The 57,671-nt window shown below is 56.2% G+C and carries 52 protein-coding genes, 1 tRNA gene and 1 pseudogene (1 of these 54 running past the window's edge); 27 read left to right on the forward strand and 27 right to left on the reverse strand.

What is annotated here, in order from left to right; genetic code table 11:
* The 4 genes from OE750_RS04830 to fliP all read left to right on the forward strand — a co-directional run.
* A partial coding sequence (locus OE750_RS04830; RefSeq protein ID WP_263762032.1) for a flagellar M-ring protein FliF occupies window positions 1-1,305 on the forward strand: 1,305 nt, incomplete at its 5' end.
* Window positions 1,305-1,901, forward strand: a complete 597-nt coding sequence (locus tag OE750_RS04835) for a hypothetical protein (protein ID WP_263762034.1) — start codon at window positions 1,305-1,307, stop codon at window positions 1,899-1,901. The genes OE750_RS04830 and OE750_RS04835, both read left to right, overlap by 1 nt.
* Window positions 1,894-2,184 carry a FliM/FliN family flagellar motor C-terminal domain-containing protein gene (locus OE750_RS04840; protein ID WP_263762036.1) on the forward strand — a complete coding sequence of 97 codons (291 nt, stop codon included), beginning with the start codon at window positions 1,894-1,896 and terminating at the stop codon, window positions 2,182-2,184. The genes OE750_RS04835 and OE750_RS04840 overlap by 8 nt, the downstream gene beginning before the upstream one ends.
* The gene (fliP, locus tag OE750_RS04845) at window positions 2,184-2,921 is read left to right on the forward strand and encodes a flagellar type III secretion system pore protein FliP (RefSeq protein ID WP_263762038.1); all 738 of its coding nucleotides are present in this window, start codon (window positions 2,184-2,186) and stop codon (window positions 2,919-2,921) included. The genes OE750_RS04840 and fliP overlap by 1 nt, the downstream gene beginning before the upstream one ends.
* A 1-nt stretch (window position 2,922) precedes the next feature.
* On the opposite strand, the gene OE750_RS04850 is transcribed toward fliP, so the two are convergent.
* The 4 genes from OE750_RS04850 to OE750_RS04865 are packed head-to-tail and all read right to left on the reverse strand — an operon-like array spanning window position 2,923 to window position 9,579.
* Entirely contained in the window at window positions 2,923-4,965 is a 2,043-nt protein-coding gene (locus OE750_RS04850; protein WP_263762041.1) for a hypothetical protein, read from the reverse strand.
* Complete coding sequence (locus tag OE750_RS04855; protein WP_263762043.1) at window positions 4,962-7,706, reverse strand: DUF4159 domain-containing protein; 2,745 nt, start codon at window positions 7,704-7,706, stop codon at window positions 4,962-4,964. The genes OE750_RS04850 and OE750_RS04855 overlap by 4 nt, the downstream gene beginning before the upstream one ends.
* A complete protein-coding gene (locus OE750_RS04860) occupies window positions 7,703-8,575 on the reverse strand; it encodes a DUF58 domain-containing protein (RefSeq protein WP_263762045.1) in 873 nt (290 codons plus the stop codon). The genes OE750_RS04855 and OE750_RS04860 overlap by 4 nt, the downstream gene beginning before the upstream one ends.
* A complete protein-coding gene (locus OE750_RS04865) occupies window positions 8,572-9,579 on the reverse strand; it encodes an AAA family ATPase (RefSeq protein WP_263762047.1) in 1,008 nt (335 codons plus the stop codon). The genes OE750_RS04860 and OE750_RS04865 overlap by 4 nt, the downstream gene beginning before the upstream one ends.
* A 69-nt stretch (window positions 9,580-9,648) precedes the next feature.
* Here OE750_RS04865 and OE750_RS04870 point away from each other — a divergent pair, with 69 nt between their 5' ends.
* Window positions 9,649-10,242 carry a DUF1285 domain-containing protein gene (locus tag OE750_RS04870; protein WP_263762049.1) on the forward strand — a complete coding sequence of 198 codons (594 nt, stop codon included), beginning with the start codon at window positions 9,649-9,651 and terminating at the stop codon, window positions 10,240-10,242.
* A gap of 3 nt (window positions 10,243-10,245) precedes the next feature.
* On the opposite strand, the pseudogene OE750_RS04875 reads toward OE750_RS04870, so the two are convergent.
* The 6 genes and pseudogenes from OE750_RS04875 to OE750_RS04900 all read right to left on the reverse strand — a co-directional run bounded on the left by OE750_RS04875 (window position 10,246) and on the right by OE750_RS04900 (window position 17,236).
* A pseudogene (locus OE750_RS04875) lies at window positions 10,246-11,325 on the reverse strand (flagellar basal body P-ring protein FlgI).
* Window positions 11,326-11,345: 20 nt separating this feature from the next.
* Window positions 11,346-12,353 carry a flagellin gene (locus OE750_RS04880; RefSeq protein WP_263762051.1) on the reverse strand — a complete coding sequence of 336 codons (1,008 nt, stop codon included), beginning with the start codon at window positions 12,351-12,353 and terminating at the stop codon, window positions 11,346-11,348.
* The gene (gene flgK / locus OE750_RS04885) at window positions 12,353-13,807 is read right to left on the reverse strand and encodes a flagellar hook-associated protein FlgK (protein ID WP_263762054.1); all 1,455 of its coding nucleotides are present in this window, start codon (window positions 13,805-13,807) and stop codon (window positions 12,353-12,355) included. The genes OE750_RS04880 and flgK overlap by 1 nt, the downstream gene beginning before the upstream one ends.
* Window positions 13,808-13,867: 60 nt before the next feature.
* Window positions 13,868-15,169 (reverse strand): flagellar hook protein FlgE, encoded by a 1,302-nt coding sequence (locus OE750_RS04890; RefSeq protein WP_263762056.1) that lies wholly within the window; start codon window positions 15,167-15,169, stop codon window positions 13,868-13,870.
* 108 nt (window positions 15,170-15,277) lie between these two features.
* A complete protein-coding gene (locus tag OE750_RS04895; RefSeq protein WP_263762058.1) occupies window positions 15,278-16,123 on the reverse strand; it encodes a flagellar motor protein MotB in 846 nt (281 codons plus the stop codon).
* 87 nt (window positions 16,124-16,210) lie between these two features.
* Window positions 16,211-17,236: a LacI family DNA-binding transcriptional regulator gene (locus OE750_RS04900; protein WP_263762060.1), complete on the reverse strand. Its 1,026-nt coding sequence runs from the start codon at window positions 17,234-17,236 to the stop codon at window positions 16,211-16,213.
* A 111-nt stretch (window positions 17,237-17,347) separates the two neighbouring features.
* Between OE750_RS04900 and OE750_RS04905 the strand changes: the two genes are divergently transcribed.
* A tRNA-Arg gene (locus tag OE750_RS04905) sits at window positions 17,348-17,424 on the forward strand.
* Window positions 17,425-17,483: 59 nt separating this feature from the next.
* Here OE750_RS04905 and OE750_RS04910 read toward each other — a convergent pair.
* From OE750_RS04910 to OE750_RS04930, 5 genes are all read right to left on the reverse strand, one after another.
* Window positions 17,484-19,106, reverse strand: a complete 1,623-nt coding sequence (locus OE750_RS04910; protein ID WP_263762062.1) for an ABC transporter ATP-binding protein — start codon at window positions 19,104-19,106, stop codon at window positions 17,484-17,486.
* Window positions 19,103-19,942, reverse strand: coding sequence for an ABC transporter permease (locus OE750_RS04915; protein WP_263762064.1), 840 nt, complete (start codon window positions 19,940-19,942; stop codon window positions 19,103-19,105). The genes OE750_RS04910 and OE750_RS04915 overlap by 4 nt, the downstream gene beginning before the upstream one ends.
* On the reverse strand, window positions 19,939-20,910 hold the full coding sequence (locus tag OE750_RS04920; RefSeq protein WP_263762066.1) for an ABC transporter permease: 972 nt from the start codon (window positions 20,908-20,910) through the stop codon (window positions 19,939-19,941). The genes OE750_RS04915 and OE750_RS04920 overlap by 4 nt, the downstream gene beginning before the upstream one ends.
* A gap of 72 nt (window positions 20,911-20,982) precedes the next feature.
* On the reverse strand, window positions 20,983-22,548 hold the full coding sequence (locus tag OE750_RS04925; RefSeq protein WP_263762068.1) for an ABC transporter substrate-binding protein: 1,566 nt from the start codon (window positions 22,546-22,548) through the stop codon (window positions 20,983-20,985).
* Between the two features lie 108 nt (window positions 22,549-22,656).
* Complete coding sequence (locus tag OE750_RS04930) at window positions 22,657-23,313, reverse strand: GntR family transcriptional regulator (RefSeq protein ID WP_263762070.1); 657 nt, start codon at window positions 23,311-23,313, stop codon at window positions 22,657-22,659.
* 123 nt (window positions 23,314-23,436) lie between these two features.
* On the opposite strand from OE750_RS04930, the gene OE750_RS04935 reads away from it, so the two are divergent.
* The 8 genes from OE750_RS04935 to arsJ all read left to right on the forward strand — a co-directional run bounded on the left by OE750_RS04935 (window position 23,437) and on the right by arsJ (window position 32,254).
* Window positions 23,437-24,468 carry a histone deacetylase family protein gene (locus tag OE750_RS04935; protein WP_263762072.1) on the forward strand — a complete coding sequence of 344 codons (1,032 nt, stop codon included), beginning with the start codon at window positions 23,437-23,439 and terminating at the stop codon, window positions 24,466-24,468.
* Window positions 24,465-26,027, forward strand: coding sequence for an acetolactate synthase large subunit (locus tag OE750_RS04940; RefSeq protein ID WP_263762074.1), 1,563 nt, complete (start codon window positions 24,465-24,467; stop codon window positions 26,025-26,027). The genes OE750_RS04935 and OE750_RS04940 overlap by 4 nt, the downstream gene beginning before the upstream one ends.
* A 97-nt stretch (window positions 26,028-26,124) precedes the next feature.
* Complete coding sequence (locus tag OE750_RS04945; RefSeq protein ID WP_263762076.1) at window positions 26,125-27,186, forward strand: phosphotransferase; 1,062 nt, start codon at window positions 26,125-26,127, stop codon at window positions 27,184-27,186.
* Window positions 27,187-27,192: 6 nt separating this feature from the next.
* Window positions 27,193-28,509: an aspartate aminotransferase family protein gene (locus tag OE750_RS04950; protein WP_263762078.1), complete on the forward strand. Its 1,317-nt coding sequence runs from the start codon at window positions 27,193-27,195 to the stop codon at window positions 28,507-28,509.
* A gap of 33 nt (window positions 28,510-28,542) precedes the next feature.
* Entirely contained in the window at window positions 28,543-29,070 is a 528-nt protein-coding gene (locus tag OE750_RS04955; RefSeq protein WP_263762080.1) for a GNAT family N-acetyltransferase, read from the forward strand.
* Window positions 29,071-29,155: 85 nt separating this feature from the next.
* Window positions 29,156-29,989: a metalloregulator ArsR/SmtB family transcription factor gene (locus OE750_RS04960; RefSeq protein ID WP_263762082.1), complete on the forward strand. Its 834-nt coding sequence runs from the start codon at window positions 29,156-29,158 to the stop codon at window positions 29,987-29,989.
* 13 nt (window positions 29,990-30,002) lie between these two features.
* The gene (locus OE750_RS04965; RefSeq protein ID WP_263762084.1) at window positions 30,003-31,001 is read left to right on the forward strand and encodes an ArsJ-associated glyceraldehyde-3-phosphate dehydrogenase; all 999 of its coding nucleotides are present in this window, start codon (window positions 30,003-30,005) and stop codon (window positions 30,999-31,001) included.
* Window positions 30,998-32,254, forward strand: coding sequence for an organoarsenical effux MFS transporter ArsJ (gene arsJ / locus OE750_RS04970; protein ID WP_263762086.1), 1,257 nt, complete (start codon window positions 30,998-31,000; stop codon window positions 32,252-32,254). The genes OE750_RS04965 and arsJ overlap by 4 nt, the downstream gene beginning before the upstream one ends.
* Before the next feature lie 60 nt (window positions 32,255-32,314).
* Here the strand turns inward: arsJ and OE750_RS04975 are convergent, their stop codons facing one another.
* From OE750_RS04975 to OE750_RS04990, 4 genes are all read right to left on the reverse strand, one after another.
* Window positions 32,315-34,540: a TRAP transporter permease gene (locus tag OE750_RS04975; protein WP_263762088.1), complete on the reverse strand. Its 2,226-nt coding sequence runs from the start codon at window positions 34,538-34,540 to the stop codon at window positions 32,315-32,317.
* Window positions 34,541-34,663: 123 nt separating this feature from the next.
* On the reverse strand, window positions 34,664-35,644 hold the full coding sequence (locus OE750_RS04980; protein ID WP_263762090.1) for a TAXI family TRAP transporter solute-binding subunit: 981 nt from the start codon (window positions 35,642-35,644) through the stop codon (window positions 34,664-34,666).
* Window positions 35,645-35,877: 233 nt separating this feature from the next.
* Window positions 35,878-37,203 (reverse strand): sigma-54 dependent transcriptional regulator, encoded by a 1,326-nt coding sequence (locus OE750_RS04985; RefSeq protein WP_318527982.1) that lies wholly within the window; start codon window positions 37,201-37,203, stop codon window positions 35,878-35,880.
* Window positions 37,200-38,978 (reverse strand): ATP-binding protein, encoded by a 1,779-nt coding sequence (locus OE750_RS04990; protein ID WP_263762094.1) that lies wholly within the window; start codon window positions 38,976-38,978, stop codon window positions 37,200-37,202. Before OE750_RS04990 ends, OE750_RS04985 begins: the two co-directional genes overlap by 4 nt.
* Window positions 38,979-39,093: 115 nt before the next feature.
* Between OE750_RS04990 and OE750_RS04995 the strand changes: the two genes are divergently transcribed.
* From OE750_RS04995 to OE750_RS05040, 10 genes are all read left to right on the forward strand, one after another.
* Window positions 39,094-40,044: an IS1595 family transposase gene (locus tag OE750_RS04995; RefSeq protein WP_263762096.1), complete on the forward strand. Its 951-nt coding sequence runs from the start codon at window positions 39,094-39,096 to the stop codon at window positions 40,042-40,044.
* 23 nt (window positions 40,045-40,067) lie between these two features.
* Complete coding sequence (locus OE750_RS05000; protein ID WP_263762098.1) at window positions 40,068-40,928, forward strand: hypothetical protein; 861 nt, start codon at window positions 40,068-40,070, stop codon at window positions 40,926-40,928.
* Window positions 40,921-41,445 carry a type II toxin-antitoxin system VapC family toxin gene (locus tag OE750_RS05005; protein WP_263762100.1) on the forward strand — a complete coding sequence of 175 codons (525 nt, stop codon included), beginning with the start codon at window positions 40,921-40,923 and terminating at the stop codon, window positions 41,443-41,445. The genes OE750_RS05000 and OE750_RS05005 overlap by 8 nt, the downstream gene beginning before the upstream one ends.
* The gene (locus OE750_RS05010) at window positions 41,429-41,584 is read left to right on the forward strand and encodes a hypothetical protein (RefSeq protein ID WP_263762102.1); all 156 of its coding nucleotides are present in this window, start codon (window positions 41,429-41,431) and stop codon (window positions 41,582-41,584) included. Before OE750_RS05005 ends, OE750_RS05010 begins: the two co-directional genes overlap by 17 nt.
* Window positions 41,577-41,750, forward strand: coding sequence for a hypothetical protein (locus OE750_RS05015; protein WP_263762104.1), 174 nt, complete (start codon window positions 41,577-41,579; stop codon window positions 41,748-41,750). The genes OE750_RS05010 and OE750_RS05015 overlap by 8 nt, the downstream gene beginning before the upstream one ends.
* A 138-nt stretch (window positions 41,751-41,888) precedes the next feature.
* On the forward strand, window positions 41,889-43,553 hold the full coding sequence (locus tag OE750_RS05020; RefSeq protein ID WP_263762106.1) for a phosphoethanolamine transferase: 1,665 nt from the start codon (window positions 41,889-41,891) through the stop codon (window positions 43,551-43,553).
* A gap of 165 nt (window positions 43,554-43,718) precedes the next feature.
* Window positions 43,719-44,411 (forward strand): phosphatidylserine decarboxylase, encoded by a 693-nt coding sequence (locus tag OE750_RS05025; protein ID WP_263762108.1) that lies wholly within the window; start codon window positions 43,719-43,721, stop codon window positions 44,409-44,411.
* Window positions 44,408-45,175 (forward strand): CDP-alcohol phosphatidyltransferase family protein, encoded by a 768-nt coding sequence (locus tag OE750_RS05030; RefSeq protein WP_263762110.1) that lies wholly within the window; start codon window positions 44,408-44,410, stop codon window positions 45,173-45,175. Before OE750_RS05025 ends, OE750_RS05030 begins: the two co-directional genes overlap by 4 nt.
* On the forward strand, window positions 45,156-45,812 hold the full coding sequence (locus OE750_RS05035) for a response regulator transcription factor (RefSeq protein WP_263762112.1): 657 nt from the start codon (window positions 45,156-45,158) through the stop codon (window positions 45,810-45,812). Before OE750_RS05030 ends, OE750_RS05035 begins: the two co-directional genes overlap by 20 nt.
* Window positions 45,809-47,137 carry a sensor histidine kinase gene (locus tag OE750_RS05040; protein ID WP_263762114.1) on the forward strand — a complete coding sequence of 443 codons (1,329 nt, stop codon included), beginning with the start codon at window positions 45,809-45,811 and terminating at the stop codon, window positions 47,135-47,137. The genes OE750_RS05035 and OE750_RS05040 overlap by 4 nt, the downstream gene beginning before the upstream one ends.
* Window positions 47,138-47,238: 101 nt before the next feature.
* On the opposite strand, the gene OE750_RS05045 is transcribed toward OE750_RS05040, so the two are convergent.
* The 7 genes from OE750_RS05045 to OE750_RS05075 all read right to left on the reverse strand — a co-directional run bounded on the left by OE750_RS05045 (window position 47,239) and on the right by OE750_RS05075 (window position 54,440).
* Entirely contained in the window at window positions 47,239-47,652 is a 414-nt protein-coding gene (locus OE750_RS05045) for a hypothetical protein (protein WP_263762117.1), read from the reverse strand.
* The gene (locus OE750_RS05050; protein ID WP_263762119.1) at window positions 47,649-48,788 is read right to left on the reverse strand and encodes a cupin domain-containing protein; all 1,140 of its coding nucleotides are present in this window, start codon (window positions 48,786-48,788) and stop codon (window positions 47,649-47,651) included. The genes OE750_RS05045 and OE750_RS05050 overlap by 4 nt, the downstream gene beginning before the upstream one ends.
* Complete coding sequence (locus OE750_RS05055) at window positions 48,785-49,378, reverse strand: glutathione S-transferase family protein (protein WP_263762121.1); 594 nt, start codon at window positions 49,376-49,378, stop codon at window positions 48,785-48,787. Before OE750_RS05055 ends, OE750_RS05050 begins: the two co-directional genes overlap by 4 nt.
* A gap of 91 nt (window positions 49,379-49,469) precedes the next feature.
* Entirely contained in the window at window positions 49,470-50,498 is a 1,029-nt protein-coding gene (holA, locus tag OE750_RS05060) for a DNA polymerase III subunit delta (RefSeq protein ID WP_263762123.1), read from the reverse strand.
* Window positions 50,495-50,983 (reverse strand): LPS assembly lipoprotein LptE, encoded by a 489-nt coding sequence (gene lptE, locus OE750_RS05065; RefSeq protein ID WP_263762125.1) that lies wholly within the window; start codon window positions 50,981-50,983, stop codon window positions 50,495-50,497. Before lptE ends, holA begins: the two co-directional genes overlap by 4 nt.
* Window positions 50,970-53,510 (reverse strand): leucine--tRNA ligase, encoded by a 2,541-nt coding sequence (leuS, locus tag OE750_RS05070; RefSeq protein WP_263762127.1) that lies wholly within the window; start codon window positions 53,508-53,510, stop codon window positions 50,970-50,972. The genes lptE and leuS overlap by 14 nt, the downstream gene beginning before the upstream one ends.
* 375 nt (window positions 53,511-53,885) lie before the next feature.
* Window positions 53,886-54,440, reverse strand: a complete 555-nt coding sequence (locus tag OE750_RS05075; protein ID WP_263762129.1) for a hypothetical protein — start codon at window positions 54,438-54,440, stop codon at window positions 53,886-53,888.
* 147 nt (window positions 54,441-54,587) lie between these two features.
* Between OE750_RS05075 and OE750_RS05080 the strand changes: the two genes are divergently transcribed.
* A complete protein-coding gene (locus tag OE750_RS05080; protein WP_263762131.1) occupies window positions 54,588-55,820 on the forward strand; it encodes a glycosyltransferase family 4 protein in 1,233 nt (410 codons plus the stop codon).
* Here the strand turns inward: OE750_RS05080 and OE750_RS05085 are convergent.
* Window positions 55,817-56,332 (reverse strand): DUF3576 domain-containing protein, encoded by a 516-nt coding sequence (locus tag OE750_RS05085; protein ID WP_263762134.1) that lies wholly within the window; start codon window positions 56,330-56,332, stop codon window positions 55,817-55,819. The two genes, OE750_RS05080 and OE750_RS05085, sit on opposite strands and share 4 nt — an antisense overlap.
* Window positions 56,333-56,643: 311 nt before the next feature.
* On the opposite strand from OE750_RS05085, the gene OE750_RS05090 reads away from it, so the two are divergent.
* Both OE750_RS05090 and OE750_RS05095 read left to right on the forward strand, forming a co-directional pair.
* Window positions 56,644-57,567, forward strand: a complete 924-nt coding sequence (locus tag OE750_RS05090) for a porin (protein ID WP_263762136.1) — start codon at window positions 56,644-56,646, stop codon at window positions 57,565-57,567.
* 101 nt (window positions 57,568-57,668) lie between these two features.
* Window positions 57,669-57,671: the start of a YggS family pyridoxal phosphate-dependent enzyme gene (locus tag OE750_RS05095; protein WP_263762138.1), read on the forward strand. Its footprint extends 654 nt past the window's final position; 3 of the gene's 657 nt are visible here — the first part of the coding sequence; its start codon is at window positions 57,669-57,671; the stop codon falls past the right edge of the window.

The raw sequence follows: 57,671 nt of genomic DNA on the forward strand, positions 1-57,671 counted from the left end.
CTCAGTGGTTATGATGAGCCAACAACACTCTCTTATCAAATAACGCTATTTGGACCCATAAGCGCTGACGTCAGACAGGCAAAAGAAGGCGAGCTGGCCCGCACTATCGCTGCCAGCCCCCTCGTTTCAGCAGCCCGTGTTCACATCGCAAACAGTTCTCGCAACCCTTTTCAAAAAAATGCCGAGCCATCTGCTTCGGTTTCAGTAACAGCCGTTGATGGCTCCTTGCCGATAAAGCACGCTAAAGCGTTGCGCTATCTGGTGGCTTCTGCCGTAGCCGGACTGCCCGCCGAAAACGTAACCGTCATTGATGACAAAGGCGGCCTCATCGGAACAGGTGATGAAGCAACAACCTCTGAAGCGGGGCAAGACAAAGCTGAGGCCTTACGCGCAAAAGTGCAGAACCTAATCGAAGCGCGCGTCGGATACGGAAACGCAGTTGTTGAAGTAAGTGTTGAAACAATAACAGAGACCGAATCAATTCGTGAAACCCTGATTGATCCCGAAAGCCGCGTTGCCATCAGCACCGATACAGAAGAACGCTCGGGGAACTCAACCGAAGCGCCAGGTGGTGATGTTACTGTGGCTTCAAATCTTCCCGATGGTGCAGCTGGAGCTAGCGGAGACGGTAACTCAAGCCAAAACACAGAAACCCGCGAGCGAGTAAACTACGAAGTATCCGAAACGCTCCGGGAAGTCACTCGCGCAGCAGGTGCTGTCAAGCGACTGAGCGTTGCAGTTCTCGTTAATGGTGCGGAAGTCATCAATTCTGAAGGGCAAACCATATTTGAGCCACGCGCCGCCGAAGAAATTTCTGATCTAAAGGAACTCGTGTCCTCCGCTGTCGGCTTTGATGAGGCCAGAGGTGATGTCATCACGATCAAATCCCTTCAATTTCAACCTTTAAGCTCGGCCGGGACAGAGGCCACATCTTCGTTCATGAGCTCTATGGCTCTGGATGCCATGTCGATTATTCAAATGGGTGTGTTAGCCCTTGTCTCTCTGGTCTTGGGGCTATTTGTGCTCCGCCCAATTCTTACCAAACCCGCCCCTTCCAGCCTTCCCTCACCCACTCCAAGCCTTGCGTATAACAGCAATGCTCCCAAGCCGCTTACAGGAGAGATCGCTGATGAAAACGAAGGAATAGGTGCCGTTGACTACACAACAAGAAACACTTTGCCGAGCAATTCCGCAAAGCCCGAAGAAGATCCGGTTGAACGCCTGCGCAATCTGATCGCCGAACGGCAGGATGAAACCGTGCAAATACTGCGCAACTGGCTCGAAAACAAAGAGGAGAAGGTCTGATGACGATTTCGCATCTCCTTGAAGCCTTTGAGGGAGCCGGCGCCAATGGTGCAACGGGCCTTTCCATGGAGGACAGCCTCGCAGACCATGAGCTTGAAGTCTTTGAAAGTGGATACAAAGCCGGTTGGGATGATTGCCACAAAGCAGCACTCACCTCGGGCTCTGCGTTAAGTGAAGACTTCGCACAAAATCTGCGCGAGCTGACCTTCACATACCAGGAAGCGTATACAGCCGTGATCCGCTCCCTTGAGCCTCTGGTGTGCCAACTCGTTGGCACGGTACTGGAAGGTCTCGACAGTGAAAGTCTCAGCAAAAAAATCAACAGCGAGGTTACAAAAATTGCCAAGTCACATGCAGGCTGCACTGTTCATATAATCTGCCACCCGCGCAAACTTGCGATGCTTAAAAGCGCTCTACCGCGGAGCACAGGCCTCACTATTACACTCGGTGCTGAAAGCACCTTTTCAGAGGGCCAAATCAATCTGCGATTTGTCGATAGTGAGCGAGAGATAGATGCCTCGGCATTTGCCACTCAAGTCCGCACGCTCATCCAAAGTTACTTTGATGATCTTAACAGGGAGCCGATAGATGGCTGAAACTTCCGATACACCCAAAACTGAAAGCGGCGGCCTCTTCGCAACCGTTCCCATCGAGATGACCGTGTCCGTCGGCAAAGCCCGACCTCTCATCCGTGATCTGCTCGCACTCGGCGAGAATGCAGTTCTCCCGCTTGATACCCGTGTCGACGACCTCGTCGAGCTTTTCGTCGGTGACAGGCTTGTTGCCCGTGGCGAATTGGAAGAGCTTGAAGGCGAGGAGGCGGGCCAATTGGCTGTGCGCATCACCCAAATCGCCGAAGCTGGAAAGCCATTGAGTTGATGAAGTTACGCCCAAGCTATATCCTCCTGCTTGGAGGTGTGTTCGGCTTCTTTGCAGATCCGCTTCTGGCTCAGGAGTTCTCCGTTTCCTTAGGTGAAGGTGCATCTCTTTCCGGGCGTTCCGTGCAGCTTATACTGTTGATAACAGTTCTCAGTATTGCCCCGGGTCTTGCAATAATGGTGACGTGCTTTCCTTTTCTCGTCACCGTACTGTCCATTCTCAGACAAGCGATAGGCCTTCAACAGTCTCCGCCAAACATGCTCCTTGTCAGCCTCGCAATGTTTCTGACCTACTTCATAATGGAGCCGGTTTTCATGCAGGCTTGGACTGAAGGAATCGAGCCGCTCACCCGTGAAGAACTCACCATGACAGAAGCTTTTCCTAAAGTAGCAGACCCGTTTCGTCACTTTATGATCGGAAGAGTAGACCCCGAAACTTTTGCTTCGATAGCGTCTCTGCGTCCCGAAATGGCTTCACTCAGTCCAAGCGCTGATGCCCCGCTCTCTGTTATTATTCCAAGCTTCATGTTGTCCGAAGTTGCGCGTGCTTTTCAGGTAGGCTTTCTGATCTTCGTACCTTTCCTGATCATTGATTTGGTCGTTGCCGCCATTCTCATGTCGATGGGCATGATGATGGTCCCGCCTGCTGTCGTCGCACTGCCGTTCAAGCTATCGTTCTTTGTTTTGGCAGACGGTTGGCGCCTGCTCACCGAAGGGTTGGTGCGCAGCTATTTCTAGCTTAGCGCCGCCGGCCCTCTCGCAACCAGCCCCCAATAATGAAAGTTGCAAAAATCATCAGCGCGCCCCAAGGTGGCATCAACGGATACTGCTTGAGCCCGATTGTTTCATAAGCCCCCCGCGGCGTCAGTCCAAGCCAGCGCGCGCCCGCCGCATTGCGTCCTTCGCGCACATTCCTAAAGCTCGGAAACCCGTCTTCTATACTGATCGCACCGCCTTGTCGTAAAGCAATCTGCGGTGCAAGCACGTCCGCGCTGGCAATGGTCGTAACAAACTCTCGTGGCGATGCAGGCCCAAGGCCTACAACAGAGGCCAACTCATTGTCTTCAAGCCGGTAAAGCCCTGCATCATCCGCACCAATGTCCGCTTCAAACACACCTGGGCTCACTTCTTGCAACATCACCTTAGCCGTTTCACCAGAAGGGCGCGTAACGGTTACACTATCAGGTGCATCAGAAAGACTCCTCCGCCTAATTCGTAAACCACCTTCAATCGCCTCTGCCGAAAGGGCTTCTTCTTCAAGCTCGGGCTCTTTCATCATCCAGTGAGAAAGCCTGCGTAACAACTCGAGTTGTGGGCCACCGCCCTCATATCCGCGTGCCCATAGCCAGGCATGGTCCGATGCAAGAAGTGCCACGCGCCCTTCTCCGACACGATCCAGCACCAGCAGCGGCCGCCCCTCAAAGCCCTCCATGAGCACATCACCGCGAACATCCTCAAGCTCGATCTGTCGCATCCAACGCCCCCAGTTGCCATCATCAAGTGCACGCGTCACAGGATGGCGCCCTCCTGTCTCGGTAACGGTTGGTCGATAGGCCTGCTCGATAACCCGCGCAGTCGGGCTTGCCGGCACAATCTGTCCCAAGGGTGAGCGATAAATACTATCTGCCGAAGCAAAATCGGGCCCTGCGGCAATCAACACAGCACCTCCTGTCTCAACGTAGTCGCGAACGTTGTCGAGATACGCCGCAGGAAGAATACCCCGCCGTTTGTAGCGGTCAAAAATAATCAAATCAAAGTCTTTGATCTTGTCGATAAAAAGCTCACGCGTTGGAAATGCGATGAGAGAAAGCTCGCCGACAGGGACACCGTCTTGCTTTTCTGGCGGCCTCAAAATTGTGAAATGAACCAGATCAACAGAACTATCCGATTTGAGCAAATTACGCCAAGTGCGGCCACCTGCATGTGGCTCTCCCGAAACAAGCAAAACACGCAGCCGGTCGCGCACCCCGTTTATCTCGAGGAGATAACTGTTGTTCCGCCCGGTCAGTTCCCCCTCGCCTTCAGGAATATCAAACTTGATTACATTACGCCCGCCATGTGGAAGACTCACAGGCACACTAATGTCGCGACCGATAGGAACATCAAACTTTATCGGTTCTTCAGCTCCAATCGAAATCGAGAGTTGCGTAAAGCTGTCCGCTTCAGGCGCGGCACCTTCATTTTCAATTCTCAACGTCAGTTCGACCGGCTCACCAATAATCGCAAAAGCTGGCGCATTCTCAACTCTCAAACGACGGTCCCAATCAGCCCGTTCGCCAGTCTTAAGTAAGTGCAAAGGAGCTGGCATCTCGGGCGTGGCCTCCAGATCATGCACCAACCCGTCACTTATCACCAGGGCTCCCGCCACACGGCTACGTGGCTCCTCGGCCAGGGCGCGCGCAATCGCGCTCATCACCTGCGTGCCGGCATCGCCTGTCCCGTCACCTACAACGATCTGCCGCACATCTGTGTTCGCGCGCGCGCGCAATTTCTGTAATACATCTGCCTCGGTTTGGTCTGTTTGTTCGACCCTTCGACCAAGCTTCTGACTGGCACTCCGATCCGTAACAACAAATACAATATCACTGAGTGCTTCACGTTCTTCCTGCTGAAGGACAGGCCCTGCCAATACAGCCAGCACAAGTGCCGCGGCCATGGCACGTAACCACGCACCTGCTAACCCCCGAAAAAAACCAAGGCCAACAGCAAAGCCCGAAAGAGCAGCCAAACCCCACCAAACCGGCCAGCTCAAAAGCGGATCAAATATCACTCCCAGGCTCATTGCCCCAGCCTTTCCAAAAGTGCAGGCACATGAACCTGATCCGATTTGTAGTTGCCCGTCAGCACATGCATCACAAGGTTAACACCAAAGCGAAAGGCCAGTTCTCTTTGCCGTTCTCCTGAGAAGCCCCGACCGATCGGCAGAAGGGGTGCACCGCGCGCATCAACTGCCCAAGCCGCAGCCCAATCATTTCCGCCAATCACAACAGGTGTCACCCCGTCATTCAAGTTTCGAAAAGGCATCCCTTCCGCACGGGTCGCCTCAGGTGGTGAGGCCTCCACCCAGACATCACGGCTGCCATGACGTCCAGGGTAATCCTGCAAAAGATAGAAGGTGCGCGTTAAAACATGATCTTCAGGAAGCGGCTCCAGCTCGGGAATATCCAGCGGCCCGGCCAACCTGCGCAGCGCACGTCCCGCAGGGCTTGCAGCGCCAAACCGAGCCACATCAGAATCACGAGTATCAAACAATATCAGCCCACCAGCGCGCAAATAGGCGTTGAGTTTGGTATACGCGGCCTCCGATGGGCTTGCCTGATCAGGCGAAACTGGCCAATAAAGCATAGGATAAAAGGCAAGCTCGTCACGCTCCAGATCAACAGATTGTGGCAGATTGGGTTCAATGGATGTTCGGAAAAACAAGGTGTCCGACAAACCAACAAGCCCCGCACGCGCAACTTCATCAATCCGCGCATCCCCCGTCAGGACATGTGCCAAAACAATTTCATCGGTGGCACTGATAGCACGCTGCTCATCCTGCGCATCAGCACCGGTCCCTGCGGTGCAAAGCAACAAAGCAAACACAGCCATGGCAGGCTGTCGCAACCGCCCTGAAAGAAGCAGTGTCGCCAATATATCCAGCGCCAAAGCAAGCAACCCTAGCGCAAACAGCGGCCCGCCCAAAACACGCTCCCGAGGCCCATCATAGTCACTACGTATAACACTCGCAGGCCAGCTTGCGGGCTCGATCTCCCTCCCCTGCGCAATCACATTTCGCGCCACGCGCCGCCCTGGCCCTTCATAAAGCCCTGGCTGAAGCTCGGGGCCGAACGCTTTTGTCATGAGGTCTGGCCCCGCAACGCCTGACAGATTCTTTGCATCTTTCAATCGGCCAAACCCGTCCAGCGTCTTTACAGGATTCCAGATCGTTCCTTCTAGCTCGCCCATATCAAGAGACGCACTTGAGGCAGCCACAGATAACCGCTCAAGCATTCGCACAAAAAGCCCCGAAAGTGGTAGATTCGACCATTCCGCATTTGCAGAAATATGAAACAGAACAACTTCTCCTTGCCCTAGCGCCTTGCGCGTTACGAGCGGGGTTCCGTCACTCAACCGCGCAATCACGCGCTCTGCAAGTTGCGGGTCAGGTTGGGCTACAACCTGCGCTGAAACGCTCAACTCGTCGTCAACATTCAGTCCAAAAAACGGCGACCCGCGCTCGAATTCTGCAAGAGTTTTGGGCTCGCCCCAACTCATCGCGCCCCCGACAAACCGCCCTCCTGCACGCAAACGCACAGGCATCAACGGGTGCTCCTCCTCCCGGCTCACTTCACTGGCGGCAAGCCTCGGCCCGGCAAAACGCACAAGCAAGCCGCCCTCATTTACCCATTCCTTAAGCGCGGCCTCGTCAGTCTCTGTCAGCTCGGCAATATCGGCCAAAATCACAACATCCGGCTTCGCGGGTAAAAGCTCCTCAAGGCTACCGGACCGGATATTGGCTGACGCAGAGAGAGCTTTCTCAATATAGTGCAACGGAGAAAGCAGCTCCAATCCTTCACGATTGATGCGCGTATCCACCAATGCAATATCACGCCGCCTCAGGCTATCGTCTGTCAACACGACGGCTCCCGCATGACCAGCCCCTTTGATTGCAAAACGGGTAACACGCGCTTGAAGTTCAGCCGGCAAGGCAAAACTTGTTTCAAGTTCGTTTTCCCCCGCAAGTAAATCAATGCCAAATTCATCCAATACACGTTCAACTCCGGCTGGGTCGGGCCCAATGGCTTGCAAAACCACCTCCTGCGCATTGCCGGAGCGTAAGCGTTTAACATTAAGCCCAACACCGCGCTCTTCACCCTTGCTCAAGCTCAATGCATAAAGAGGAGCCCTGCCCTCGATCACTTCAACCGAGCCACGTTCCTCAAACAATGCGAGCAAATCCATTTTGCTTTCGCGCATCAGCCCGTCACTCGACCAAAGCGTATCAAAGTCTCCCTCAGGCAAAATGGCAGCCACGCGTTCAACATCAGCCGCCTCCCAGCTTTCAGGCTCAACACCCGCAAGCCCGCGTACCCAAGTTTGCGCAGCCAGAAATTCCACAGGCTCGGGCCGTGTGAGGCTCAGTAAAGCAACCACCCGTTCGTCTTGCGCTGCATCCTTTAGCACCCGCTCCAGATATTGCTGCCTTTGCGCCCAGTCCGCTGCACTCGCCCAACTCGCGTCCAGCACAACCAGAAGCCGCTGCGATCCGCTGGAAACAGTCTTTCCTTGAGGATTCAAAACAGGTGCCGCCAATCCGACGATCACAGCAGCAACCGCCAACATGCGCAAAAGCAAGAGCCACCAAGGCGTGCGGTCGGCACTCGTGTCTTCATCCTTCAGACCAATGAGTAAAGCCACCGCAGGAAACAAATGCCTTATTGGCGCGGGCGGCACAGCGCGAAGCAATATCCAAAGAATCGGTAATGCCAGCAGCGCCAGTAAAATATATGGCGCCGTAAAAAATATCGAACCAACGCTCATTTCGGGCCTTCGATCATATTGTAAAGCCACATAACAGCCGATTGTGCACTTTCATTCGTATGATGCGTAGCAAAGGTCCATCCGGTCCGCTGGCATATTGCCTGCAAGCGCGCCTTGCGCTCTGCGAGCCGCTGAAGATACCGCTCCGAAAGGTCTGCAGCTTGCAGGGTTTCATGGCTCAGCGAACCACCAACCGAGTTAAACACCGCCCGCCCGCGGAACGGAAAGCTCTCTTCCACAGGGTCTAGAACCTGCAAACAAACACCGCGCGCGCCCTTGGAAGAAGCCTCTCGTAAAGCAGCTTCAACCGCATCGATATCTCCCAGAAAATCCGAAACAAAAATGACAAAAGAATTTTTCGTCACTGCGCCAATTTGTGGCGTCGCGTAGTCCTCACCTCTGGGCTCTGCAAGCAATTCGGCAAAGCGCTGCAATTGCTTTGAGCCGGCACGCGGCGGCAAGTCTTCTCCCGAAAGCCCAATCCGTTCCCCGCCCCGTGACAGCAAAATTGCTACTGCAAGGCTCACAAGCTGTGCCCGATCCATCTTCTGCGGCAGCTTAGGTGCACTCGCAAACTGCATCGAGCGCGCCCGGTCCACCCAAAAGAAAACCGACTGCGAAATTTGCCATTCCCGCTGCCGCACATATTGCGCATCAGATCGGGCCGAACGCCGCCAATCGACCATCCTCAATGTGTCTCCGGCCTGCATAGGCCGATACTGCCAAAAGTCGTCACCTGCACCGGCACGCCTGCGCCCGTGCCCGCCCGGCATTACCGCTGAAGCCAAATGTTCAGCCCGCGCCAAAAGCGGCGCGAGGTTCGCCGTCGCTGTTTCGGCGCGGCTTCGCAATGGCAGCGCTTCGCTCATGCTGCGTCTTTCAATCCCGCGCTTTTACAAATTTCGGCATCGATCAGCGCATCAAGGCTTTCCCCGCGTGCCAATGCCGCAAAATTCAGCGCCATACGGTGTTTAAGCACGGGCTTCGCCATTGCAATCACATCTGACGCATCCGGTACAAGCCGCCCCTGAAGAAGAGCCCGCGCACGCACGGTCATCATAAAAGCCTGACTTGCCCGTGGCCCCGGTCCCCAAGCAACGCTTTCGAGCACAGCCTCCGAAGCGCTGTCACTTTCAGGCCGAAAGGCGCGCACAAGATCAAGTATACTTTCCATCACACCTTCACCCACAGGCATACGCCTGAGGAGCGCCTGCGCGGCCAAAAGCTCGTCAGCCGAGAACACATTTTCCGCCTCACATTCGGCTTCGCCCGTTGTCGAAAGCAAAATCTCACGCTCCGTTTCAAGGTCAGGATAACCCACATCAATACGCACCAGAAAGCGATCCAGCTGCGCTTCAGGCAAAGGGTAGGTGCCCTCCTGCTCAATCGGGTTTTGCGTTGCCAGCACATGAAACGGTTTGGCCAGATCCCGCGTCTGCCCTGAAACCGTTACTTGTCGCTCCTGCATCGCCTGCAACAACGCAGATTGGGTCCTGGGGCTGGCACGGTTGATCTCGTCCGCCATCAACAATTGGCAAAAAATTGGCCCCTCGATAAACTTGAACGCACGACTGCCATCCTTGCCAGTCTCCAGAATTTCCGAACCAAGAATATCCGCTGGCATCAAATCCGGCGTAAATTGCACGCGCTTTCCATCAAGGCCCATCACCGTTGCAAGGGTTTCTACAAGTCTCGTTTTTCCAAGGCCGGGCAAGCCAATAAGCAATCCGTGCCCACCACATAAAAGCGCCGACAGCGTAAGGTCCACAACCCGCTCCTGCCCGATAAACTTGCGCGTGATTTGCGCCTTAGCCTCTGCCAGCCGCGCCTCCAGCGCTTCGATCTCATCAAGCAGACTCTCCGCATCAGCCATGGCAATTCTCCAAATGAAACACTACGTTTGTGTCTCAGTCTAAACACAAAGTTACAAATGGCAAAAACAATGAGCGGACAAAATCCCGTGATACCGAATGCCGAAGACCTTGCCACCTCGGCACGAGCCGCAAGCAAAGGCCGCGGCCTTCCTCCGGTTCATCTCTGGAATCCCCCACACTGCGGCGATCTTGATATCCGCATCGCCCGCGACGGTACCTGGTTTTACCTTGGCACACCAATTGGCCGCCCCGGACTGGTCCGGCTTTTTTCAATGATTCTGCGCAAAGATGGCGACGGCTATGTGCTTGTTACACCTGTCGAAAAAGTTGGCATAACAGTCGATGACGCCCCCTTTGTCGCCATTGACTTCGACGTTGAGGGCAAAGGCCGGTCACAGACCCTAACATTTCGCACCAACGTTGGCGATACAGTTTGTGCCGGCAAGGAAGCGCCTATCCGTGTCGAGCGTGACACCAAAACAGGCGAGCCTTCACCTTACATAACCGTGCGCGCAAATCTCGAAGCCCTGATTGATCGCAAAAGTTTCTACCGCCTTGTGGAAATCGGAACACACGAAGAGCACGAAGGCAGCCGCTGGTTTGGCCTTTGGTCGTGCGGGCAGTTCTTTCCTGTAATCCCTTCGGCTGAATTGATTGATTAGGCTCTAATGCACGATAAACTCTGCATGAAGGGCACCCGCTGCTTTGATGCTTTTTAATATGTCGATCATATCTCGAGGTTGCACACCCAAGGCATTGAGGCCGGCAATTACCTCGGACAGCGTTGTGCCATCCGGCACTTCTGCAAGACTGATCCCCGGCTCCTCATCAATCGCAGCATTTGTGCGCGGCACGATCACAGTTTCCCCTTCCGAAAAGGGATTGGGCTGCACCACGATCGGCGCCTCCTGAATGCGCAACGTCAATCCCCCCTGACTGACAGCAACACGCGATATGCGCACATCCTCTCCCATGACTATTGTTCCTGAGCGTTGATCAACAACGACCCGCGCGCGCCGCTCCGGGCGCACAAGAATATTCTCGATTTGCCCAATCGCATGTGCAGTCGAACGCCGTCCAGTTGATTTAACATCAATCTTCACGGTCCCCGAATCCAGCATCACAGCAACACGCTTGCCAAAGCTACGGTTAATCGCCGTCTCTATCCGTCCTGCGGTGGTAAAATCGGCCTCCCGCAGAGCAAGGCGTAACGTGTCCATGGACGCTAATTCAAATTCGACCTCTCGCTCCACACGTGCACCGGAAGGAATGACTCCCGCTGTCGGAACACCCTTCACAACACCGCCAGCATCGCCTTCAGCCGCAGCACCGCCGGCAATAATCGTGCCTTGGGCCACTGCGTAAATTTGCCCGTCCGCCGCATTTAATGGCGTCATGATCAGCGTTCCCCCAAGCAAGCTTTTGGCATCTCCGATAGCCGATACATTGATGTCTATAGTCGAACCAGCGCGTGAAAAGGCAGGCAGTTCAGCAGTCACAAAAACTGCCGCAACATTCTTTGGCCGATATTGTTCACCGCTTACGTTCACGCCCTAACGTTCCAGAATGTTCGACATGATTTCTTCGGTGAACGGCGCGTTCCTGATCCCGTCACCCGTACCATTGAGTCCAACAACAAGCCCGTATCCGATAAGGTCATTACCCCGCACACCATCAAACTCGACAAGGTCTTTTATCCGCACATCACCGGCGGCTGCAGCCCCTAACCATGCGAAAAAGGACATGAAAAGCGCCAAAAGCCTGATCATTTCAAAAACCCCACGAGTGAAAGCTGTGATAGGCGCGATGTAGCAGTGTAGAGGCTTTCCAGCCTGAATTGTGTTTCTTCCAGTCGCACCACCGTATCGTATGGATCTGCCGAAAGAAGCCCGTTCCGTGCAATCTCAAGGCTTGTTTTCTGGGCTGAAAGCCGTGCTCCAGCTTCTTCGATCCGTGCCTGGGCATGGCCAAGTGTTGCCCGGGTGGCAGTCAAAGTATCGTTTGCCCCGATGCCCAGCTCGCCAGATCGCGCAAGCATTTGCGAACGAACTTCGCCCGTAAACCCTAGCGTTTTATCCTGAGACAAAACAGCCATCACCACCGCCTTCAGAGCCTCCCGAAAAACAACACCATCAGCCTTGATACTGAGATCAATACGTTCCCCATTTCCAAGTTGAAATGGCGCCAAATGATCTGCCCCACCCGCGTAAGCAACGCTATCAAAACCGCCGCCGATATCAAACCAGCCGTCCAGAACAGCCTCAACACCCGCCAAAGTGCTCTGTCCTGAAATCCCAGTCTGCAGATCGGCAAGGATTGTCTCTGCGTCTTGCAGCGCTGTGCTGTCAGTTGCGCTTCCAGAAAATAATGAGCGCCCTCCGATAGCTGTATTGAGCGTAGAAATCACAGCGTCCATGGCTGAGCGCGCCGTTGCACCCAAATGTTGATGTGTCGAACTCATCCCTTGCGCGCCAAGGCTCAGAATTTCATGAGCCAAATTGCCAACCGTTTCTTGTAAATATCCAAGGCTCGCCTGCATTGTCGCAGTATAGCTTGCAGCTTCTTGCGTTGACCTTTCAAAAACATTGTTCAGTCGCATGTTGCGTTCGATATCCGTCAGGTAAGTGACATCGCCCCCCAAATGTTCGGTCACATCCTGCACCTTACCGCTGGAAAGCTCACTTGTGAGGCGCGCCATTTCGGTTTTCAGCTCAACGTTCTGGCGTCGCAGATAGACAGATTGTGCCAAATCACCAATCGAAAGTGTGCTCATCAGATGGCTCCCATCAAGGCATTCATCATATCATCAACTGTCTGCAAAACCCGCGCATTGGCGGCATAAGCCTGTTCAATCAACATCAGCTTTTGCATTTCCTGATCAGAATCAACGCCATCCTCCATCAAGAACATCTCGGCCTCGGTCGCACGCGTCGCAGCAAAAGTAAGATCTTGCTCAGCCCCAAGGCGCTCTGCACCAAACTTACTTGTCAGAAGTCCCACAAGGCCCGATGCCGAATTTTCTTGCCCTGCATAACCGCCAGAAAGCGGGCTGCGTCGTGCGCTCAATACATCCGACATCTCTTGCAAAAGTTCTGCGTTGCCAACAGGTCCTGGCGCAGCTGCGCCCAAACCGTCACGCAACCGCCAGCTGGTACCACCTTGTGCACTGTCGACTGCGACATTCACTGTCAACCGCCCCGCAAGCCCAACTTCATTGGCGGGGTCGACGAAAGCGCCGCCATCCGTAAACAAACCCAGATCACCCGTTGCTCGCGTCGCATCAAGACCTGCCGCCTGAAACCGTTCCCCCAGATCACGCGCAATAGCGTCAAGTTCGCTTTGTGCTGCAACAGACGCCTGATCGCGAATTTCAAATAGCGCCGCAAGCTTGCCCCCCCGCAATGGGCCCTGCTGAGGATCAACCGAAACGTCAACGCCATTGATCGCTATGCCTGAAAGATGTCCGCCTTGCTCTGTCATATGCGGCACAATCGTATGCGCATTGGCAAACGAGAGTTGCGCAGCCGAGCCATCAAGTAAAAGCACGCCACCTGTGCTATAGAGTGCAACTCCCTGATTGGGCCTCCGCATTTCCTTCACAGGAATCCATTCTGCAATCTCGCTGATCAGTTTCTCCCGAATGTCGATCAAGGAGGAAACGTCTCGCTTGGCAACTGAGCCACCAGCAATTTGCACACTCAGTTCCTGTACTTGCACAAGTTTTGCATCAAGCTCGTTTACACCCGCAGCGATATTCCGGTCAGCCGCAACACGTGCATCTTGCACTCCTTGCGAGGCCGTGGCCAAAACCTGTGCAACTGTCTGAGCATCGCGGACAACCTGGTCCAACCGTCCCGATAAATCCGGGCGGCTTGCCGCCGACAGTAAAGAAGCCTCAAGATCAGCCATCTTTGCAGTCAATGAACTTGCATCGTCTGGCGTTCCAACCAGTTGCTCGACCTTGCTGTAAAATCCAGCCAAACTGGCCGAGGCCGAGCGATCGGCTGTCGCCGTGCGCATTTCAGACAAAATCATCGGATCACGAAACCGAACTGTTGAAACGACACTTACACCACCACCGCGTGCAATCTGGGCTTCAAGCTCAACATCACGCCGCGCGTAACCTTCAGTCATCACATTGGCCAAATTCGAAGAAACAACGCCCGCAGAACGCGACGCAGCAGTCAAGCCACTAATTGCATTGGAAAGAGCTCCAGATAAAGACATGTCACTACCTCGGTTTTCTAATGAAAAGGGCGCGCCGCATCATGCCGCGAGCCGAGCGGTTCATCGTTTGATATTTGCGGTTTCTTGCAGCATCTCATCTACCGTCTGAATCACCTTGGCGTTAGAGGTGTAGGCCCGTTGCGTCTCGATCATTGCAGTCAACTCACCAGCCACGTCAGTGGTAGATTCCTCACGCGCATAAGCCACTATATCACCTGTCGGACCATCGCCGGCATCCCATAGAAAATATGATCCGCTCTCGGGTGAAGGTAGATATGTCTGCTGATCAAGCGCGACCATACCGTTGGGATTTGGAAGCGACACAAGCGGGATTTGGTAGATCGTACGCGAAATACCGGTGTCAAAGAAAGCGTGCACAAGTCCGTTCTGATCAACCTCAACCGAAGTCATATTGCCTACAGGTGTCCCGTTTTTCGAAATTGAGACAGGAGCAAAGCTGTCTGAAAGCTGCGTCAGCCCATCAGAAGTGCCGATCATACCAATGTTGATGGCCATCGGTCCGCCAGCGACCATCACTTCAAGGTTGCCCGTCGCAGGATCAAACACACCACCTGAAACAGTGGCAACCGAGGCCAAGGTGCCCCCCGCGGACCGACTGTCATCAAATGTCAGCGTGTATTCCCCGATGACTGCCCCCGCGCTTGCTGAATCACTGATCGTCATCGTCCATTCATTCGACACACCCGCGCCAGGAACGGTGGGGCTAAAGGATACCGAGATGTTCTCTGACGTGCCCATATTGTCATAATACTCGATCGACAGTTCAGAGCTTGTGCCCGCCGCGCCGGCCTCTGTTGCAGTCGCAGGGAGGTTTACACCAAGGTCAATCGTCGTGGTTGGCTCGCCTGAGAACTGGTTCACATTCACCTGCACTGGCTTCAACCCGTCAGATGTGTCTCGCGGGTAGGTTGGAATACTCCCGTCAGGAGAAGCGGGCCAGCCCATGAGAATGAGTCCTGCCTCGCTGCGCAGATAACCACTTGAATCTGTTCTGAACGAACCGGTTGTCGCCAAAAGCATCTGCGGCTGTCCGTTGCCTGCATTCACCTCCGAATCGCGTGCCACAGGCAAAAGCCCGTTTCCACGAACAGCGAGATCAGTAGGGTTCGATGTCGCCACAAGCGCGCCGCGTTCGTCAATCAACCGCTGCGTTGTTGTGCGCACACCGCCTGCCGAATAGGTTCCGCCTGTAGAGGAGATCACCATGGAGTGAAAATCCGCCTCCATGCGCTTGTAGCCATACGTCGCCGAGTTTGCGATATTGTCCGAAATCGTCGCGAGCCGCGTCGCATTGGCCGTCAAGCCTGCCACACCGGCATTAAGCGAAGAAGAAATTGTCATGGATACGCCTTTCTGCTGCCTCAACCTCAATCAAGCAGCAGTCTTAAGGCGTCACGCTTAACACAGGCCTAACAAGCACAGGCCTAACGTCTAAAATCCAACACAATTTCAACGATCCGTTCTTAACAAGACAATCTCAAGCCGGTTGTTGCGCGCTGCCATCCGGTTCTCCACAGCGGGGGATTTATCCGCATGACCGGTCTGGCGCTTAATACGGTCGCGCTTGATCCCGCGTTCCTCCAGCATGATACGCATTTGGTTCGCCCTCTCCGATGAAAGGCTCCAAACAGGGTTATCAGCCAGCACCACAGGCTCCGCCTTGGTATGCGCCCCAATGGCAATGTTGTTTTCTGTCAGCAAAGTCACCCGCGCGATCACATCAGCAAGATCGCGCAATACAAAGGTCGGAACATCTGTGCCCACCTCAAACAGCGCCCTTTCGCCAGCGTCAAAAATCTCGATAATCATGCCCTCGTCGGTCACCCGCGTTACGATGTGTTTCATCGTCCCGTCAGAGATCATGCTCTCTCCACCAAGTCCCATAAGCGCCTCTTCAATCTTCCGAAAAGCGGCCTCTGTATCTGCGGTTTTCTCAGAATCTTCTGCAACGCCCATTTCTCCACGCGCCTGCTGTGAGGCCGTGGGAAACTGCCTGCTCGCACCAGTACCCGTCTGCGGCAAAACCTCCTCCGAAAAGACAGAGTCACCCCCGAAGTTGCCATCGCCTCCGCCCGAAACCCGATTGATTGGTATCGTCGGACTGAAATAATCAGCCACGCCTTTACGTTGCTGTTCTGTTGTTGCGTTCAATAGCCACATCAAAAGAAAAAACGCCATCATGGCTGTCACGAAGTCAGCGTAAGCAACTTTCCACGCACCACCATGATGCCCGCCGCCGACAACCTTCTTTTTTCTTTTGATGATGATTGGCGCCACATTGCTATGTGTGCTCATCTCTCCACCACCTTGTTTATTCACCCAGCACCAGAGCTACGCCTCAAGGCTTACCCAGCACTTAACAAAACAAGGCAATTTCGTGATCTATAAGGGCCGCATTGTGTCACCCGGTGCGATGCGCGGAGTGAGCACGACCTTTTCCTCAAACTGCGCACTTTCATCAGCCGAGCGCGCAAGGATAATCTCCGCCGCTTTCCGGCCAATCTCGGCACGGCACGCATCCATAGTCGCCAGCACCTTTGGCAAGCCCTGCAGAAGCTCAACCCCGTTAAATCCCGCAAGCCCGATCCGGCCAGGCACATCAATCCCCGCCTCAAGGCAATAAAGCAGGCCGCCCGCACCGATCATGTCGTTTGAGTAATAAATGAAATCAAGATCAGGCGTGCGCTCCAGCACTGCCTTCGTCATCTCGCGCCCCTTGGCCAAAGCCGACCCACCTGAGTAAAACTCCTGATCCGCCATTTCGATACCCGCCTTGGCAAGCGCTTGCGTGAAGCCTTCAAAACGTTTTCGCGCGCGGTGATCCAAAGGCATCTTTGTCCCCAGAAAAGCAACCCTCTTATGTCCGGCAGCCACAATCGCCTCACCCATCTTGCGGCCCGCCGCGCGGTGCGAAATCCCTACAGCCGTGTCTACAGGTTCACCGTCCACATCCATAATCTCGACAACAGGAATGCCCGAAGCCGCAAGCATCGCCCGTGCATTGTCCGAGTGCTCAAGCCCCGCAATAATAACCCCCGAAGGCCGCCACGAAAGCATCTCGTAAAGCACTTTCTCTTCCTTCTCGGGCAAATAGTCGGTGATGCCCACAACAGGTTGCAACCCACTGTCTTCAAGCACCGAAGTCACACCCGTAAGCACCTCGGGAAACACCATGTTTTTCATCGAAGGGATTATCACGGCAACAAGGTTCACCCGCTGGCTCGCCAATGCCCCTGCAATCTTGTTGGGCACATACCCAAGCCGCTTGGACGCCGCGAGTACCTTTTCCCGTGTCGTTTCCGAGACATCACCGCGGTTTCTGAGCACACGGCTCACCGTCATCTCCGATACCCCAGAGGCTTCGGACACATCCCTCAAAGTCAGGGGCCGAACACTGCGCTTCATCATGTTGCAAACCCTCACATTGGTGCATCCTGATGTTAGCGCACCCACCTCAACCCCCGCAAGCGGCTTTGGGGCTGACACAGCCAACGCAAGCCGCTATGCACCTCCCCAAACGGCCCCGTGGCTCAACTGGATAGAGCAGCCCCCTCCTAAGGGGCAGGTTGCAGGTTCGAATCCTGCCGGGGTCACCATTTCTTACAACTCTCTTGCGCAAGGCGTGGTCTTTTACCGCAAGCCTACCACAGTGCCCTCACTCGGCTTCGGCCAAGGCGCGTTCGTAGTCTTGCCCCGGTATCGCATCAAGCAGGCTGCGCGTGTAATCAGTGTCAGGGTCGTGCAGCACTTTACCCACTGGCCCGGCTTCAACAATGCGGCCTTTCTGCATAACGATGATACGGTCGCAAATGCGCGCCGCGACGCGCAGATCATGCGTGATGAACAGCATCGAAAGGTGCAGGCGTTCCTTTAGCTCGGCGAGCAAATCCAGCACTTGCGCTTGTATAGAAACATCGAGCGCCGAGACCGCCTCGTCAGCGATAATGATCGACGGATCAAGCGCCAAAGCCCGCGCGATACCGATGCGCTGACGCTGCCCGCCAGAGAACTCATGCGGAAACCGCATCATAGCCGACGCATCCAGCCCGACCAATTCAAGCAGTTCGCGCGCCTTGGTCTGTGCATCCGCCTTGGGTGTGCCAAAAGCAATCAACCCTTCTGTCAAAATACGAGAGACTCTCGCCCGCGGATTCAGCGATGAAAACGGGTCTTGAAAAATCATCTGAAGCTTGCGGCGCTGATCGCGGAGTTCCGCGCCAGACATATGCGCAATGTCGGCTCCGTCCATCAAAACACGCCCCCCGTCAGGGTCAAGAAGGCGCACAATACAGCGGCCCACGGTAGATTTTCCCGAACCGGATTCGCCCACAATCCCGATGGTCTCGCCGGCATATAGCTCAAAGCTCACGTCCTGCACCGCCTTTACAACGCGCCGCTTGCCGAAAAGCGTGCCCGAACCCGTTGAAAACGTCTTCTGCAGGCCCTCAACCGTCAGGATCGGCGTATGCTTAACCTCTTCAACATCGCCGCCCCGCGTCAGACGCGGGATCGCATCAATCAAAGCACGCGTGTAGGGGTGCTGCGGCTTGAGCAACACATCATCCGCAGAGCCGCTTTCGACAATCTCGCCTTTCTGCATAACAATCACACGGTCGGCGATATCGGCCACAACACCAAAATCATGCGTGATAAAGATAACAGCCATCCCGCGCGATTTACGCAAATCTTCGATCAGCTTGAGAATCTGCGCCTGAGTCGTCACATCGAGCGCCGTCGTTGGCTCGTCCGCGATGAGGATGTCAGGCTCAAGCGCCAATGCCATCGCGATCATCACGCGCTGGCGTTGGCCGCCGGAAAGCTGGAAGGGATACGCGCGGATTGCTGCATCGGGATCAGGGATGCCGACCTCGTCAAGCAACTTCAACGCCCGTTCGCGGCGCTCCGCACCGTTCAGCGCACCATGCGCTTCAAACACTTCGGCAATTTGCGCACCGACCCGCATCAGCGGATTAAGCGCACTTAGAGGCTCCTGAAAGATCATCGAAATGCGCCCGCCCCGTAGCGGTAACATCTCCCGCTCGGACAGCCCTAAAATCTCCTTGCCATCAAAGGTGATCGAGCCGTTCACAGGCTTCACCCCCTGTGGCAACAAGCCCATGATCGCATTGGCAGACATGGATTTACCCGACCCGCTCTCACCGACAATGCAGAGAATCTCACCTGCCGCGAGATCAAAATTGATATGCTTGGCAGCATACAATCGGTCCGCCCCGACAGGCAGAGCGATATCAAGGTCACGGATACTCAGCAGGGTCATTCGGATTTCCTTGTCAAACGCGGATTGAGCGCATCGTTCAGGCCTTCGCCGATCAGGTTAAGCGCCAGAACAGTCAACAAAATCGCCATCCCGGGCAGGAAGGAAAGCCACCATGCCGTGCGGATAACCGTGCGCGCCGCGCCGATCATATAGCCCCAGGACATGATGTTCGGATCACCTAGGCCCAGAAACGAAAGCGAACTTTCCAGCAAAATAGCCTGCGCCACCATGAGTGACGCCAGCACAATGATAGGCGGCAGCGCGTTGGGCAGGATATGGCGCAGGATAATCTGAGTGTTGCCAAGGCCCGAAAGAGTCGCAGCTTCCACAAACTCCCTTGTGCGCAGGGAGAGAACCTCGCCCCGCACAAGCCGTGCAACGGGGGGCCACGAAACAATCGAAATAGCGATGATGACAAACGTCAAACTCGGCTGAAAAATCGCCAGAAGAACAATAGCCAAAGCAAAGCTTGGGATCGTTTGGAAAAACTCGGTAAATCGCATCAGCGCATCATCCGTGCGCCCCGCAAAATACCCCGCCAATGCGCCGACAGGCACACCAATCGCCAGCGCCACGATGGTCGAGACAAGCCCGACAAGCAGGCTGACATAAGCACCATGGGCAAGCCCTGCCATCACGTCACGCCCCAGCGCATCTGTGCCAAGCATCAGCCCGTCTTGCGTAAAAGGTGGCAGAAAGGGCCGCTGAACCATCTTCCACGGGCTTTGTGGAAAAAGGACTGGTGCGAGAATGGCGGTTGCGATCACAAAAGCCAGAATGAACAGGCCAATCACAGCACCGCGATTATAACGAAAACGTTTCCAGAAATCCTTCATGTTGTAAGCCTTATCCGCGGATCGACGATGACATAGACAACATCCGTGATCAGGTTGAACAGCAAGACCATCGCTGCCGAAATGTAAAAGACCCCAAGGATCACATTGTAATCCCGCTGGTTTATCGCCTCAAACATCAGCCGTCCGATACCGGGCCAAGCAAAGACAGTCTCCGTCAGGATCGCTCCGCCAAAGATTTGCCCTGCCTGAAGCCCCGCCAGCGTAATGACAGGCAACAGCGCGTTGCGCAAAATGTGCCGCCGTTGGATCACACCGCGGGTCAGCCCCTTGGCGCGGGCAGTCTTTACAAAATCAAGCCGTGACACTTCCAGCATCGAGGCACGGGTCATGCGCATATAAATCGCCATGAAGAACAACCCCAGCGTCGAAGCTGGCAGCACCAAATGCTTGGCCACATCCAGAACATGGGCCATCCCCGTATAACCCGCTCCAATGGTCGAATAGCCAAACCCTGGCAACCATCCCAACCAGACCGAAAACACCAAAGTCGCCATCAGCGCGACCCAGAACAAAGGAGTGGCATAAAAGAGCAATGCGAGCGTCGAGATGATCGTATCGCCCCAGCTGCCCTGCCGCGCAGACGCCGCCACACCGGCAATCACACCCAGCACGAGCGAAAGCACAAAAGCCACCCCCGTCAGCAGAAGCGTTGCTGGCAAACGGTCACCGATCAACTCGGCAACCGGCATCTGCTGGCGAAAAGAATAGCCGAGATCAAGCTGGACTGCGCCTTTGATATAAATCCAAAGCTGCACATAAAGCGGCTGGTCAAGGCCAAACCGCGCACGCAGGTCCGTAAGGAATTTTTCATCCGCCGCACCCGCCTCGCCAGCCATAACAGCGGCAGGGTCGCCCGGCGCGGCATGGATCAGCAGAAAGTTGAAAACAAGAATGGCCAGCAGGATAAACACCGCCTTGACCAACCTGCCCAAAATGAAACGTATCACACTGTCCGCCCCGTTTATGTGTTGCGTAATTCCCGGGCCACATAGGCGGCCCGGGTTTTCAGGCGTTTGCCCTTACTTCGTATCGATCCATACATCGCGGAAGCCGTCATTCACGCCAAAGGCCGTGTTAACCGGGTTCTTGATGTTGCAACGGTAGATCGTCGGGAAGCCAAGCTCCAGCAGCCATATATTCGGAACGTCCGACACAATCTGATCCTGAATTGTCTTATAGGCCGCCTTACGGTCATCAGGGTTCGCCATCAGCGCCGCTTCTTCGAACATTTTGTCCGTTTCGGGGTTCTGATAGTTGGCAACGTTGTTCCAGGGTGAACCGGGGGCAGCATTGCTGCCCATGTAGCTGCGTGACACACCAAGTGCCGGGTCGCCGTATTGGTAGAGATATGTAAATGCCAGATCAAAATCGCGGTCGGAAATTTTCTGGTTCCAACCCGCCACATCCGAGGGCACAATCTCGGTGTCCATACCGATCTCGCTCAGGTTCTGTTTGACCGCCTCGGCCCAACGCTGCCATGTCTCGCCATAAGGCAGGCCCAGGATGCGGATCTTCTCGCCGTTATAGCTGCTGTCTGCCAACAGTGCTTTGGCCTTTTCAGGGTCATAGGAAATGTCAGGTGTGTCACCATCCCAGAACCGTGTCGATGACGTAAACGGACCAGTCGCGACCTTGCCCAAACCGTTCCAGAGCGCGTCTTTGGCAAAGTTGCGATCGACGGCATGCATAATCGCACGGCGCACATTCACATCATCCAGCGGCTTGTTGTTCATGTTCACCCACATCCACGACAGCGGCCCGAAATACTCCCAGCCCTTGTCCGTAATGCAGGTATTTTCCATCGCCTGAATCCGCGATACATCGAAGTTCTCGACAGAGCCGCCGGGCAACACATCAACCTTGCCGGTCTCGTAAGCAACCGCACGCGAAGCCGCATCCGGAATCACATGGTAATAAACCTCATTCACATAAGGCTTGCCTTCCATGTAGTAGTCTTCGTTCTTCACAAGGTGGATAAAGCTACCCTTTTCCCACTTGTCGAACTTGAAGGGGCCGGTGCCAATAGGCGTGTTGTTCGCCTCGTTGGTGGCAAAGTCGGTGCCTTCATAGATATGTTTCGGAATCATCGGCGCCGTTCCGGGCTCGAAGATACCGATGAAAGGGCCAAACGGCTGCTTCAGATTAAACACTACAGTGTGTTCGTCAGGCGTCTCGATGCTTTCGACATGCTCCATATAGGTGCGCATACGCGAGTGGCTCTCACGCAGGAACTTGTCCATCGAAAATTCCACATCCGCCGAAGTAAACGGCGTGCCGTCATGGAAGGTTACACCCTGACGCAGCTTGAACGTGTAGGTCTTACCATCTTCCGAAATCTCCCATGATTCCGCCAACTGCCCCTCGGGCTTCAGGTCAAAATCATAGCGCAGGAGGCTTTCGTAAATGTCCCCCCCAACCATCTGTGTTGGGCCGTTCTGAACAAGGCCAAGCATCAGGCTGGGCGGCTCGGGCTGAATGACAACATTAAGTGTCCCGCCTGATTGCGGCTCACCATCTTGCGCTGCCAGCGGACTGGCAAGCGACAGCGCCAGTAGGGCGGCCGCCAAATTGATAGGTTTAAGCATTTGTTTTCCCCGTTGGTTATTGTTGGTCGTCTTTTTCTGAAGGTTCACTTTAGTATTTTTCCTTCAGCACCGGGCAAATGTCTTCTTCAGGCATTAACCCGTGTCTCTCTATTCCGTGGTAAATGTTTCGATATAAGCCAGCATACCTTCCCTTGCATCTTCGATATCAGCTCGCATCGCGGCAGCCGCCGCCGCAGGATCACGCGCCTCGCAGGCCGCCACAATGTTACGATGGTTTCGCACCAACTCAACCTTGTTACGCGCATAATATCCCGCAATCAGCGGCCCCATACGCAGCCACAGGCGGCTCAGAATGCCCAGCAGCACAGGCATGTCTGCAATCTCTGCCAAAGCAAAATGAAACTGCTGGTTATACTCTACAGCCTTGCCCCAGCGCCCGCTTTTGGCCGCCGCTTCGTCGCGTGCAATAATCTTTTTCAGACGCGCAATATCCTTGGCATCCGCCAACTCGGCAGCGCAGGCCGCCGCAAGCCCCTCAAGCTCACATCGGATACGAGCAATCTCCAGATACTGAACATCCGTCAACACAGGCACACGCACGTCGCGCATCGAGTGTTGAACCAGAGCTTCACCTCGCAAGAGGCGCTGCACGGCGTCCCTCACAGGGGTCGAGCTGGTCCCGAGTGACTCAGCAAGCCCCCTGATTGTTATTTTTTGATTCGGCCGTAACTTCCCGCTGACAAGGTCCTGACTGACCCTGTCATAGATAACATCCCCCATAGAAGCTTGATTGATCTGGTCCATTTTACCTTTGGGTCTGAACGGCGTTTCGCATCTTATTTTGATGCATCATGCATCAATGTTGTTGCTCCTGCAAATCAAAACTGTAATGCTTTTCCGAAACCACTCCAGCCCACAGGATACAGAATGAAGGTCTTTTTCGACGAGCGTCAACTGCTCCACGCGCCGACACATTATTTTCGCCGCGGTGCCGCCATGCCGCATCAGGAACAGCCCCGGCGCGCCGAAATTTTGCGCGACATGCTCAAGAATGAAGGCTTCGAAATATCCAAACCCGCCGATCACGGCCTCGCTCCGATCAAGGCTGTGCACAATCCCGATTATGTCGATTTTCTCCCCGATGCGCACGCCCGATTCGTTGCAAGCGCAGGCACCGAGGCTTTGGCCATCCCGACGATGCACCCCGGCCTGCGACGCGGTAAAGAGCCCAAGGATGTTCACGGCCAGCTGGGTTGGTGGATGACAGATACGTCAACACCCCTTACAGAAGGGTCATGGCAAGCCATGTATTGGTCGGCTCAAACCGCAGTTGAAGCCGCCGAAGCCGTCATGTCAGGAGCCCGCGCAGCCTATGCGCTATGCCGCCCGCCAGGGCATCACGCGATGCGGGATTGTGCCAACGGCTTCTGCTTCTTTAACAACGCCTCCATCGCGGCCAACCACCTCACGCAAAAGTTCAAAAAAGTCGCGCTGATAGACATCGACGTTCACACCGGCAACGGCTCGCTTGATATCCTCTACGAGCGCGGCGACATTTTCTTCTGCTCACTGCATCCCGACCCTGCTACCTACCCCACCTTCTATCTCGGCCATGCCGATGAAACAGGCGAAGGAGAAGGGGAAGGCACCTCGCTCAACATCCTGCTGGAGCAAGGCGCAAGCCAGGACGATGTTCTGGCCGCACTCGAAAAAGGTATCGCGGCCATTCGTGATTTCGGAGCCGAGGCACTCGTGGTCTCGCTCGGCTTCGACATGGCCGCCGATGATCCTTTGGCCGCCGTTGCCGTCTACCCAGAAGGCTTCGCCGAAATGGCCCGCCGCCTTGCGGCCCTCAACCTTCCAACAGCACTCGTTCAGGAGGGCGGATATCTTGGCCCGTCTCTGGCCGACAATGCCAAATCCTTCCTCACCACCTTTCGTAAGGAAACAGCAGAATGAGCACCGCACCCAAGGAAATGAACGGCGCAGAAAGCGTTGTGCGCAGCCTGCACGCAGGCGGCGTTGACGTTTGCTTCGCCAACCCGGGTACATCCGAAATGCAATTCGTCGATGCGCTCGATCGCACCAAACTTATGCACTGCGTTCTGGGCCTCTTCGAAGGGGTCGTGACAGGGGCCGCCGATGGCTATGCCCGCATGGCTGGCAAGCCCGCTGTCACCTTGCTGCATCTCGCCCCCGGCTTCGCCAATGCCGCCGCCAACCTGCACAACGCCCGAAAGGCACGTGTGCCGATGGTCAACCTTGTCGGTGATCACGCCTTGCGTCATCAGCAATACGATGCCCCCCTCTCAGCCGATGTTGCAGGCGCCTGCGCGCCTTTCAGTGATTGGGTGCGCTCGGGGCGCGATGCAGGTAGCTTCGCCGCCGATGCCATGACAGCTTTGTCCGTGGCCAAAAGCAAACCCAACAAAATCGCAACCCTGATCGCCCCAGCCGATATCGGCTGGGATGCAGGCGGAAAAATGGCCGATGTGATAGCACCTCAAGACCCTGTCCCGCTCGATGAGGTCGCCCTGAACGCGGCTATCAACGCGCTGGAGAGCGGCGAGAAAACCGTGATCATCGCGGGCAATTCGGTGCTCGAAAACCCCGATGCGCTCGCCCTGCTCCAAGGCATTTCCGAGAAAGCGGGTGTTGACGTTCTTGCACCCACATCAAACCGCAGAATAGAGCGGGGAGCAGGCCGCTTTGCCATTTCAAAAATCCCCTACCCGATCAATCTGGCAATAGAATGTCTCGCGCCCTACTCCCGCGCCATTCTCGTTGAAACTGTTCCGCCCGTGGCGTTCTTCGCCTATCCTGGCAAGCCAAGTCTCTTGCTGCCGGTGGGTTGCAACATCGTCACGCTCGCGGGCGTCGAAGGCGATGGCCCCGCCGCTCTGGCAGCGCTGGCCGATCGTATCGGCGCAACCGGCGGCAAGCCGCAGGATGCTGCTCCGCTTCCCGTTCCACAAGCGGGAGCTATCACGCTTGATAACATCGGTGCTGCTCTCGCCAACGCTCTGCCCGATCACGCCATTATCATTGATGAGGCGGTCACTTCGGGCGCAGCCCTCTACCCCGCAGGCAACACCGCCGCCCCCAATTCATGGCTGGCCCTCACAGGCGGCTCTATCGGCATAGGTATTCCGCTCTCCGCAGGTGCTGCCATAGCCTGCCCCGACCGTCCCGTTATCACTCTACAGGCCGACGGCTCCGCGATGTATACTATTCAAGGTCTCTGGACGCAGGCGCGCGAAGGCTCGAACGTCACAACAATCATCCTCTCCAACCGTTCTTACGAAATTCTCAAGGGCGAGTTGCACAACGTCGGCGCACAGCCCGGCCCGGATGCTCTCAGCATGTTGAACCTTGATCGCCCCAACCTCGACTTTGTCGCAATGGCCAAAGGCATGGGCGTTCCGGGGCGGCGGGTTGAAGACGTGAAAGACCTGATGCAAGCAATCGCCGACGCCACAAAGGAGCCCGGCCCCTACCTTATTGAAGCAGCGCTCTGATGATAATTCTCATCTTCCAGTGTTGCACATCCGAAGGCATCAAAAGATGAGGGGCGCAACCGTCAGACAACCGGGTGGCTTGCCCCCTGCCATGGTCATGAGTGCTGAAACAGATTGCGCCGATAAAGCCGATCTCCTCGCCCACGATCCGCCCCTGTTCTCTCCCGCCGAGGCAGCAGAGCTTGCGCAGCATCTCTATGGGGTTGTGGGCAGCATCCGGCCCTTGGCGGCAGAGAAGGATGCGAATTTTCTCATCACGCTCTCCTCTGGCGAGGAGGCTCTCCTGAAAATCACCAACGCGGTCGAAGACCGCGCCGTTACCGATATGCAGACAGCCGCCCTGATGCACCTCGCAGCAACCGATCCCTCACTGCCCGTCCAGCGCATTTGCGCCAGCCTTGCTGGCAACGCGAGCGAAATTGTAACAGCCGCCAACGGTCAGAGCCATGTTGTGCGACTCATGTCATTCCTTGGCGGAACCATCCTGAGCAGTGCCGCCCCGGGGGCAGGCCTGCACCACGAACTTGGCGCATTTCTTGCACGGGTCACACTGGGTTTGCGCGGGTTCTTTCACCCTGCGGCTGGCCATGTTCTGCAATGGGATATCAAACAGGCCGCAAGCCTTCGGCCTATGCTGGACGCGGTACAAGACACAAGCCTCCGCACCCGTCTCATGACCATACTTGACCGCTTCGATGCCGAAATAGCCCCCCGCCTGCCGCGCCTGCGCGCCCAGGTTGTGCACAATGATTTCAACCCGCACAATGTCCTGATCAACAGCCCGACAGGCACGCACCCCATCGGGCTGATCGACTTTGGTGATATCGTGCATACGCCCATTGCTTGCGATCTGGCCATCGCCTGCTCATACCAGATCGGCGAAGGCGCAAGCGCCCTGAGCCATATCTGCGAAATGGTCACAGGCTATGCCGGCAAGCTGCCGCTCGAGCGCGAAGAGGTCGCGCTTCTGCCCGATCTCATCCGCTTACGCCACGCCACAACGCTGGCCATCGGCGCTTCACGCGCCCGGCGCTATCCCGAAAATGCCAGCTACATCTTACGCAACGCCGCTGCCTGCTTGCGCGGCATGGATGCACTCGACCACATCGGAGATGCAACCACCATAGAGGCTCTGCACGCCGCCGCCCGAACGGAGTAACCCGCCATGACCATGGTTAACGCCTACAACGCCACCGCCGACAAAAATCTTGATCCTGAAGATAAAGCGCTCATTGCACGCCGTACCAAAGCGCTGGGGCCAGCCTATCGCCTGTTCTACGAAGAGCCGTTGCATATTGTGCGCAGCGAGGGTGTCTGGCTCTGGGACAAACACGGCAAGAAATATCTCGACGCCTACAACAATGTCGCCTCCGTGGGGCACTGCCATCCGCGCGTTGTGCAGGCAATTTCACAACAGCTTGGCGTGCTCAACACCCACACCCGCTACCTGCACGAAGATGTCGTCACCTATGCCGAGCGGCTTCTGGCAACACTGCCCGACGCACTGGGCCACATGATGTTCACCTGCACAGGCTCCGAAGCAAACGACCTCGCGCTCCGCCTCACCCGTAGCTACACGCGGCGGCAAGGCGTCATCGTCACCCGCCTCGCCTATCATGGCCTCACCGAAGCCGTGTCCGAGCTGTCTCCCTCGCTAGGCGAGTTTGTGCCGCGCGGCCCCCGTGTGCGGCTGATAGATGCGCCAAATCCGCTACATGTGCCGCCAGAAGACCAAGGCGCGCTGTTTGCCACCAATCTGGCCAAGGCCATTGCCGACATGCGCGCCGACGGGGTCGAACCCGCAGCGCTCCTTGTCGATACGTTGTTCTCCAGCGATGGCCTCTACCCCGATCCAGTCGGCTTTCTAAAGCCCGCAGTTGATCTGATCCGCGCCGAAGGTGGCCTTTTCATTGCCGACGAAGTTCAGGCAGGCTTTGCCCGCACAGGCAGTGCCTTCTGGGGCTTCCAGCGCCATGGTCTCGTGCCTGACATCGTCACCATGGGCAAGCCGATGGGCAACGGGTTTCCCCTCGCAGGTGTCGCCATGCGCCCGGAAATTATCAAGGAATTCGGGGAGCGTGCGCGCTACTTCAACACCTTCGGAGGCAACCCTGTAGCCGCAGCCGCAGGAATGGCCGTTCTCGATGTCATCGAAGAGGAGGCCCTCCAAAGCAATTCGCAGCACATGGGCACTTTCGTCAAACAGGGTCTCTCTGACATCGCCACGCGGCACATAGCCATCAGCGATGTGCGCGGCGCAGGGCTTTTTCTCGCGGTAGAGTGTGTTTCAAACGGTGCACCAAACGCCACATTGGCCAGCTTCGTCGTGAATCACCTGCGCCAGAACGGCGTGCTCATCAGCGCAACCGGTCCCGATGGAAACATCCTCAAAATCCGCCCCCCCCTCGTCTTGCAACAGCCTGAAGCGCAGTTCTTTCTCGATACCGTCGACGCAGCCTTTAACGCCGCTAATCCGCAATAACCCACATCGCTCACCATAAAACTGTCTGAACACATGCTAAATTCAATTACACCCAACCCCGATTTCCGCATTCGCCACGCCACAGGCGAAGATGCCGCCCTTGTCGTCGACTACATGAAAAAGCTCGGCACATACCAGAAAATGGCCGACAAAATCACTGCAACAGCCCCGGATATCAAACGCCTGCTTGATGAGAGTCTGGGAGAGGCCATCTTCGGCATCTACAAAGGACAGGTCATAGGCTTTCTCTATTTCTGTCAGAAATCATCCGCCTTCACAGGCCGTTCGGGGCTCTATGTCGATGGCTTTCTGGTTGATACAGATGTCCGCCACCTCGGGTTTGGCAAACTCATGTGGGCCTATCTCAGTAAGCTAGCTCTGGAGCGCGGCTGCCTGTTCCTCGAATGGGGATGCCTGGATTGGAATACTCCCGCCATTGCGTTTTACAGAGGCCTCGGCGCCTACAGCGTCGATGACATGACTATTTTCAGGTTCACGCCAGACGCCCTGAAGGCCAACGCTCTTACAGCAGATACAGCCAGTTTACGCGAAATACCCTGAAACGATCAACAATGTTGAAGCTACGTGAAACCGCACACGCTAAATCCACTTGACCAAATTTTAATGTTTCCATATTTCATAAATTATGGAAATATTGCTAACGGATCAACTTGCCGCCCTCAGTCATCCGCAGAGAATGGCCGTATTCCGCCTTCTCATGCGGCGCTGCCCTGATGAGCTTCCCGCAGGCGAAATAGCGCAGGTGCTGGCGCTCAAGCCCAGCACCGCCTCGGTCTATCTCGCGGCGCTCACACAGGCTGGCCTTATCACCCAGCGCCGCGACGGCACGCGCCTGCTCTACACAGTCAATCTCAACGCCACCCGCGCTGTTATCGCAGGTCTTGTGCTTGATTGCTGCCAAGGCCGCACCGATCTCTGCCCGCCTCACTTCTCGGGCATCCTCGAAAGCTTCCCTCCTGTGTCGGACCAAAAATTCAACGTCCTCTTCATCTGCACGGGCAACTCTGCCCGCTCGATCTTTGCCGAAACGATCCTGCGCGACATGGCCGGTGACAGGTTCACCGCCTACTCGGCAGGCACAGCATACCGTTCCGCGCTCAACCCCTTCGCCGTTGAAATGCTGAAATCAAAGGGGCATGATGTGTCCCCGCTACGCTCCAAAAACCTGACCGGATTTCAAGGTTCCGATGCGCCGCAAATGGACTTTGTCTTTACCGTCTGTGACCTTGCCGCCAATGAGGAATGCGCCGCATGGCAGGGCCAGCCCGTCTCGGGCCATTGGGGCATGCCCGACCCCGTCAAAGCCCAAGGCACAGATGCTGAAAAGCGCCTCGCCTTTCAGCAAGCCTACGGCGCGCTGCACAACAGGATCACCGCCTTCACCTCCCTGCCGTTCCAGGCCCTCGACCGTGCAACGCTCCAAACCCGCGTTGATGCCATCGGTAAAAAACCCTCATAGAGGATTTCGCAACATGACAACCTACGCAATCAACGGCCTCGGCCGCATGGGCAAACTCGCCCTGCGCCCGCTTCTGGAAAGCGGCGCAAAAGTCGCCTTTATCAACGATGCCGTGGGCGACCCCGCCATGCACGCGCACCTGCTCGAGTTTGATTCTGTTCACGGCCGCTGGCCTGCTTCCTTTTCCTCTGATGACACCTCTGTCAGCATTGACGGAACCCGAATTCCCGTCACTCAAACCCGCAACTTGCAAGAGCTTCCGCTTGAAGGCGTCGATGTAGTGATTGATTGTACAGGTGCTTTCAAAACCGAGGCAAAACTCGCGCCATACTTCGCAGCTGGCGTGAAAAAAGTGGTCGTCTCCGCCCCTGTAAAAGACGGCCCCACGGCCAATATCGTGGTCGGCGTCAACGATGATAGCTACGATCCCGACACCCACCAGATCGTAACAGCCGCAAGCTGCACAACCAACTGCCTCGCGCCCGTGGTAAAAGTGCTACTCGAAGGTATCGGTATCAAGCACGGCTCTATCACAACCATCCATGACGTCACCAACACCCAGACAATCATTGACCGCCCCGCCAAAGATCTGCGCCGCGCCCGCTCGGCTCTGACAAACCTCATTCCCACTACAACAGGCTCCGCAACAGCGATCACGCTCATCTACCCCGAGCTTAAGGGCAAACTAAATGGGCACGCCGTCCGCGTGCCGCTTCTCAATGCCTCGATCACGGATTGCGTGTTTGAAATGGAGCGCGAAACAACGGTCGAAGAGGTGAACGCGCTGTTCAAAGCCGCTGCCGATGGCCCGCTGAAAGGCATCCTCGGCTTTGAAACACGGCCGCTGGTCTCGTCGGACTACACCAATGACAAACGCAGCAGCATCATCGATGCGCCCTCAACCATGGTCATCAACGGCACGCAGGTGAAAGTTTACGCTTGGTATGATAATGAATACGGCTATGCCTACCGCCTGATTGATGTTGCTCTCATGGTCGGCGCATCTCTGTGACACAGGCTCCGGAACGCCCCGCAGGCTTCGCCGCCTACATCACCGTAACGGCAGCTTACTGGGCCTTCATGCTCACCGATGGTGCACTGCGGATGCTGGTGCTTTTGCACTTTCACACGCTCGGCTTCTCGCCTGTGCAGCTCGCTTACCTGTTTGTGCTTTATGAAATTGCAGGGGTGGTCACCAACCTCTCCGCAGGCTGGATCGCCGCACGCTTCGGCCTCACCTCAACGCTTTACGCAGGCCTCTCCCTGCAAATTCTGGCGCTGCTCGCCTTGGCACGGCTTGATCCCGCGTGGAGCGCCACCGCCTCGGTCATCTTCGTGATGCTGGTGCAAGGCGCATCCGGCGTTGCCAAAGATCTCGCTAAGATGAGCTCGAAAAGCGCCGTCAAAATCCTCGCTCCCACAGAAAATGGCGGCCTCTTCCGCTGGGTAGCGCTTCTCACAGGTTCAAAAAACGCAGTCAAAGGCGCGGGTTTCCTGCTCGGCGCGGCGGTGCTGGGGCTCTTCGGCTTCGGCCCCTCGGTCCTCACAATGGCCACGATCCTCTTTCTCATTCTGGTCGGCGTTGTCATCGGTATGCCCACGGGCCTGCCTGTGGGCCGCAAGGATGCAAAATTCTCCGAAGTTCTCTCCATAAACCGCAACATCAACTGGCTCAGCGCTGCGCGTCTGTTCCTCTTCGGCGCCCGCGATGTGTGGTTTGTCGTCGGCATCCCGATCTATTTCTACGCGGTGCTCTCCGACGGCAGCGAAGCGGGCAACCGCACCACATTTTTCATGATCGGCTCATTCATGGCCGTTTGGACAATCCTCTATGGCGTAGTCCAGGGCTGGGCGCCGCGCATCCTTCGCGCAACATCACGTTCCAATGCCGATATCCTCGTCCAAGCCAAAATCTGGGTCGCAGCCCTCATCGTCATCCCCGCATCGCTTGCCGCTCTGGTGTGGCTGTCCGCTGGCCCCTCGCCCCTGCTCACCGCAACAATCGTGCTGGGCCTCCTTGTCTTTGGCGGTGTCTTCGCGGTCAACTCCGCGCTGCATTCGTTTCTCATCCTCAGCTTCACCGATGCAAAGCGCGTCACGATGGATGTCGGATTTTACTACATGTCCAACGCAGCGGGTCGCCTTGCCGGCACCGTGCTCTCCGGTTTCACCTATCAACTCGGCGGCCTCGCCCTCTGCCTCGCAACTGCGGCGCTCATGCTGGCTCTAAGCTGGCTGACCACAGCCCAACTCCGTATGCCATAGAAAAAGGCCACCGCGCCCTTATGTGCGGTGGCCTCTCAACTTTAAGTAACTGTGTCTCCCTCAGGCAGAAGCACGGCCTTTCGGCCGCATGGCTCTGGCAATCAGAAACAGACCGACTGCCCCCGCGACCCCGACAACATCAGACAAAAGACTGCCCTCAATCATAAAGAGCGCCACAACGATAAGCGCAATGCGGATGGGCGCTCCGGCACGGTCACCAACCCACCAGCCCTGCACGCCCGACGAAAGCAGGAACACCCCGAACACAGCCGTCGCACCGGCCCGCAAGATTTCATACCAGGCTCCATCAAACAGCAACGCGCCGTTATAGAAAAACATGAACGGGACGATGAAGGCCGAAATCCCGATCTTGAACGACGCCACAGATGTCGACATCGGGTTGGCCCCCGAAATACCCGCCGCCGCATAACTCGCCAGCGCAACAGGCGGCGTAATCGCCGAGACAACCGCAAAGTAGAAGACAAAGAAGTGAGCGGTCAGAGCAGGAATGCCAAGCTGGATCAACCCGGGCGCAACAACAGATGCCGCAACAGCATAAGCCGCCGTTGTCGGCATCCCCATGCCCAACAGGATCGAGATACACATCGCAAAAAACAACGCCAGAAGCTGGTTTGCATCAGCAATATCGAGCAGCACAGAAGAGAACCGCGCGCCCACACCTGTCAGCGAGATGACCCCGACGATGATACCCGCACAGGCACACACAGCAATAATCTGGACCGACATTGTCCCCGCCAACTCAAACGCCTTCGAGACCGAGCGTATCCCCATACGGTAGGGCGTCAGCCAGCTGACAACAGCAGCCGAGGCTGTCGCCAAAGTGCCTGCGCGGATCACCGAATAGCCCATGAACAGAGCGACAATGAGAATGATGATCGGCAGGAACAGAAACACCTGACGTATCATATCACGGAACTTTGGCAGCTCTTCTTCACGCATCCCGCGCATGCCCAGTTTGGCCGCTTCGAAATCAACCATGAAGTAGATCGACACAAAGTAAAGCACCGCCGGAATGATCGCGGCAATCGCAATATCGGTGTAGGGAATACCCGTGATCTCGGCCATGATAAACGCACCCGCGCCCATGATCGGCGGCATGATCTGCCCGCCCGTCGAGGCCGCCGCTTCAACAGCACCTGCCGTTGTCGGCTTGTAGCCCACCTTCTTCATCAAAGGGATCGTAAGCGAGCCGGTGGCAACAACATTGCCCGCCGATGTGCCGTTGATCATGCCCATCAAGCCCGAAGCAAAGATCGACACTTTAGCAGGCCCGCCCCGCGCACGGCCAGCCGCCGCAAAGGCAAAGTTCACAAAGTAATCACCCACTTTCGAGGCCTGAAGAAAGGCCGCAAAAATGATGAACAAAATGATGTAGGTCGAGGACACAGCCGTTGTCGGCCCGAGAATACCTGCATCGGTGTAAACCTGGCTAAAGAAGCGCTGCCACGTAATGTCAGGCGCGTTCAGAAAGCTTGGCAGCATGTCACCGACAAACACATAAACAAGGAAAAACCCCGCAATGATGATCAAAGCCAAACCCGCCACACGGCGCGTCAGCTCCATAATCAGCGCAGTGCCCGCAACAGCCGCAAGGCTCATGCCGATAGGCGCAAAGGGTGTGCCCGTCGAGTTGCGCATCAAAGTGCCGAAAATCGTGACGAGATAAATCGCAACCGCCACGGCACAAACGGAAAGGACAAGATCAGCGGGCGCAATACTGCCGCGCACACGGGGCCGTATCCAGCCCAGCACAATACCCAGCGCTGTCGCCACCAATAGGGGGATGCCGTAGTGATAGGTCTCGGCATTGCGAATACCCGCATCCATCCCGTTCCACATCACACCATTGGCAATCTGGTTGCCAAAGCTCAGCGCTGTGTAACACGCATAAAGCGCTGGCAACATGACAAGGTAAGTTATGTAATCAATCGGATGTTTGGTGTCTGTGTCGCGGTCAGGAAAATCGCGCGCAGAATACAAAAGAAACCCGAGGATCAACGCACCGGCAATATGCACAATGCGGAAATTCCATGTTTCCATCGGAAAAACAGGCAGCCCCGGAATGCTTACACCCGTCCAGCTGTTGATAGACCAGCCGTTCAGCGCCGCCATGTGAAACAGAGCATAAAACCCCGAAATACCCGCAATGGCCAAATACGTCCAACCGTGAAAAATACGGCGGTTGTGTTCAACAGGTTCATCATCAACCCCCTGCGCAAGAATAGGGCCGTCCGTAAGGTCTTCATTTGGTGTATCGGTGTTCATGGTATAGCTCCGTTTCAGGCCAAAACCCTGCCGTCATCAGACAGCTTTCAGCACGAGCAATTTTTGGAATGATCGAAGGTCAAGGGGCCGCGTGTGATACGCAGCCCCGATCTTCTTCAGCTCTTAGTTACCGTAAATCTGGTCGGCAGGAATTTCTGCACCAGCATTTTCAGTGAACCACTCTGCCGCACCGGGGTGCCAAGGCAAAACGCCTGCGTTCTTGGTCCAGTTGTCAGGTGTCGATGAACGCGCCGCGCGGTGAATGTTCACCATGCGCTCGTTGTCAGACATAACAACATCCACAGCCGCTTTCACAAAGCTGGCAGGCAGGTCGCAGTTCGCAATCGCAAAGTTCCACATCGAAACAGAACGCGCATCTTTTTCAAGTGTGGTGTAAACACCTGCGCCAATGTCAAAGCCCGAAACAGGGAAGGCCGCCATAAGCTTGGCCTGCTCTTCTTCGGTAAACTCGATGATGTTCACTTCCGTTTGCACTTCAAGCTGGCTCACAGCAGGCACAGGAACACCCGCGGCAAACGCGATCACGTCCAGCAAGCCGTCCTGAAGCTGGCCACCAAGGTCAGCCCAACCGCCGTTGCGGCGCTCGTAGTTTACCCCCAGCTCGTCCATCATGCGCGGGAAGTATGTGTCCGATGTCGAGCCCGCAGGGCCAAAGCCGATACGCGCGCCGTCAGGGATGCTGTCGATGGATGTGATGCCTGAAGATGTCAGCGCCGTCACAGAAAACGGTGTCTGATACATAGGGAACATCGCGCAGGCTTTGGTCATTTCAAGGCCAGGCGCGATAGGGTTTGTGCCGGCGATTGATTCAGCAGCAGGACCCATTGTGGTCATACCGAACTGCGCGTCGCCCGTGTGCACAAGTGCCATGTTCTGCATTGGTCCGCCGGTGACTTCGCCACCGCCCGTCAGGCCAAGCTCTTCCGCAACAAGGTTCGCCCAGCCGGAACCATAGGCAAAATATGTGCCCCCCTGTGAGGCTGTGCCCACAGTAAAGCTCGTCGGCCAATCGCTGCGGTCTTCTTCAGCAAATACAGCCGATGCTGTGAGTGCTGTTGTTGCAATAAGTGTTACAAGTTTCATTTAGGTTTTCCTCCACTAAGATTAGCTAGCCTCTCCCTGGCCAGCCTCCAAACCAAACGCCAAAGCGCTATGATTTGAATATTGCAGACAGCAATCGCACCACAGGATCAACTGCACCATAGGATTGTTAGCGCTATCAATTTCTACCATACACCGCTTTTGGGTCACAATGGGAACAAACCGTTAATAACTTGGGTCAAAAACGTAACATAATACACAAGCAAGAGTCACGTTTAGGCATCCGGCTTCGAAAGCCCGTGCTTCTGCATCTTCTCATAGAGCGTCTTGCGCGACAGCCCCAAGGCCTCATATGTTGGCTTCAAGCGCCCCTGATGCGCCGTCAGACACGCCATAATAAGCGATTTTTCATGCGCCGCAACGCCCTGCGCCAGCGTCACACCAGCCGCTTCCGCCGAAACGGCTGCAACAGGGTCAAGCCCAAGCACAAACCTGTCCGCCGCATTGCGCAGCTCTCGCACATTTCCGGGCCAGTCCTGCGTGGCAAGTTGCAAAAGAACGTGCTCCGGCACATCGGGCATCGGCTTTGAATAACGCGCAGCCGCCTGCGCAGCGAGGTTGAGAAACAGCGAGGGAATATCATTGCGCCGTTCGCTCAGTGGCAGAACGTCAACAGTCACAACATTCAACCGATAGAGCAGATCGGCCCGAAAGCTCCCCTCCGCAACTGCGGCCTCAAGATCGGTCTTCACCGCAGCAACTATGCGGATGTCCAAAGCCACAGGATCGTTCGAGCCCAGCCTGCAAACTTCGCGGTTCTGGATGGCGTGCAAAAGCTTCGCCTGCACCGCAACAGGCAGACTGTCTATCTCGTCCAGAAACACCGTGCCCTGACGGGCATATTCAAACTTGCCATACCGCGCCCGCATCGCGCCGGGAAAGGCCCCGGCCTCGTGGCCAAACAGCTCTGTCTCGACAAGATTGGCAGGCAAGGCCGCGCAGTTGATATGCACAAACGGGTGCCGCCCGCGCTCTGACAAATCATGCAGCGCGCGCGCCACCACATCCTTGCCCGCACCCGTTGGCCCCGTCACCAAAACGTCGGCATCTGTTGCCGCAATCGCCCGCACCTTTTTGCGCAGCGCAACAGCGGCATCAGAGCGGCCAATCAACCGCGCCTCCAGCTTGTCGCGCCCGCCCGCTTCGCGCTTCAGATGACGGTTCTCCAGTGTCAGTCGCCGCTTTTCCAAAGCGTGCTGCACAGTGCTCACAAGCCGCGCGGGCGCAAACGGCTTCCCGATAAAATCATAGGCTCCCTCACGCATGGACTGCACCGCAAGCTCCACATCACCATGCCCTGTGATCAGGATCACGGGAAACTCGGGGTCAATCTCCAACACCTGCCGCATCAGCCAAAGCCCGTCTTTGTCTGGCATGCGAATATCGGTCACCAGCACCCCGTCATACCCGCGGCTGATCTTGGCCAAAGCCTCCTCGGCCCGCCCGAACACAGCGGCAGGCAGATCGGCAAGCATCAGCGTCTGGGCGCCCGCTTTGCGCAGCTCTTCCTCATCATCTACAAAAAGCACAGTCTGCATTATTGAGCCGCTATCTCTTCAGGGGTGGCCGCCTGCAACGTCACCGAAAACTCGGCCCCGCCTTCAGGGTGGTTGCGCGCTGCAAGCGTGCCGCCAAAGTCATTCACGATATTATAAGAAATCGACAAGCCAAGGCCAAGGCCGTTGCCGGGTGACTTGGTGGTGAAGAAAGGATCAAACATCTGCTGGCTGATTTCCTCGCCAATCCCCGGCCCCGTATCGCGCACCAGAACACTCGTGCCCGATACAGTCACCCTGACAACAGGTGCGCTCTGCTCCGCCATTGCATCCAAAGCATTGTTGAGCAGGTTCAGGATCACCTGTTGCAACCGCACATGCCCGCCAATCACCCACACATCCGCCTTAGGTGGTGTATACTCAATCCGCCCGCCGCCCGTTGCCAGCCTCACATCCAGAACCGCAATCGCATCCTGCACCACCGTGTTCAAAAGCAAAGGCCGTGTGGCCTGTTGCGGGCGGCGGGCAAAGTTGCGCAGATGGGTCGAAATCGTGGCCATCCTGTCGGCCATCTTAGATATGCTCTCAAGGTTCTCGTCGGCCTGCGCAGTATCCTTACGCTTCAGAAAAGCGCGCGCATTGTCTGCATAGGCTTTCACGGCGGCAAGCGGCTGGTTCAATTCATGTGATAAAGCCGCCGACATCTTCCCCAATCCCGCCAGCTTTCCCGCCTGAACAAGGTCCATCTGGGTGCGCTCAAGGTCTGCCAAAGCGCGGCGCAAATCGGCGGTGCGGCTTGTCACCGCATCTTCCAGCGCCCGCTTGGCCCTCTGCTCCCGCACAAAAGCTTCTCTCTGCCGCCCTCGCTTCAACATAAAGGCCAGAAGCCCCGCCAGAAGCAAAAGCACACTCAGCTCGACAAGCAAAAGCGTGCGCACGGCGTTCAGCGTCGCAAGCGTGGTGGGCGAGAGCGAGGCGATCGTCCAGTCGTAATCCGGCAAATGCAGCCGCGTCATAACCAGCCCCTCGGTTTGCCCCGTCTCAACATCCACGTACTGCGCAGTATCGCTGAGATCATATGTGGTAATCGGCAGCCGTTCGATCCGGTCAATCGGATACTGTAAATATTGCGCAATAACCTGATGGGTCCGCTCGCTCAAAGGCCGCATCGCCCTAAAGTGCCAGTCAGGCCGCGAGGACATGAGAATAAAATCGTTGCGGTCCGTCACGATAAAATCGCTGTCCGCACCACGCCAGACACTCTCGAATGCATCAATGTTAAACTTGACGGCAAGCACACCGACAATCCGCGTTCCGTCTTCCACAGGAGCGGCGTAGAAATACCCGTGTTCACCCGTTGTGGTGCCGTGCACCTGAAAGCTCGAAAGCGCACCTTCAAGCGCTTGGGAAAAATAGGCGCGATAGCTGAAGTTTCGCCCCACAAAGCTCATGGGCTGACGATACGAAGCCGCCGCAAGCGTCTTGCCGGTGATGTCCATCAAAAACACATCCGAGGCCCGCACAGCAGTTGCTGTCTGGCGCAGGTCTTCATTTACCTGCGCCAAAAGCTGCGCATTGTCAGGCTCTGTCAAAAGCTCGGCCAATATACCGCGCTCGGCAATCAGGGCTGGCAAAGGCGCATAACGGTCAATCGCGGCACGCAGGCTCTCGGCGGCAAGCTTCAGCGGCACAGTGTCCTGCTCTGCCTGCTGTCGGAAGTAATGCCGCTCCAGCGAAGGCAACGCCATGACCCCCGCAAAAACTGCGGCTGCCACAAGACTGGCGATAAAAGCAAATGTGTTGCGACGGGACAAAAGCACGGTGCAATTATGCTGACGGCAGCAACTTGTTGGCAATGCCTAATTTAAGGCGATGTTATACTTGACAAACCAATGGCTATTTCGTATCTATAGTGTATAGAAACGAGGTTCACCAATGTCCGCACTGTCCGCCCCTTACATGCACAACGAAGCCGCAGCGTTTGCGCACGTTGAGGGTATGCTTTGGCCGGAAGGGCCTGTTTGCCCCGCTTGCGGCGTGGTCAACAACGCTTATGCCCTTAAAGGTGTTCGCTCTAAGCCATCCAAAAAGAATCCCGAAGGCGTTGAGCGTCACGGCCTCAAGAAATGCAAAGACTGTGGCAAGCAGTTCACTGTGCGCATTGGCACGATATTTGAGAGCAGTCACGTAAAGCTGAACCTGTGGCTGCAAGCAATCTACCTTATGACCAGCAGCAAGAAGGGCATTAGCAGCCACCAGCTGCACCGCACTCTGGGCGTAACAGTCAAGACCGCATGGTTTATGTCCCACCGCATCCGCGAAGCTATGCGCGACGATACGATCGTTGATTTTGGCGCTGGCGGCGGCACTGTTGAGGTCGATGAAACATTCATCGGCAAACAGCATGAGAAAAGCCCAACTGCGCGCGGTGGTGATCATAAGAACAAGCTCCTAACGCTTGTTGACCGCTCTACAGGCCGCGCTAAGTCCATTGTGGTGAAAGACCTCAAGGTTTCTACCCTACTGCCCATCTTGCGCGAAAACATTGCCGAGGAGGCCGTCGTTTACACTGACGAAGCGCGTCAGTATTCCAAGCTCGGCAAGCATTTTGCTGACCATGACTTTACTACTCACAGTAAAGGCGAGTATGGCCGTGGCGTTGTCCACACGAATACCGTTGAGGGGTATTTCAGCATCTTTAAACGCGGCATGAAGGGCGTCTATCAGCACTGCAATAAACGCCATCTTCATCGTTATGCGGCAGAATTTGAGTTCCGTTACAATAATCGCATCGCCAATGGCGTGAACGATTTAGGCCGTGCAAATAACGCACTTTTCGGTGTTGTAGGAAAACGAGTTCTGTACAGGGACTCATTGGGCGCGTAGAATCTGCGCAGAAAGCGCAGAAAATGACAAAGCCAATTAAAATCACAGTCAGCGGTACAGATCATCGAGGCGGAGACGCCCCGACGGTCGAAGACCTTTTGTCTCAGATTCAAGATTTTGTCTACGTTCTACGCGAAGTTGAGAGCGCAGTTTCTGATACCAGTAGTAGCGAGATTGTTTGGCGGGTTACAAACGCGACTAAAAACTCTCCTCTTACCATTGAGGTAACTCCTACACCAAAACAGCACGCCATGAATATTGATATGCGCGCTGAGAAGGTCGTGCGCGCAACTGCTTTAGGGTTCCAAAAGATTGCACAGACTGGTGAGAGGCCCCCATTTTTCACTGATCAAGTCTTGGATCGCGCAGCAAAAGTCTATGCACGAGTGACAAATGGGTTGGCGACAACCGTAGTGGACTTCGGGGCCTATGAAGATGCTCCAATACTAAATGCCACACCAAGCGCGGCTCGTGATATTGTAAAAAGACTCGATGCGGCGAAACGGCCTGCACCCATTTCCCATCGGGAATTAGGGTCTTTGGAGGGATTTATTTCCAAAGTGGAATTGGACGGATTTGGGCGACCAATAGTCTGGCTGAAATCTCGCCTAGATGGTCAAGTCGTGAAGTGTATATCTGACGAAGATGGCTTGGATAGAATAGGACATTTTGAGGTTTCCGAAGTTCTAAAGGGCTTAAGGGTTCGAGTTCACGGCATGATGCACTTCAAAGACTTGGAGCAAATAACTTCCATTGATGTTGATGGCGTTCACGTCTTTGAAGCCGATGCGGGGTTACCTGATTACGCTAGTATCGTAGCGCCCGATTTCACTGGTGGGCTTGAGGCCAGTGAGTACCTAGAGGAGTTACGTCGTGATGGCTAAGTTGCCTTGGGTTTATTGGGATGCGTGCACTTGGATTGCCTACATCAATCAAGAGAAGTCCGTTTTGGGCAAGGATGGAACTCTAGAAAACCGTTTCGCTAAATGCCTAGAAGTTCTAGATCAGGCGAATAATAAATCACTGGAAATTGTAACCTCTGCTTTCACTTTAGCAGAGGTTTGCAAGAACCCAAATGTAAGAGAAAGTCCGTTGGACAACCTCCCAGCATTCTTTGAAAAATCCTATATCCTTGTTGTTCCCGTAGATATGTCGATTGGAAGGCGAGCGCAGACCATGCAAGCGAGCGGACTAGTTAGCCTTAAGCCGCCAGACTCAATACATCTGGCTTCTGCAATAAGGGCAAAGGTCACAGAATTGCACACATTCGATAGAGGCATACTGCAACTTGATGGCTTAGTTCCAGGTGCGGACGGGAAACCTTTAAAGATATGCAAGCCGTCGGAGGGTTTGCCCCTTGGCCCACTGTTTGAAGGGGATGAAGATGAAAGAGAAGACTAAAACCCAGCGTGAACGCTTTGAAGAAACGGCCCGTCAGCTTGAGTGCGACGAGGACGAAGCGAAGTTCAACGCTGATCTGAAAAAGATTGCAAAAGCCAAGGCGGCAACGGGAAAATCAAGAAGTTCAAAAGATGGATGATTTAGCTCTGCAGATAGGAAGGATCGTGCTTGCTGGTGCGTTTCTTTTCGGATGGTTTGCCGCAGGTGTAAAAGCTGCTGACAATGGACATGAGGCGCTTGCTTGGGTGATTGGCTTAACCCCACCGGCAATTTTTATCTTGGCGCTATTTGGCGTCTTTAGTTAGATTTGGTTTGCCAAGTATAATATCGCCTAATTTAAAGCCACCTTGAAAATCAGCACGTTTCCGGCCTCTGCGCGGCCCGTAAGGTTTGCGTAAGGTAGCCATGATCAACAGCGCTAAAACAATAGCGCGGTTTATCCTATGTTCACGTCATCACCAGCCTTCCGGCAATTCACATCCCTTCGCGAAAAGCTGACACTCTCGCCACTGTCGCTGACTCTCCTCACAATCGGTTTTCTGTTCTGTGCCCATAACAGAACATTCTGGTCCATCGGGTTTGAGGTCTTCCAAGGGCATCCGCTATCCTTCGCCGCCTTCGTTGCGGCCGTCTTCTTTCTTTTGCTTGCCGCGTTCAGTCTCTTTGCCTTTCCATGGCTTGCCAAGCCGTTTCTGGCCGCAATGGTCGTGCTCAGCGGCGTCACCTCCTACTACATGGACAGCATGGGCGTGATCATCGACCGCGACATGATCCAGAACGTCATGGTCACAACCATGACCGAATCCAAACACCTCATCACCTTCGGCTTCGTGTCGCATGTGCTGGTTTTCGGCGTCCTGCCTGCGGGTCTGGTGCTGATGGTCAAACTCAAGCCGCAAAGCCTGCTCAAGTCTGCCGCCTTGCCCGTTGTTACCTTTGCAGTCAGCCTCGCACTCGCAGCGGGCCTTCTGATGAGCGATCTGAAAACCTATTCTTCCATCTTGCGCGAGCGCAAGGATTTCATGAGCAGCTTCCAGCCCGGCCAGCCGCTGGTCGGAGCCATCCGCTACGCCAAGATGATGTCGCGCACAGCCAATATCGTTGTGGAGCCTCTCGGAGAAGATGCCGCAAAAGGCCCGTCTTACGCCAAAGCAGACAAGCCAATGCTCACAATCCTTGTTGCAGGTGAAACCGCCCGCACACAGAATTTCAGCCTCAACGGCTACGCAGTAGAGACAAACCCGAAGCTCGCAAAACTGCCCGTGGTTAGCTTCTCCGATGTCTCCTCCTGCGGCACGGCAACGGCGGTGTCCCTGCCTTGCATGTTCTCGGCCTTCAGCCGTGGTAGCTATTCCTTCGAGAGAGGTATTTCCCAACAAAACCTGCTCGATGTGCTCGATCATGCAGGCCTGAAGGTCGAATGGTGGGATAACAACACAGGCGATAAAGCCATCGCTGCGCGTGTCGCTTCCCGCTCTCTCACCCATACCGAAAATGAAGAATTTTGCGCCGCAGGCGAATGTATTGATGGTATCTTCATGCAAGAACTCGCCGCCTACGCCGAAACAATAACCGAAGACACAGTGCTCGTGCTCCACCAGATCGGCAGTCACGGCCCAACCTACTACCTGCGTTACCCCGAAGAATTCGAGCGCTTCACACCCTCCTGCCGTACGGCCGAGTTCAAAAACTGCACACCCGAAGAAATCACCAACGCTTACGACAACACCATCGCCTATACCGATGAAGTCCTCGCCCGGACAATCGAGTGGCTCGGAGCACAAGACAAGCTCGACACAGCTCTGCTCTATGTCTCCGATCATGGCGAGTCACTGGGCGAGAACGGCCTTTACCTGCACGGCTCGCCCTACTTCATGGCGCCCGAGTATCAAACCAAAGTCCCGATGATCCTCTGGATGTCGCAGGCCTTTCAAGACCGCGTTGACGTTTCTCAAGACTGTATGGCCGACAAGAAAAATGCGACCCTGTCACATGACAACCTGTTTCACTCGGTTCTGGGCCTGCTCGATATCGAAACAGCCGAGCGAAACGCCGGCCTCGACATCTTCGCCTCCTGCAAAAACGTCTCGAAAGTCGCCAGCAATTGATAGCCGCACAAACCCCGCCTGAAACGAGACCCTCACACCATGCCCCGCCTGGATGCAACCTTGACCATGTCACTCAGCACTGGGAGAAGTCCGCGCACGGTGCTAAAGACCAAGGGTCGCGCGCAACCTGCGCCCGCTCCTTTGACCTGATGTGAAAGACCGCCCATGAATATGCTCAAGATCGTTGCCGTCCCGATGCACAAAGAAGGCCGCAAATTCGTTGCGATTTTCGCCGCAATAACGGCTGTGCTCTACTTTGTCTGGATGCCCTTGTTTCTGCTGGGCGTCGTCGTCACTGTCTGGTGCTATTACTTCTTCCGCGATCCGGTGCGCGTCATCCCGCAACAACAAGGGCTGGTCCTGTCCCCTGCCGATGGCATCGTCTCCCTCATCGAAGATGTCATCCCCTCGCCCGATCTTGGCCTCGGCGATGCGCCCCTCACACGGGTCTCGGTGTTCATGAATGTGTTCAACTGTCACGTGAACCGCGCGCCTGTTGCAGGCAAAGTCACCCATGTCGTCTATCATCACGGCAAGTTCCTAAACGCCTCACTCGATAAAGCCAGCGAGCACAACGAGCGCAACAGCATCACCATCGAAACCGATGAAGGTGTGCGCATCGGCGTGGTCCAGATCGCTGGTCTCGTGGCGCGACGCATCGTCTGTTTCGTGCAAACAGGCAGCATGCTGGGTGTCGGCCACCGCTTTGGCCTCATCCGCTTTGGCAGCCGTCTTGATGTCTACCTGCCCAAAGGCGTCTCGCCGCTTGTCGCTGTCGGCCAAACCGCCGTGGCAGGCGAGACAGTTCTCGCCGACCTCAAAGACCCGACACGCCAGCGCGTGGGTGTGCCCGAATGAGCGAGCCGCAAAGCATCAAGCTACGCCACATCGTTCCGAGTGTGGTGACGGCCTTCTCGATCTGCGCTGGCATGTCCGCGATACGGATGAGCCTTGAGGGCCGCATCGAACTGGCGCTCTATTTCGTCCTCCTCGCGGTGTTTCTTGATGCCGCCGATGGCAAGCTTGCGCGCTTCCTCGACAGCGCCAGCCCCTTTGGCGCCGAGCTTGATACGCTGGCCGATTTCTTCAACTTCGGAATCGTGCCGGGGTTTCTGCTCTACAACACGCTCTACATCGGCACCGAATACGCCAGCCTCGGCTTCCTCGCGACACTGGTTCTCGCCGTCTGTTGTGCGCTCAGGCTTGCACGCTTCAACCTCTCGATGCGCAGCACAGAAGTCACGCTCATCGCCGATGATCACTTTGTCGGCGTCCCCGCTCCCGCACTGGCCTGCCTCGCGCTCATGCCTGTGTTCATGCATCTCTACGGCTTTAAGGACACCGACCTTCCGATTGTGCGCGCCGCCTATATCATCGGCGTTGGCCTGCTCGCCGTCAGCACAATCCCGACGTTCTCAATCAAACACGCCAGCATCAAACGTTCGCAACTGCCCTTCGCCATCGTCGCAGCGATGGTGCTGGTCATGTGCCTCGTCGTTTACCCCTGGCCCACCCTGATTATGGTGAATCTCATTTACCTTGCTTCGCTGCCCTTCTCCTACTTTTCAAAATGCAAACACACCAAGGCAATGCAGGAAAATCATGCGAATTCTGCTGATTGAAGATGAAGCGGCGCTGGCCCGCCCCCTGAGCGAGCACCTGCAAGCCGATCATCACATCGTTGAATGGTTCAGCACACTCGACGAAGCCGACAGCGCCATCCGTGCGCTGGAGTATGACGTGGTGCTGCTTGATCTACAGCTCCCCGATGGCGACGGCCTCGCCTTTCTGAGCAAGCTGCGCGATCAACACATCCGCACGCCTGTCATCATCCTCACAGCCCGTGACAAAGTCTCCGACAGAATAGACGGGCTCAACCGTGGTGCCGATGACTACGTGATCAAACCGTTTGATCTTGATGAGGTAAAAGCCCGCATTCACACCGTCTGTCGCCGCAGCAATGACCTGATGACCCAGAACATCACCCTGCGTGACCTCACCATCTGCCTCTCCGATCAAAGCGTTCAGCGTGCGGGCCAACCCGTCAGACTCACGTCCAAGGAATGGGGCCTGCTTGAGGTTCTGCTCCGCCGCAAATCAAAGATCGTTCCAAAAGAAAGCCTCGAAGCCGCAATCTATGCCTACGGTGAAGAGGTCGAAAGCAACGCGCTCGAAGCCCACATCAGCCGCCTGCGCAGCAAACTGGGCAAAGATCTTATCGTCACACACCGCGGTATGGGCTACACCCTGAACACATGACACACCGCCGCCCGAGCCTGCTCCGTACCCTCTTCAAATCCCTGCTCCTGCCGGGCATCCTCGCCGCTCTTCTCGGGGTCTTCATCGTCTATAATCTCACCAAAGAGGAATACGACGAGCTGCAAGACGCCAGCCTGATTTCCAAGGCCCACCTGCTCCTGAAACTGGCCGAAGCCGGCAACGCCTCCGCGCAAGCCTCCTTTTTGTCCTTTGAAACTGACATCCTCAGCCCGGAAGAGCGCTCTGTTTACTGGTTCCTCGACAACACAGGCCAAGTCGCCGCACATTCACCCGAAGCCACGCCCGATTTGCTGCCCTCACAACTCACCAACGGCATGATCACCGCAAACAACCACCGCTTCGCCATTGTCAGCAGCGGCGACAAGCGCACCGTTGTCGTCGGCATCCCCATGGACGAGCGCAACGAGGCGATCACCGATGTCCTCATAGGCGTTGTTCTGGGCTTTCTGCTGCTCGGCGTGCTCTTTTCCGCAGCCGCCTTTCGCGCGGTGCGCAAATCTTCGCGGACCATCGCCAAACTCAGCGAGAATATCGCAAGCAAGGATGAGCACGACCTGTCGCCCATCAACAGGCACAATTCCTTCGCCGAGATCGACCCGGCAATCGACACACTCGACACCCTCATGGCACGGCTCGATACAGCCCTCGCCGCCGAGCGCGCCTTTGCCACCAACGCGGCCCACGAGCTGCGCACCCCCGTCGCCATCGCTCTGGCCCACGCCCAGCGCCTCAAGGCGCAACTGGCCGAGCCCTCATTGGCAAACAACGCCGCCGAAATCGAGCAAGGCCTCAAGCGCCTCGCCCGCCTCATCGAGCGCCTTCTGCAAATGTCACGCGCACAGTCGGGCCTCGGCACAACCCCCGCCAAATCCGATGTCCGCCCAGTCATTTCCATGTTGCTGTCAGAACTGCGCCAGCGCGAACCCTCCGAAGACAGGCTTGCTCTCAAAGAACCAACAGGCATCTGGCCCAGCCGCGTTGACCGTGACGCGCTGGGCATCATCCTCAACAACCTCTTTGACAACGCCCTGAAATATGCCTCAGGCCCGATGCCCACGGTGGTCGATGCAAGCCAACCAGGGCAAATCACTGTGTCCAATGATTGCGAGGCGCTTTCCCCGTCCGATCTTGAAGCCATCCAGCACCGCTTCGTGCGCAAGGAAACCAAATCCGAAGGCTTTGGCCTCGGCCTCGCAATCGTGCAGCAACTCTGCAATCAGTCAGGATGCACGCTTGAAATTCACTCGCCCCAAACAGGCCGGCAACGCGGCTTCACAGCCGTCCTCACGCTTCCACCCGAGTAACAGCCTTCCGCCCGGTCCTGAGCACTCCGATGGCCCAACGAGAATTTCATTCACAGAGCAGTTTACCTAAAATTGTTTCGAAGCTTTCACCTGCAAAACAATCAGCGGCAAAGCTTCAACGCTGGGTCAAGCTCAACCATCTGCTCTGCGGTCAGCTTGGTCATCTCGCGGCTCTTGCTCCACTTGCCCAGAAACTCCCGCCTGATAACAGGCGTCAGATACTGCGCATTCAAGCCATTAAACCGCCCGTTCAAATTGCTCGCATGAAAGCCAAAGCGCTTGCCGCGGATCAGGCAGGCGTTGGGCAAGCTCGTCAACATCGTGCAAGCCGAATTACACTCCCCCAACCGCACCCGCCGCCCGCTGGCCTTCAGTTCTGCATGTAACGCGGCATACTCGTATGGGTTCCCGCCCGTATCCCCCAATATCGTCAAAGGCCCGCTGCCCTGCACATCCGGCGTAGTGTTCATAGAACACGCCGCCAGCAACCCGATCACAAGAAAAAGAAATCTCACGCAACAACCTCAGAGTTAAAATCACCCCTGAGCGCGCATTCCAGAAGCTCCAGGTTCTCAGAACAGTCCGCATAGCGCGCCACCATATCGGGGGGCAGCACAAAAGCGTCACCCGCTGTCAGCTCGCGCGGTTCCTGCCCCTCGGCATGAAGCACCATTGTGCCTTCCATCACGAAGGTAAAGTGAATGTCCGCATCAGTCCGTGTGGCGGGTGGCTCACCGCCCTCAAACCGCACCACCTGAATGCCGGCAACACCCTTTGTGCCGTCACAAATCCCCGTATCGCGGCAGGTAAAGCAAGGCACGCGGAAAGGCTGCCAAACGGCCCCCTCCTTCACATGATGGACAAAGCGCTGCCCCTGCCATTCGCGCGCGGGGTCGCCCTGCCCGTTCGGCAAGGTAAACTCGTGGTCAATCGTGGTCACATGGTCCGCAGGCACGCCAATCTCGATCACCTCGATATCAGGCGAGGCATGGCAAACACGGTGGCGGATTTCGGGCGGCTGGATCACGCAGTCACCTGCGTGCAACCGCATCATATCGCCTTGGTCTTCATAGAGCACATCAACCCATCCCTTGTAGCAAAAGATAAGCTGGAACCCGACGGTATGGTAATGCACCATATCAGGCACATCGCCGCCGCCGGGCACGCGGATATGGCTGGCAATAATCGCTCCGCCAAGCCGTGTTGGCAGCAAGTCGCGGTAGTTCATCCCCGCACGTCCAATCACCCAAGGTGCACTGTCCCGCAAGCGGCGCACATCAAACATATGTTCGGTTTTGGGCATCACCATCGGCGGGCTGATCTCGTCAATCTCGATGCGCGTCCCGTTCGGCGCCGTCAGCTCACGCGCACCGCCCGCAAATCCGTCGGGGTCGCTCGTCAGAATGCGCAATGTCCCCGCAGGCTCCTTCGCCCCCTTCTCGATCCGTAGCCGCAAGCCATGCCCCGAAAGCACCGCCACGCGCGGGTCATCGGCCGGGAAAATCTCGTCCAGCCGCATCCCGAGCACCTTGGTGTAAAACGGCAGATCGTCGCGCAGCTTATCTGTCGGCAGGCGAATTTCGGCGCGAATTTCTCCGCGCGGTGCGCCCTCTAGCGCGCGTGCCGCTTTCTGGCTCGCCTTTCCGCTCATGCCGCAAGCCTCCCCCGTGCTGCCTTGAAGCCGTCCCGTTTGCGCACACGGCTGGCGTATTGGTTGAGCTTCTCGTCATCCAGATCAAACTTCGCGCTGATCGCCCATCCAAGACAATGCACAAGCAAGATATCGGCAATCGTCATCTCCTCACCCATCAGGTAAGGCCCGACCATCCGGTCTGAAATGCGCTTCAGGTTGCGAGAAAATTCCCACTTAAGCGAGTCCTTCACAGCGGGCACACGCTTCTCTTCAGGCAAAATAAACGAGTGCCGCGCCGCCGTCCAAAGCACCGCATCCACCTCATCAATAATCTGGTGAAACCACGCATCCTGCTTGGCCCGCTCCAGCGTCCCTGCTGGGTAGGTAAACTGCCCGTGTTTGTCGGCCAGATAGGTCATGATAGCCGATGAATCAGTTATCAATTCCCCATCCACCTTCAGCGCAGGCACTTTTCCAGACGGGTTCACCGCCTTCATCTCGTCACTGCCTGCTTTCAGGTCGTGGTGGGTAAATTCCACACCCATCTCGTCCAACAACCAAAGCACCCGAAACGCACGGCTCGCAACGCCACCAAAGACTTCATACATGGTTTCTCTCCCTCGTTTGGGGCCACGAGACATCAAACGGCAGAAAGCTGCAAGGCCAACAATCAGAGATATCTGTAAGGTGGGTGATAACTCACCGCTTCCCCGCCAGTCCCGCCAGCCTTATCAACGTCCGCTCCACCAGAGCCATCTGCGGCGCGGTCTGCCCTGCGCTGCGCAGTTGCAAATCGGTCTCGATAAGATAGCTCAGTGCCTGCTCAAGCTTCACAGCGCCCCAACCCTGCGCTTGCTTGAGCATCCTGTCGCGGCGCGGCCCGAAGATCGGAGGGCGTAGCCGCGCAATCCCCTGACTCGCCCCCGCAGGGTCGCTCGCCGCCGCATAGAGCGCTTTGAAATGCCGTGTCGCGCCAATGACAAGCCCGACAGGCTGCACACCCTGCGCCTTGAGCTTCGTCATGATCGGATGGATCTGCCCCATCTTGGCCTCGGCCACAACGTTCAGCAAATCATCAAGCGCCGCCTCGGTGCTCTGCGGCGCGCAGGCGGCAATATCCGCGCTGCTCACCTCGCTCGCATCGCCGTGTTTATACAGCGAGAGCTTCTCGATGGTCTGGCGAAAGTCCCCCGGCCCCAGCTCGCGGCTCAGTGCCGTAAGGTCGGTCATCGCGTCACGGCTCACCTGCGCAAGCCCTGCGTCCTTCAGCATTCCTTCAATCTCGTCGCGCCCCGGCGGGTCGTCATAAATTCCGACAGCATAGGCATTGCGATGCCCCTCAAAAGCCTTGCGGATTTTCGAGGTCGCCTTGAGCTGCCCGGCGGTAACAATAATCTGCGCGTCACCTTCGGCCCAGTCTTCCAGCGCAGCCAGAATAGCAGGCGCGGCCAGTTCGGTCGCATCCTCCACAAACGCCACACGCGGACCGGGGAAAAAGCTCACCGCCTTCACCGCGTCCAGAAGCGCGGCAGGGTCTTTGCGCAAATCGCCCGCAGGCATCCGCACAAGGCGCATCTCTTCGTCGCCCTTGGGGCCAATCAGCGCCTTGATGACCTCTTGCCGCTTCAGCGCAACGCGCATCCCGTCACTGCCATAAATCAGCAAGCCTGTGCGCGCAGGGTCGGGCTTTTTGAAATACCCCGCCGCCTCGCGCCCACCCAGCTTCATGCCGCTGGCTCAAGCTTAACCGCCATAAGCCGTGTAACAATCTTATCGCCAAGTATAACCATGAGCCGCTCGGTCGCGTCTTTCTCGGCGGCGCGCGTGGCCGCTGTGCTGCCCGTGGTTGAATAGGCCGTAAAGCTCTGCACAATCCCGCTGCTCACAACCTTACCACCGTCAAGCGCACGCAAAGCATAAGTCGCCTTGCCCAAAAGATTATACCGCGTCGCCACGTTGTCTGCCGTAATCGCCATACGCTCGGTATCAAGCTCGATCGAGACAGACAGCGCATAGGCCGCGTTGCTCGTCCGCCCAAGCCGCTCTTCAAGATGCCGCACAAGCAAGTAGCCCTCACGGTCACGCGGCGGGTCAACTTCTATCGCACCAAGCAGCGCGCGCGCGTCACTTTCGGGCCCATAGACGGGCGTAAACCCGCAAGCCCCCAGCGCCAGCGCGCCCAGCAAAAATGCTCTTCGGTCAAGCAACCACATTCACAATCCGCCCCGGAACAACGATAACCTTCTTGGGCGTTGCCCCGTCCAGCACCTTTTGCACAGCATGATGCGCCAGCGCGAGCTTTTCAACCTCGGCTTTGTCCATATCTTTCGGCACGCTGATTTCCGCACGCCGCTTCCCGTTGATCTGGATGGGCATGACGATCTCGTCATCAACCAGCATCGCCTCGTCAGCCACGGGCCAGGGCGCGAGCGCGCACAACCCCTCGCCACCGAGCATTTCCCAAACAGCTTCCGCCAGGTGCGGCGTCATCGGGCTCATCAACTGCGCCAATGTCAGCGCCGCTTCCCGCTTGGCTTTGCCACCCGCGTTTGATTTGCCCAAAGCGTTGGTAAAGCCGTAAAGCTTCGCAATTGCCGCGTTAAAGCCAAAGCTTTCAACACCCATCGTTACATCATGGATCGCCTTGTGCATCTCACGAATGAGCGCCGTGTCATCGGCCTCTTGGCCCTTGGCATCGGCATCAATCTCGCTAGCGATACGATAGACACGGCCCAAATGCTTATGCGCCGCCTCCGCGCCCGAGGCCGTCCACTCCACATCGCGCTCGGGCGGGGAGTCGCTCAGCACAAACCACCGCGCCGTGTCGGCGCCGTAGCTTTCAATAATGTGCAGAGGGTTTACCACGTTGTTCTTTGATTTCGACATCTTCGCCGAAGGCACAACATCCACTTCGCGCCCGTCTTCCAGCACAGCCTTGTCGCCCTTCAGGGTCACTTCCTCGGGGTAGTGATACACAGGCCGCCCGTCTGCGCCCTCGCTCTTATAAATCGCGTGCGTCACCATCCCCTGCGTAAACAGCGCATCAAACGGCTCTTTCGCGCTCTCGGGCAGATGCCCGCAAATATGCATCGCCCGCGCAAAGAAGCGCGCATAAAGCAGGTGCAAAATCGCGTGCTCCACCCCGCCGATATACTGGTCAACATTCATCCAGTATTCGGCATCCGCCGCATTTGTCGGAGTCTCGGCGCGTGGCGCCGTAAAGCGCGCAAAATACCATGAGCTGTCCACAAATGTGTCCATCGTATCTGTCTCGCGCTTGGCAGGTTTGCCGCACGCGGGGCAAGCCACATCGCGCCATGTCGGGTGGCGGTCAAGCGGGTTACCCGGCTGATCAAAACTCACATCATCAGGCAGCTCGACAGGCAGGTTTTCCTTCTTCTCAGGCACAACACCACAGGCATCACAATGCACCACAGGAATAGGGCAACCCCAATAGCGCTGACGGCTCAGCCCCCAGTCGCGCAAGCGGAACTTGGTCACGCCCTCGCCAAGCCCTTTGGCTTCCATAAAGTCGATGGTCGCGTTGATAGCCTCTTCGCCCGTGGCCTCATCAAGCCCCGCAAAGTGGTCAACCCACTTCACCTTCTCCGATTTCGGCGGCACAAACGCCGCCTTATCCACTGGCTTGGGGTCATCCAGCGACACAAACGTGTCAATCACCGGCAAGTCATACTTGCGGCAGAAATCAAGGTCACGCTGGTCATGCGCTGGGCAGGCAAAGATAGCGCCCGTGCCGTAATCCATCAGAATAAAGTTGGCGATCCAGACAGGAAGTTCTGCCCCCGTCAGCGGATGCTTCACTTTGATGCCCGTGTCATAGCCCAGCTTCTCGGCCGTCTCGATAGCCTCTTCCGTCGTCCCGCCCTTGCGCGCTTCCGCGAGGAAAGCGTCAACCTCAGGGTTGCCTTCCATCGCCTTGGCAATCGGATGGTCAGGCGAAATCCCGACAAAGCTTGCGCCGTTCAGCGTATCGGGCCGCGTGGTATACACCACGATAGGCTCGCCGCCATCGACGCGCTCAAATCCAAACTGCAAACCACGGCTCTTACCGATCCAGTTCGCCTGCATCAGCTTCACTTTCGCGGGCCAGTTGTCCAAGCCGTCCAGCGCTTCAAGCAACTCGTCCGCCATGTCAGAGATCTTGAAGAACCACTGCGTCAGCTCTTTGCGCTCCACAACAGCGCCCGAGCGCCAGCCGCGCCCGCCTTCAACCTGCTCGTTGGCAAGCACGGTCATGTCCACAGGGTCCCAGTTCACAACCGCGTTCTTGCGATAGACCAGCCCCTTGTCGAGAAAATCGAGGAACAATGACTGCTGCTGCCCGTAATACTCCGGGTCACAGGTCGCAAACATGCGCGACCAGTCAAGCGACAGCCCCAAAGGCTTCATCTGCTCGACCATGTCGTCAATGTTGTTGTAGGTCCAGGTCTTCGGATGCCCGCCGATCGCCATCGCCGCGTTTTCCGCGGGCATACCAAAAGCGTCAAAGCCCATGGGGTGCAGCACATTATGCCCTGTCGAAATTTTGTAGCGCGCGATCACATCGCCCATCGTGTAGTTGCGCACATGGCCCATGTGCAGCTTGCCCGACGGATAAGGGAACATCTCAAGCACATAATACTTGGGCTTTCCCTCCTTGCGCTCCGCCGTAAAGATTCCGGCCTTGTCCCATGCGTCTTGCCATCTGGCTTCAATCTCTGCGGCGTTATAGCGGCTCATTGCGTGTCTCTCGGTCTATGTTTGGTGTTGCCAGCGGTGATAGAGGGTTTTGCTTGCAGGTTAAATCCTCAAATGCCGCTCCTGCAGCGCCTGCACATTTTTTCACCGCCCAGAAACCATGCATCTGCTGAAATTTTTACCGCAACTATACTGATTCAAAGAAAATATGCACTTGCAGCATTTTTTATCTTGAGGTTTCGCTGCGTTGCGGCAAATCTGGTTCTACAAACGGTGTTTCTTCTCCTCCTCCCTCTGAAGGGCGCCGCAACATAAAGCTCTCTGCGAGGCACTCCTCCTCCCGTCGCGCAGAGAGCGCCAAAAAGTCCAACAGGGCGATGGCCGGATGTGTGCGCATCCGGCCATCTCTGTTCTGCCTCAAGCGCGCAACCTTTGCACAGCAATCGCCAGCAAAGCGCCAACAAGGCCCACAGTCCCCGCCGCAAGCAGACCGAATTTAACAACCGCCGCACCCGAATAGGGCAGTGCAAGCCAAGCCGCAAAGCCTTGCGGATTTTCCAGCATAATCAATGAAATAAGGTTCTCCGTCACATCAAACACCGCCGCGGCCATCACAAAAAAGCCAGCCCGAAGTGCCAGCCTGCGCGCAAAGCTCTCCCCGGCTGCAAACCGCGCCACAAATGAGCTCAGAACAAGTCCAAGCAAAAAGAAACTGGCGATAAAACCAAAATCAAGCATCTGTGAGCACACATAAATATCGAGCGTCCCCGCGTCTTGCATAACCGCGTGGTAACCCCTGATTCTCTCGGCGCTGAAACCCGTCTGCCCCCTGAAGTAATCGACAGGATGCTGCGAGGCAGCATAAGCCGCGTCCATCAGGCCCTTGGCCCACCAGAACAGGCCCAAAACCAGAGCCACAGCTCCCGCATGAACGCCGCCGCTCAACCGCATCAATCCTTTCATCATCCTCACGGGCCTCCCCTCTCGCTGCGCCAACACAGCCAGCCTCCCTCCATTTAACGCAGACTTGTCCGATCTTGCCAAAAATTACCTGCCCCTCGCCGTTCTGATGCCATAGTCTGCCGCCAAAACACGGCCAAACAATCCGGGCAGCACCACATGAAGATCCTCTTTATCCACCAGAATTTTCCGGGCCAGTTCAAACACCTCGCCCCCGCTCTGGCCAAACTCGGTCATGAGGCCGTGGCGCTGACCCTGCGTGTGGAAAAGCCGACAAACTGGAATGGCGTGCGCGTGCTTCCCTACAAAATAAAGGCCCGCGCGGGCCAGAATACCCACCCGTGGCTGGTGGACTTTGACACCAAAGTCACCCGCGCCGAGGCCTGCTACCATGCCGCCGTGCAGCTCCGCGATCAGGGCTTCACCCCCGATCTCATCATCGCGCACCCCGGCTGGGGCGAGTCGCTCTTCCTCAAGGATGTCTGGCCCAAAGCCAGAATAGCAATCTACTGCGAGCTGTATCATCAGGCCGAATACCCCCACACCGGCTTTGATAAAGAGTTCCAGCCCGAGATCCGCCCGACAGAAGCACTCCGCCTACGGCTGAAAAACATCAACAACCACGAACACTTCGATATCGCCGACGCAGGCATCAGCCCGACCGCGTTTCAGGCCAACACCTTCCCGCCCGAGTTCCGCGACAAGATCACAGTCTGTCACGATGGTATCCGCACCGATACGCTAACCCCCGATGCGCAAGCCTCCCTCACGCTCGACACTGGCGAAACCCTCACCCGCAACGACGAGATCATCACTTTCGTGAACCGCAATCTAGAGCCCTACCGCGGCTATCATGTCTTCATGCGCGCCCTGCCACGGCTCCTCAAAGAACGGCCCAATGCCCGCGTGCTCATCGTTGGCGGCGATGATGTCAGCTATGGCGCCCGCCCGCCCAAAGGCCAGACATGGAAGCAAATCTTCATCGACGAGGTGCGCGCACAGATCTCCGATGAAAACTGGGCCCGCGTCCACTTCCTCGGGCGTATCCCTTACGACAAGTTCCAATCGCTGCTCAAAGTCAGCCGCGTGCATGTCTACCTGACATACCCGTTCGTGCTCAGTTGGTCCCTGTTTGAGACAATGAGTGTTGAAGGAGCAATCGTCGCCAGCAAAACAGCTCCGGTTGAAGAGGCCATAGAACACGGCATCAACGGCAGGTTGATCGACTTCTTTGATAAAGACGCGCTGGTCGAGGAGGTCTCCCGCCTGCTTGATAACGCCGGGGAGCGCGCCGAACTGGGCCGCAACGCCCGTAAACTCATCATAGACAACTACGATCTGGAGAGTATCTGCCTGCCACGGCAGCTACAGTGGGTTGAAGAGTTGGCTTAAAGCCGCCCGTCAGCAATACGCATCTGGCGCGCGCGGTTCAGGATAGCGTCTTCCACAGCGCGCTGCGTGCCGGCGGCTACAGGGCCACCACGGCTGGCCAGAGCAACATTAAGCGAACGCGCATCAAGCGCAGGGTCGTCTATATATACTGTGGCGCGGTAAGCCTTGCCGCCACCGGGCGGGTTGCCATAGCCAAAGACGATAACACCGGTAAACGGATCAATCGACTGCACAGGCATAAAGCTCAATACATCAAGCGAGGCCTGCCAGAGATAGCGGTTCACCTGCACATTGGCTTCATTGTTCTTTTTGCGGAACGCATCCCAAATGGTTGTTTCGGTATCACTGCCCTCGATTGCAGGCGTCGAAGGGGTGCGCACCGCACCGGGCGCATCATCCGCCTGCGTCGCCGCAGGGCCGACTCGCCCGAAAAGCCCGCTGCCCCCGCCACAGGCTGTCAGCGTTGTGATAAGAAACAAGATGGCAACAGACTTGAGTGCACGGCTGGGCATGTGAAGAATTCCGCTCTTTAATTGCATCTCCGTCCTACCCAAGCCTCGCGCGCTGAGCAAGCCTTTATGGTGACTTCCTATATATATAGCGCATTTCATGCCGTTTTAGCCCGTGTTTGCCCCGCACATCTCGCCCAACCGCCCCGCTTGGGCCTGTTTCTTCACTGTGGCATCTGTGCACCAACTTTTACAGCTTTGCGCAGGTGCATCCCGGCGCGCTTGCAATGAGACCCCGTTTAGAGCGAAACACCTTTCATACCCAATGCGGATTCCCCGCTTGGGCCTATGACATGAAAACCGAGGGAAAAATCATGAAAAAGATTCTTTTCGCTACGACAGCTCTCGTTGCAACTGCTTCTGTTGCCGCAGCTGACGTAACATTTGGCGGCTACGGCCGTTTTGGCATCATCCACTCAGACAACGCTGGCGCAGACGGCATTGCCGGCAACGCAGACGATGGCACAGGCGCATTCGGCAGCGGCACAGACGTAACATCACGTCTTCGTCTCATCATCACAGCAACAGCTGAATCAGATGCAGGCGTTACATTCGGTGCGATGACACGCATCCAGCAAGGCGAAGGCCAAACTGGTACAACAAACGGCGTTCGCTTCTTCGCCCGCTCAGGCGGCCTCGAAGTTGGTGTTGGTCACATCTGGGGCGCTCTCGAAAACATGCCAGGTCAGTACCCGGTAGACATGGGCCTCACAGGTCTTGGCTACGACTACACACCTTACGTTGGTGACGGTTACACATCACGCGGCGTTGGCATCTCAGGCACAAACGGCATCGAAGTAATGTACTCAGCTGGCGATTTCGCAGCTCACATTTCTGCTTCAGACACAAATGATCGTATCGCCGCCTACGGTGCATACACATTCAGCGGCTGGACAGTTGCTCTTGCCGTTCAAGACTCAAACGTAGCGACAGACACAGAATGGGCGGCCTCAGTTGGCGGCACAATCGGCCCAGTAGCTGTTGGCCTGTCATACACAGAAAACGGTGTAGACGGTGGTCGTGCAGTTCTTTCAGCAGGCATGGACGTTGGCGCAGCGACAAACGTAGAATTCTACTACGCTAAAGACGACAACGATCTTCTTGCTCTGACAGATGACGACTCATACGGCATCGACTTCAACCACGACCTCGGTGGCGGCACATCGCTCCGCGGTGGTGTTGTGAAACGCTTCAACAGCGCGACACAAGCCGACTTCGGTGTTCGCTTCAACTTCTAATCCTAGAAGCTGAACGAGTTATAGTTAAGGGCAGGCCTCGCGCCTGCCCTTTTCTTTTGTGCGCACCTGTTGTTATTTGACGGCAAACAAAGGAGCGCCCCATG

The organism is Lentibacter sp. XHP0401 (assembly GCF_025751535.1).
GTDB lineage: Bacteria > Pseudomonadota > Alphaproteobacteria > Rhodobacterales > Rhodobacteraceae > Lentibacter.

Coding starts and splice junctions, on each gene's coding strand:
- OE750_RS04835 (WP_263762034.1), top strand. CDS start 1,305: ATGACGATTTCGCATCTCCTTGAAGCCTTTGAGGGAGCCGGCGCCAAT.
- OE750_RS04840 (WP_263762036.1), top strand. CDS start 1,894: ATGGCTGAAACTTCCGATACACCCAAAACTGAAAGCGGCGGCCTCTTC.
- fliP (WP_263762038.1), top strand. CDS start 2,184: ATGAAGTTACGCCCAAGCTATATCCTCCTGCTTGGAGGTGTGTTCGGC.
- OE750_RS04850 (WP_263762041.1), bottom strand. CDS start 4,965: ATGAGCCTGGGAGTGATATTTGATCCGCTTTTGAGCTGGCCGGTTTGG.
- OE750_RS04855 (WP_263762043.1), bottom strand. CDS start 7,706: ATGAGCGTTGGTTCGATATTTTTTACGGCGCCATATATTTTACTGGCG.
- OE750_RS04860 (WP_263762045.1), bottom strand. CDS start 8,575: ATGAGCGAAGCGCTGCCATTGCGAAGCCGCGCCGAAACAGCGACGGCG.
- OE750_RS04865 (WP_263762047.1), bottom strand. CDS start 9,579: ATGGCTGATGCGGAGAGTCTGCTTGATGAGATCGAAGCGCTGGAGGCG.
- OE750_RS04870 (WP_263762049.1), top strand. CDS start 9,649: ATGAGCGGACAAAATCCCGTGATACCGAATGCCGAAGACCTTGCCACC.
- OE750_RS04880 (WP_263762051.1), bottom strand. CDS start 12,353: ATGAGCACACTTTCGATTGGTGATTTGGCACAATCTGTCTATCTGCGA.
- flgK (WP_263762054.1), bottom strand. CDS start 13,807: ATGTCTTTATCTGGAGCTCTTTCCAATGCAATTAGTGGCTTGACTGCT.
- OE750_RS04890 (WP_263762056.1), bottom strand. CDS start 15,169: ATGACAATTTCTTCTTCGCTTAATGCCGGTGTGGCAGGCTTGACGGCC.
- OE750_RS04895 (WP_263762058.1), bottom strand. CDS start 16,123: ATGAGCACACATAGCAATGTGGCGCCAATCATCATCAAAAGAAAAAAG.
- OE750_RS04900 (WP_263762060.1), bottom strand. CDS start 17,236: ATGATGAAGCGCAGTGTTCGGCCCCTGACTTTGAGGGATGTGTCCGAA.
- OE750_RS04910 (WP_263762062.1), bottom strand. CDS start 19,106: ATGACCCTGCTGAGTATCCGTGACCTTGATATCGCTCTGCCTGTCGGG.
- OE750_RS04915 (WP_263762064.1), bottom strand. CDS start 19,942: ATGAAGGATTTCTGGAAACGTTTTCGTTATAATCGCGGTGCTGTGATT.
- OE750_RS04925 (WP_263762068.1), bottom strand. CDS start 22,548: ATGCTTAAACCTATCAATTTGGCGGCCGCCCTACTGGCGCTGTCGCTT.
- OE750_RS04930 (WP_263762070.1), bottom strand. CDS start 23,313: ATGGACCAGATCAATCAAGCTTCTATGGGGGATGTTATCTATGACAGG.
- OE750_RS04935 (WP_263762072.1), top strand. CDS start 23,437: ATGAAGGTCTTTTTCGACGAGCGTCAACTGCTCCACGCGCCGACACAT.
- OE750_RS04940 (WP_263762074.1), top strand. CDS start 24,465: ATGAGCACCGCACCCAAGGAAATGAACGGCGCAGAAAGCGTTGTGCGC.
- OE750_RS04945 (WP_263762076.1), top strand. CDS start 26,125: ATGAGTGCTGAAACAGATTGCGCCGATAAAGCCGATCTCCTCGCCCAC.
- OE750_RS04950 (WP_263762078.1), top strand. CDS start 27,193: ATGACCATGGTTAACGCCTACAACGCCACCGCCGACAAAAATCTTGAT.
- OE750_RS04955 (WP_263762080.1), top strand. CDS start 28,543: ATGCTAAATTCAATTACACCCAACCCCGATTTCCGCATTCGCCACGCC.
- OE750_RS04960 (WP_263762082.1), top strand. CDS start 29,156: ATGGAAATATTGCTAACGGATCAACTTGCCGCCCTCAGTCATCCGCAG.
- OE750_RS04965 (WP_263762084.1), top strand. CDS start 30,003: ATGACAACCTACGCAATCAACGGCCTCGGCCGCATGGGCAAACTCGCC.
- OE750_RS04975 (WP_263762088.1), bottom strand. CDS start 34,540: ATGAACACCGATACACCAAATGAAGACCTTACGGACGGCCCTATTCTT.
- OE750_RS04980 (WP_263762090.1), bottom strand. CDS start 35,644: ATGAAACTTGTAACACTTATTGCAACAACAGCACTCACAGCATCGGCT.
- OE750_RS04995 (WP_263762096.1), top strand. CDS start 39,094: ATGTCCGCACTGTCCGCCCCTTACATGCACAACGAAGCCGCAGCGTTT.
- OE750_RS05000 (WP_263762098.1), top strand. CDS start 40,068: ATGACAAAGCCAATTAAAATCACAGTCAGCGGTACAGATCATCGAGGC.
- OE750_RS05005 (WP_263762100.1), top strand. CDS start 40,921: ATGGCTAAGTTGCCTTGGGTTTATTGGGATGCGTGCACTTGGATTGCC.
- OE750_RS05010 (WP_263762102.1), top strand. CDS start 41,429: ATGAAAGAGAAGACTAAAACCCAGCGTGAACGCTTTGAAGAAACGGCC.
- OE750_RS05015 (WP_263762104.1), top strand. CDS start 41,577: ATGGATGATTTAGCTCTGCAGATAGGAAGGATCGTGCTTGCTGGTGCG.
- OE750_RS05020 (WP_263762106.1), top strand. CDS start 41,889: ATGTTCACGTCATCACCAGCCTTCCGGCAATTCACATCCCTTCGCGAA.
- OE750_RS05025 (WP_263762108.1), top strand. CDS start 43,719: ATGAATATGCTCAAGATCGTTGCCGTCCCGATGCACAAAGAAGGCCGC.
- OE750_RS05030 (WP_263762110.1), top strand. CDS start 44,408: ATGAGCGAGCCGCAAAGCATCAAGCTACGCCACATCGTTCCGAGTGTG.
- OE750_RS05035 (WP_263762112.1), top strand. CDS start 45,156: ATGCGAATTCTGCTGATTGAAGATGAAGCGGCGCTGGCCCGCCCCCTG.
- OE750_RS05040 (WP_263762114.1), top strand. CDS start 45,809: ATGACACACCGCCGCCCGAGCCTGCTCCGTACCCTCTTCAAATCCCTG.
- OE750_RS05050 (WP_263762119.1), bottom strand. CDS start 48,788: ATGAGCGGAAAGGCGAGCCAGAAAGCGGCACGCGCGCTAGAGGGCGCA.
- OE750_RS05055 (WP_263762121.1), bottom strand. CDS start 49,378: ATGTATGAAGTCTTTGGTGGCGTTGCGAGCCGTGCGTTTCGGGTGCTT.
- holA (WP_263762123.1), bottom strand. CDS start 50,498: ATGAAGCTGGGTGGGCGCGAGGCGGCGGGGTATTTCAAAAAGCCCGAC.
- lptE (WP_263762125.1), bottom strand. CDS start 50,983: ATGTGGTTGCTTGACCGAAGAGCATTTTTGCTGGGCGCGCTGGCGCTG.
- leuS (WP_263762127.1), bottom strand. CDS start 53,510: ATGAGCCGCTATAACGCCGCAGAGATTGAAGCCAGATGGCAAGACGCA.
- OE750_RS05080 (WP_263762131.1), top strand. CDS start 54,588: ATGAAGATCCTCTTTATCCACCAGAATTTTCCGGGCCAGTTCAAACAC.
- OE750_RS05085 (WP_263762134.1), bottom strand. CDS start 56,332: ATGCCCAGCCGTGCACTCAAGTCTGTTGCCATCTTGTTTCTTATCACA.
- OE750_RS05090 (WP_263762136.1), top strand. CDS start 56,644: ATGAAAAAGATTCTTTTCGCTACGACAGCTCTCGTTGCAACTGCTTCT.